Genomic DNA, 57,671 nt, shown 5'->3' with positions numbered 1-57,671 from the left:
GAGGCCATCGCGGGGGAGGCGGGCATCGTCCAAGATGTCTTCGTCCGCCTCACCGTCGGTGTCGAGGCGCACACCCATGAGTTCATCTCCACCGCGCACGAGGACCAGAAGTTCGGGTTGTCGTTGGCCAGCGGCGCGGCCCTGGACGCCGTCGGCAAGGTATTCGAGACCCGGCACCTGCGACTGGTGGGCCTGCATAGTCACATCGGTTCGCAGATCTTCGACGTCGCCGGCTTCGAACTCGCCGCACGCCGGGTCATCGGTCTGCTACACCAGGCCGTCGAGCAATTCGGTGTCGAGAAGACCGCGCAGATCTCCACGGTGGATCTGGGTGGCGGACTGGGCATCTCCTATCTCGCCGCCGACGATCCGCCGCCGATGGGCGAGTTGGCCGCGAAGCTGAGCGAGATCGTGCGCAACGAGTCGGCGGCCGTCGGGCTGCCCACCCCGCGGCTGGTGGTCGAGCCGGGGCGGGCCATCGCCGGGCCAGGCACCATCACGCTCTACGAGGTGGGCACCGTCAAGGATGTCGACGTGAGCGCCACCGCGCACCGGCGCTACGTCAGCGTCGATGGCGGCATGAGCGACAACATCCGCACCGCGCTCTATGACGCGCAGTACGACGCCCGGCTGGTCTCGCGGCTCAGCGATGCACCAGCCGAGCTGGCTCGTGTCGTCGGAAAGCATTGTGAGAGCGGAGATATCGTGGTGCGCGACACCTGGGTGCCGGGAGATCTGCGCCCGGGCGACCTGATCGGGGTCGCCGCCACCGGTGCCTACTGTTATTCATTGTCGAGTCGTTACAACATGATCTGCCGCCCCGCCGTCGTCGCGGTGCGCGACGGGCGCACCCGTCTGGTCCTGCGTCGTGAGACGGTCGACGATCTATTGAGTCTGGAAGTGAGGTGAACTGTGCCCCGTGACGAAAAGCCGGTCGGTGTAGCGGTACTCGGATTGGGCAACGTCGGCAGCGAAGTTGTCCGAATCATCGAGGACAGCGCTGATGACCTCGCCGCTCGTGTCGGCGCACCCGTGGTGTTGCGCGGCGTCGGAGTGCGCCGCGTCGCCGAGGACCGCGGTGTCCCCGTCGAGCTGCTCACCGACGACATCGAAGCGCTCGCCGCGCGCGACGACGTCGACATCGTCGTGGAACTGATGGGGCCGGTGGAGCCGTCCCGCAAGGCCATCCTGTGCGCCCTCGAGCACGGTAAATCGGTCGTCACGGCGAACAAGGCGCTCTTGGCGACCTCCACCGGCGAGCTGGCGCAGGCCGCCGAAAGTGCGCATGTCGACCTGTATTTCGAGGCGGCCGTCGCGGGCGCGATTCCGGTCATCCGTCCGCTGACGCAGTCGCTGGCCGGCGACACGGTGTTGCGGGTCGCCGGGATCGTCAACGGCACCACCAACTACATCTTGTCCGCGATGGACAGCACCGGCGCCGACTACGACACCGCGCTGGCCGAAGCCGGCGCGCTGGGTTACGCCGAGGCCGACCCCACCGCCGATGTCGAGGGCTACGACGCCGCAGCCAAGGCGGCGATCCTGGCGTCCATCGCATTCCACACCCGGGTGACCGCAGACGACGTCTACCGCGAGGGCATCACCAAAGTCACCCCGGCCGACTTCGAATCGGCCCGGGCCTTGGGGTGCACCATCAAGCTGCTGTCCATCTGTGAGCGCATCACAACCGATGGCCAGGAGCGGGTTTCGGCGCGCGTCTATCCCGCACTCGTGCCGTTGTCACACCCGCTGGCGACGGTCAACGGCGCCTTCAACGCGGTGGTGGTCGAGGCCAAGGCCTCCGGCCGGCTGATGTTCTACGGTCAGGGCGCCGGCGGCGCGCCGACCGCGTCCGCGGTGGCCGGTGACATGGTGATGGCCGCGCGCAACCGCGTGCTGGGCAGCCGCGGGCCGAGGGAATCCAAGTATGCCCAACTCGCCATTGCCCCAATGGGTGTCATCTCGACCCGCTATTACGTCAGCATGAACGTCGCCGACAAGCCCGGCGTGCTGTCTTCGGTGGCGGCCGAATTCGCCACGCGCGAGGTCAGCATCGCCGAGGTTCGTCAGGAAGGCGTCTCGGACGAAGACGGGCGACGGGTCGGGGCCCGCATCGTCGTGGTCACGCACAGCGCCACGGATGCCGCGCTGTCCGAAACCGTGGACGCACTGGCCGATTTGGACGTCGTGCAGAGCGTCACCAGCGTGCTGCGACTGGAAGGGACCACCCTATGACCGCCCCGCGCACCGCCGTCCACAAGCCGTGGCCCGGTCTCATCGAGGCGTACCGGGACCGGTTGCCGGTGGGCGACGACTGGACCCCGGTCACCCTGCACGAGGGCGGCACCCCGCTGATCGCGGCGAGCCGCATCTCGGAAAAGACCGGCTGCAGCGTTCATCTCAAGGTCGAGGGCCTCAATCCCACCGGCTCGTTCAAAGACCGGGGCATGACGATGGCCGTCACCGATGCGCTGGCGCGCGGCCAGCAGGCGGTGCTGTGCGCGTCGACCGGAAACACCTCGGCGTCGGCGGCGGCCTACGCGGCGCGCGCCGGCATCACCTGTGCGGTGCTGATACCGCAGGGCAAGATCGCGATGGGCAAGCTGGCGCAGGCGGTCATGCACGGCGCCAAGATCATCCAGATCGACGGCAACTTCGACGACTGCCTGGAGTTGGCCCGCAAGATGGCCGCCGACTTTCCGACCATCGCGCTGGTCAACTCGGTCAACCCGGTGCGCATCGAGGGCCAGAAGACCGCGGCGTTCGAGATCGTCGATGCGCTGGGAACCGCGCCCGACGTGCACGCCCTGCCGGTCGGCAACGCGGGCAACATCACCGCATATTGGAAGGGATACACCGAGTATCACCACGAGGGCCTGATCGAGAAGCTGCCGCGCATGCTGGGCACCCAGGCGGCCGGTGCGGCCCCGCTGGTGCACGGCGCCCCGGTCAGGAACCCGGAGACCATCGCGACCGCGATCCGCATCGGCGCGCCGGCGTCGTGGACGGCGGCCGTTGACGCGCAGCAGCAATCGAACGGCCGCTTCCTGGCCGCGACCGACGAAGAGATCCTGGCCGCCTACCACCTGGTGGCCGAGTCCGAAGGCGTCTTCGTCGAACCCGCCTCCGCGGCCAGCATCGCGGGACTGCTCAAGGCCGTCGACGACGGCTGGGTGGCCCGCGGGTCGACGGTCGTGTGCACCGTGACCGGCAACGGACTCAAGGACCCCGACACCGCGCTGCGGGACATGCCGACCGTGACCCCGCTGCCGGTGGACCCGGTCCTCGTGGTCGAAAAGCTGGGGCTGGCCTAGTGGTGATCGCAAGCGCGGCGATCGCAAGCGCGAAAGGCTGTTGATGACCGCGATGCTGCCCGCCGGGCTGGTGGCCAGCGCCGTGGTTTCGGCGTCCAGCGCCAATCTTGGCCCCGGCTTTGACAGCATCGGTCTGGCGCTGAGCCTGTACGACGAAATCATCGTCGAGACAACCGATTCCGGCCTGGTCGTGCTGGTCGAGGGCGAAGGTGCGGGCCAGCTGCCGGTGGGTCCCGAACATCTGGTGGTGCGCGCGCTGGAGTGCGGCCTGCGGGCAGCGGGGGTTCGCGCCCCGGGCCTGGCGGTGCGCTGCCGTAACGCCATCCCGCATTCGCGCGGCCTCGGCTCGTCGGCAGCGGCGGTGGTCGGCGGCCTGGCGGCCGCAAACGGCCTTGTCGCACAAACGGATTGGACGCCCCTCAGCGCAACCCAACTGATCCAGCTGTCCTCGGAGTTCGAGGGTCATCCCGACAACGCCGCGGCCGCCGTGTTGGGCGGCGCGGTCGTCTCGTGGGTTGATCGCAGCGGCGATCGTCCCCGGTACGCGGCGGTGCCGTTGCGGCTACACCCCGATATCCACCTGTACTCCGCGATTCCTGAGGAACGCTCGCTCACCGCCGAGACGCGCGTGCTGCTGCCCCCGCAGGTCAGCCACGAGGACGCGCGCTTCAACGTCAGTCGCACCGCGCTACTGGTAGTCGCGCTCACCGAACGCCCGGACCTGCTGATGGCGGCCACCGAAGATGTGCTGCACCAACCGCAGCGCGCACCGGCCATGCCGGCCTCGGCGGAATATTTGCGCCTGCTGCGGCGTCATAAGGTGGCAGCGACGCTTTCCGGGGCTGGGCCCTCGCTGATCGCGTTAACCACAGAGGCAGAGCTGCCCCCGGAAGTGGCGGAGTACGGCGAGGCCAACGGGTTTGCCATCGCTGAGATGGCCACTGGCGAACCAGTTCGCTGGAGTCCCGGAGTCACCGTCGTCGGTTGATCCACGGCGTGGCCGGAGGGTTTGCTTGCTTCCGGCAAGGATGGGGGCTATCCTCGGACGCGTCCAGCAATCGCAGCATCTGCATCTGCATCCATACTGCCTTGCCGCTAGGACACACCAATTCTTCTTGTGGACGAGGTTCGCCGTTTACTCCGCCAATCCAGGCGATCACCGTTGCAATGTCGATGATTGGGCGCACTCGGCAATTTGCCTGAATGCAACGAACCCCCCGTATGACCTGATCAGCGGGGGAAAGAAAGGAAATCCGTGACTGATACGGACCTGTTCACGGCTGGCGAAAACACTGACGCCAATCAACTCTCGAATGCCGTGACCACAGACACTCCAGACGCGAAACCCAACGTCTCGGGTGGATCACTGTCCACGATGGTGCTGCCCGAGCTGCGCGCGCTGGCCAATCAAGTTGGCGTCAAAGGGACGTCGGGCATGCGTAAGAACGAACTGATCGCCGCGATCAAGGAAGTCCGGGGGCAGGCCAACGGCGCTCCCGCCAATGGCGCCAAGCCCGCTGAGGACAGCGGCAAGCCGGACAACAAAGACGACAAGAACGACAACAACAGCGCCGACGCGCCGGCGGCCAAGGGCGACCAGAACGGTACGACCGAGGCGCCCCGCCGCGAACGACGCGGCGCTTCCCGCGAAGCGGGATCCTCCACCCGCGGCAACGAAGAGGCCGACCGCGAGAGCTCAGGCAGCCGTGAGGGCGCCTCTCCCGGTGCGGGCGACCGCCGCGAGAAGGCCAAGCAAGACAACCAGAATGACGACCGTGGCCAAGACGGCGGCGGCGACCAGGATCAGAACTCCGGCGGCCAGCAGGGCCGCGGCGGCTCGAACCAGCAGGACGACGACGGCGAGGGCCGTCAGGGCCGACGGGGACGCCGCTTCCGTGACCGCCGCCGCCGGGGTGAGCGCTCCGGCGAGGGCGGCGATACAGAGCTGCGCGAGGACGATGTCGTGCAGCCGGTGGCCGGCATTCTTGACGTTCTCGACAATTATGCCTTTGTGCGCACCTCCGGCTACCTGGCCGGCCCGCATGACGTCTACGTGTCGATGAACATGGTGCGCAAGAACGGCCTTCGTCGTGGTGACGCCGTCACCGGTGCTGTCCGCGTGCCCAAGGAAGGCGAACAGCCCAACCAGCGGCAGAAGTTCAACCCGTTGGTGCGCTTGGACAGCGTCAACGGCGGCTCGGTCGAGGACGCCAAGAAGCGCCCCGATTTCTCCAAGCTGACGCCGCTGTATCCCAACCAGCGCCTTCGTCTGGAAACCACCAGCGACCGGCTGACCACCCGCGTTATCGACCTGATCATGCCGATCGGTAAGGGACAGCGCGCGCTGATCGTGTCGCCGCCCAAGGCCGGTAAGACCACGATCCTGCAGGACATCGCCAACGCGATCACCAGGAACAACCCGGAATGCCACCTCATGGTCGTGCTCGTCGACGAGCGGCCCGAGGAGGTCACCGACATGACCCGCTCGGTCAAGGGCGAGGTCATCGCCTCGACCTTCGACCGCCCGCCGTCAGACCACACCTCGGTCGCCGAACTGGCGATCGAGCGGGCCAAGCGGCTGGTTGAACAGGGCAAGGACGTCGTGGTGCTGCTCGACTCGATCACCCGCCTCGGGCGCGCCTACAACAACGCGTCGCCCGCCTCGGGCCGGATCCTGTCCGGTGGTGTCGACTCCACCGCGCTGTACCCGCCCAAGCGGTTCCTCGGCGCCGCCCGCAACATCGAGGAAGGCGGGTCGCTGACCATCATCGCCACCGCGATGGTCGAGACGGGATCCACCGGTGACACGGTCATCTTCGAAGAGTTCAAGGGCACCGGTAACGCCGAGCTCAAGCTGGACCGCAAGATCTCCGAGCGCCGGGTCTTTCCGGCGGTCGACGTTAACCCGTCGGGTACCCGCAAGGACGAGCTGCTGCTGTCGCCGGACGAGTTCGGCATCGTGCACAAGCTGCGCCGCGTGCTGTCGGGGCTGGACTCGCATCAGGCCATCGACCTGCTGATGTCGCAGCTGCGTAAGACGAAGAACAACTACGAGTTCCTGGTTCAGGTGTCCAAGACGACACCCGGGGCGATGGACAACGACTAGCCCACTGGCGGTGACGCGAGACCGGATCGCGTCACCGGGAATGGACGGGCGCAGCTCGCTGTTTGGGATGATGGTGGTTGACCTGGCATAATCGGGGCTCGATTATCCGACAACCGCCTGAGGTTCGGAGTTCACGCCCGACCGTTCGAGTTTGGACGGGGGCGGGCGGCAAACGATCGAAGAGGACATCATGAAAGCTGACATTCACCCCGCTTACGGGGAGACCACGGTGCTCTGCGGGTGTGGCAACACCTTCCAGACGCGCAGCACCAAGGACGGTGGACACATCGTCGTCGAGGTCTGCTCGCAGTGCCACCCCTTCTACACCGGCAAGCAGAAGATCCTCGACAGCGGCGGCCGCGTGGCCCGCTTCGAAAAGCGGTACGGCAAGCGCAACGCCGGCGCTGCTGCCGACAAATAGCTCGGTTCCCGACGCCCGAACTGTGCGCACCGTCGCACAGGCCGGGCGTCGGTTTGCGTTCGGCGTAGTGACAGGCGAAGCGGGACAGGAGGTGTGGCGGTGACCAAGCCGGTACAGACCATCGATGTGCTGCTGGCCGAGCACGCCGACCTCGAGCGGCGGTTGGCGGATCCGGAATTGCACAGCAATCCCGACGAGGCCCGCAAGGCCGGTCGGCGGTTCGCCCGGCTGGCCCCGATCGTGGGTACCTACCGCAAGCTGGTGGCCGCGCGCGACGATCTGGAAACGGCGAAAGAGCTGGCCGCCGACGACGTGTCGTTCGCCGCCGAGGTGACGGATCTGGAAACCCAGGTGGCTGAGTTGGACACCCAACTCACCGACATGCTGGCGCCGCGTGACCCGCACGACGCCGACGACATCGTGCTCGAAGTGAAATCCGGAGAGGGCGGCGAAGAATCGGCATTGTTCGCCGCCGACCTGGCGCGGATGTACATCCGCTACGCCGAGCGGCACGGCTGGACCGTCACCGTGCTGGACGAAACCACCTCGGACCTCGGCGGCTACAAGGACGCGACCCTGGCCATCGCCAGTAAGGGAGACACTGCCGACGGGGTCTGGTCGCGGATGAAATTCGAGGGCGGAGTGCACCGGGTGCAGCGCGTCCCGGTGACGGAATCCCAAGGCCGCGTTCATACTTCGGCAGCCGGCGTGCTGGTGTATCCCGAACCCGAAGAGGTCGGCGAGGTGCAGATCGACGAGTCGGACCTGCGTATCGATGTCTATCGCTCGTCGGGCAAAGGCGGCCAGGGCGTCAACACCACCGACTCCGCGGTGCGCATCACGCATCTGCCCACCGGTATCGTCGTCACCTGCCAGAACGAACGCTCGCAGTTGCAGAACAAGGCCCGCGCGCTGCAGGTTTTGGCCGCCCGCCTGCAGGCCCTGGCCGAGGAGCAGGCGCTGGCGGATGCGTCGGCGGACCGGGCCAGCCAGATCCGCACCGTGGACCGCAGCGAACGCATCCGCACCTATAACTTCCCGGAGAACCGGATCGCGGACCACCGCATCAACTTCAAGTCGCACAACCTCGACCAGGTCCTCGACGGCGACCTAGACGCCCTGTTCGACGCCCTGGCCGCCGCCGACAAGCAGTCCCGGCTGCAACAGGCATGAACGTCCTGCGGCGCGCGATCGACGATGCTGCGGCCACCCTCGCCGAAGCGGGAATCGATTCCGCGCGTTGGGATGCCGAACAGCTGGCCGCCCACCTGGCGGGAACCGACCGCGGGCGCCTGACCCTGCTTGACCCGCCCGGTGCGGAGTTTTTCGGGCGCTACCGCGACGTGGTGGCCGCGCGCTCGCAACGGGTGCCGCTGCAACATCTGGTGGGGACCGCGGCATTCGGTCCCGTGACACTGCAGGTCGGACCGGGGGTCTTCGTACCCCGCCCGGAGACCGAGGCCCTGCTGGAATGGGCTGTTGCGCAACAACTTGCGCCGCGGCCCGTCATCGTCGATTTGTGCACCGGTTCGGGCGCTCTGGCGGTGGGGCTGGCCCACCATCTGCCTGACGCGCGGATCATCGCGATCGACAACTCCGATGCCGCGCTCGACTACGCGCGCCGCAACGCGCAGGGCACCGCGATCGAGCTGCTGCGCGCCGACGTCACCGAGCTGGCTTCCCCGCCCGCACTGCTCGCCGAACTGGACGGTCGGGTCGACATGGTGGTGGCCAACCCGCCCTATGTTCCCGACGATGCCGTGCTGGATCCCGAAGTCGCGCAACATGATCCGCACCAGGCGGTCTTCGGCGGCCCGGACGGATTGGCGGTGATCGTCCCCCTCGTCACCCTCGCCCGCCGCTGGCTGCGCCCGGGCGGGCTGATCGGCGTCGAGCACGACGACACCACCTCGGCGCAGACGGTGGAATTGTTCGATCGCACAGCAGCATTCGACGACGTCCAGGCCCGGGCGGACCTGACCGGCCGGCCGCGTTTCGTGACGGCTCGCAGGAGGTCGACAGCCGGGGGAGGGGACGTCGCCAATGACTGAGGTCTTCGACTGTGCGGATCCCGGTCAGCGCTCACTTGGAATCGCCGCGGCGGCGGGAGCGCTCAAGGGCGGCCGGCTGGTCGTCATGCCCACCGACACCGTGTACGGCATCGGCGCCGACGCGTTCAACAGCGCCGCGGTCTCGGCGTTGCTGTCGGCGAAGGGCCGGGGGCGCGACATGCCGGTGGGGGTGCTGGTCGGCTCCTGGCACACCATCGAGGGACTCGTCTACACCATGCCGGACGGGGCCCGCGACCTGATCCGTGCCTTCTGGCCGGGCGCGTTGAGCCTCGTGGTCAGCCAGGCGCCGTCGTTGCAGTGGGATCTCGGCGACGCCCGCGGCACGGTGATGTTGCGCATGCCGCTGCATCCCGTTGCCATCGAACTGCTGCGTGAGGTCGGGCCCCTGGCGGTGTCCAGCGCCAACATCTCCGGCCGTCCGGCGGCCGTGGAAGCCAACGAGGCGCGCAGTCAGCTCGGCGATCTGGTGGACGTCTATCTGGACGCGGGACCGGCGGATCAGGGGGCCGCCTCGACGATCGTCGACCTGACCGGTGCGACGCCGCGGATTCTGCGGCCGGGCCCGGTGAGCGTGGATCGGATCGCGGAAGTGCTCGCCGTCGATCCCGAAAGCCTGACCGCCCCGGCCTGACTGGAGCGGTTGTCGGGGTGCCAGGTTTGTCCAGTACGGTCTCGGTGATGTCCAGCGACGTAACCAACCTTGCCGGTGGGTTGCTCGCGCTGGCCGACCGCGGCGCCGGGGTTCCGCTTCGTGAGCTGGCGCTGGTGGGATTGACCGCGGCGATCATCACGTACTTCGCGACCGGGCCGGTTCGGGTATTGGCCACCCGGCTGGGTGCGGTCGCCTATCCGCGCGAGCGCGACGTCCACGTCACGCCGACCCCCCGGATGGGCGGGCTGGCGATGTTCCTCGGCGTCATCACGGCCGTCTTTCTGGCATCCCAACTTCCGGCGCTCACCCGTGGGTTCGTCTACTCGACCGGCATGCCCGCGGTCCTGGTGGCCGGCGCAGTCATCATGGGCATCGGCCTCATCGACGACCGCTGGGGCCTGGACGCCTTGACCAAGTTCGCCGGACAGATCACCGCGGCCAGCGTGCTGGTCACCATGGGCGTGGCGTGGAGCGTCCTCTACATCCCGATCGGCGGCGTCGGCACCATCGTCCTCGACCAGGCGTCGTCGATCCTGCTGACCCTCGCCCTGACCGTGTCCGTCGTCAACGCGATGAACTTCGTCGACGGGCTCGACGGCCTGGCCGCCGGGCTCGGACTGATCACCGCGCTGGCCATCTGCATGTTCTCGGTCGGGCTGCTGCGCGACCACGGCGGTGACGTCCTGTTCTATCCGCCCGCAGTGATCTCGGTGGTGCTTGCCGGGGCCTGTCTGGGCTTTTTGCCGCACAACTTTCACCGCGCCAAGATCTTCATGGGCGACTCCGGCTCGATGCTGATCGGTCTGATGTTGTCGGCCGCGTCTACGACGGCCGCCGGCCCGGTCTCGCAGAACGCCTACGGCGCCCGCGACGTGTTTGTCCTGCTGTCGCCGTTCCTGCTGGTGGCCGCGGTCATTTTCGTGCCGATGCTCGATTTGCTGCTGGCGATCGTGCGCCGCACCCGCGCGGGCCGCAGCGCGTTCAGCCCCGACAAAATGCATCTGCATCACCGGTTGCTGCAGATCGGTCACTCGCACCGGCGGGTGGTGTTGCTGATCTATCTGTGGGTCGGGATCGTCGCGTTCGGCGCCGCGAGCACAATCTTTTTCCGTCCCCGCGATACCGCCGCGGTGATGCTGGGTGCGATCGTGGTGGCCGGCATCGCGACGGCGATCCCTCTCTTACGCCGTGGAGACGACTACTACGACGAGGAGTAGTAGTTGGGGTTCGCAGTGTGGTACGGTGCTGGTAGAACCCCAAAAAGCCGCGCAGGCTACCGGTCCATCGGAGGCTGATCCGATCGGGCTGGTTCAAGACCGGCCTCGGGAGATACCCCTTGGGTGATTCAACTGTGACGTGCGATACGCTCGGCGGGCCACCGATCAGTCGGTCGAGGGGTTCCCGTATCACCAACCTGGGATTGAGGTGCTGCAGTGACGACACCAGCGCAGGACGCGCCGTTGGTGTTTCCCTCTGTTGCTTTCCGTCCGGTTCGGCTCTTCGCGATCAGCATTGCCATCACAGCGGTGGCGGTGCTCGCCGCCGGACTGTCCGGTCACCTGATGGTCGGAGTCTTCTTCGGCGTCGGGCTTCTCCTGGGTTTGCTCAATGCGGTACTGGTGCGTCGCTCGGTTGAATCGATTACCGCCAAGGATCACCCGCTGAAAAGGTCGATGGCGGTCAACTCGGCGTCACGGCTGGCCATCATCACCGTCGTCGGGCTGATCATTGCCTACGTCTTTCGGCCGGCCGGCCTGGGCGTCGTGTTCGGATTGGCGCTTTTCCAGGTCCTGTTAGTCGCCTCGACAGCGCTTCCGGTGTGGAAGAAGCTACGCGCCGGCGACTGGGCGGAGCCTTCGGACGCCGCCGGACGCGATGCGATCGCAGGATCGGAAGGAACGGAAGGAAGGAACACCCCCGATGCCTGAGACGAGGTTCCTGGCCGAGGGCGCGATCGAGGTCGGCGCGCACACGCAAGCCAAATGGCTGGGCATGACCGTCAACACCGACACGATCCTGGCGACCGGGATCGCCGCGGTGATCGTGCTGGCACTTGCCTTCTTCCTGCGCGCGAAGATCACCTCCACCGGCGTGCCCAGCGGCGTTCAGTTGTTCTGGGAAGCCATCACGGTCCAGATGCGCGATCAGATCGAGAGCGCGGTCGGCATGCGGATCGCACCGTTCGTGCTGCCGCTGGCCGTCACCATCTTCGTGTTCATCCTGATCTCCAACTGGCTGTCGGTGCTGCCGCTGCAGTACACCGACAAGTCGGGTCACACCACCGAGCTGCTGAAGTCGGCGGCGGCGGATATCAATTACGTTCTGGCGCTGGCTCTGTTCGTTTTCGTCTGTTACCACGTGGCGGGCATCTGGCGCCGCGGCGTCATCGGACACCCCCTGGCCGTCCTGAAAGGCCACGTGGCGTTCCTGGCACCGATCAACCTGGTCGAAGAGCTCGCCAAGCCGATCTCTTTGTCTCTCCGACTCTTCGGCAACATCTTCGCCGGCGGCATCCTGGTCGCGCTGATCGCGCTGTTCCCGCCGTACATCATGTGGGCGCCCAACGCGATCTGGAAGGCCTTCGACCTGTTCGTCGGGGCGATCCAGGCCTTCATCTTCTCGATTCTGACCATCTTGTACTTCAGTCAAGCCATGGAGATCGAGGATCACCATGACTGAGACCACGATGAATTGTTCTGACCCACGCACCATTACAGAGACCTGGTAGACCCCTACCAGATATCAAGGAGGATAAGAATGGCTCTGGACCCCCAAGTCGCTGCCGCGGCACTCATCGGCGGTGGACTCATCATGGGCGGCGGCGCGATCGGTGCCGGTATCGGTGACGGTATCGCCGGTAACGCGCTGGTTTCCGGCATCGCCCGGCAGCCCGAGGCGCAAGGCCGGTTGTTCACACCGTTCTTCATCACCGTCGGTCTGGTTGAGGCGGCCTACTTCATCAACCTGGCCTTCATGGCGCTGTTCGTCTTCGCCACGCCCGTCGGCACCTAGTCTGCCGTGATGGGTGACGCGAGTGTGAGCGTTCTGGCATCCAGCCAGGTGGTGGCCGAGGGAGGCAGCAACTTCCTCGTTCCCAACGGCACCTTCTTCTTTGTGCTGGCCATCTTCCTGATCGTGCTGGCCGTCATCGGCACATTCGTTGTGCCGCCGGTGATGAAGGTGTTGCGCGAGCGCGACGCCATGGTCGCCAAGACGGCCGCCGACAACAAGAAGGCGGCCGAGCAGTTCGACGCGGCCAAGGCCGACTACGAAGAAGCCCTGACCGAGGCGCGGGTTCAGGCGTCGTCGTTGCGCGACAACGCCCGCGCCGAAGGTCGTAAGGTGGTCGAGGACGCGCGCGCCCGTGCCGAACAGCAGGTGATGTCGACGTTGCAAATGGCATCCGAGCAATTGAAGCGGGAGAGGGACGCCGTGGAACTGGACCTGCGTGCCAATGTGGCGTCGCTGTCGGCGACGTTGGCCAGTCGAATCCTCGGCGTCGACGTCGCCCCCGCCGCCGCGACCACATCCGCAACCAAGACATCCGGACGGTAATTACGTATGTCGACTTTCATCGGCCAGTTGGTGGGCTTTGCGGCCATCGTGTTCTTGGTGGTGCGCTATGTCGTGCCGCCAGTGCGTCGGCTGATGGCCGCGCGGCAGGACGCCGTGCGCCAACAGCTGAAAGATGCTGCGACCGCAAGTGATCGGCTGACCGAGTCGACCACGGCGCACAGCAAGGCCGTGGAAGACGCGAAGACGGAGGGCGAACGCGTCGTCGAGGAGGCCCAGACCGACGCGGGCCGCATCGTCGAGCAGTTGCGGGCCCAGGCGGATGTCGAGTCCGAACGCATCAGCGTGCAGGGCAGCCGCCAGGTCGATCTCTTGCGCACCCAGCTGAGCCGACAGCTCCGGTTGGAACTCGGCCACGAAGCGGTGCGTCAGGCGGGCGAGTTGGTGCGCAACTACGTCGCCGACGCCGAACAGCAGTCGGCCACCGTCGACCGGTTCCTCGAAGAGCTCGACGAGATGGCGCCCGCGTCGACCGAGGTCCAGTACCCGCTGATGACCAAGATGCGCTCGTCGAGCCGCGTCGCACTGGGCAACCTGTCGGACAAGTTCAGCACCATAGCCAAAGACCTTGACAGCAAGGCGCTTTCAAGTCTCTCCAATGAGCTGGTAGAGGTTGCGCAGATGCTGGACCGCGAGATCGTCGTCACGCGGTATCTGACTGTCCCCGCCGAGGACGCGGCCCCCAGGGTCAAGCTGATCGAGCGACTGCTCTCCGGCAAGGTCGGCGACGCCACGCTCGACGTGCTGCGCTCGGCGGTATCGGAGCGATGGTCGGCCAACTCCGACCTCATCGACGCCATCGAACACGTGTCGCGGCAGGCGTTGCTCGAAGTCGCCGAACGTGAGGACAAAGTCGGCGACGTAGAAGAACAGCTGTTCAGGTTCTCCCGCATCCTCGACGAGCAGCCGCGACTTTCCATCCTCTTGGGCGACTACTCCGTTCCGGTGGAAGGGCGAGTTGCGTTGTTGCGCAAGGTGCTTGACAGCGCAAGCGGCAGGGTCAACCCCATTGTGGCTGCGCTGCTGAGCCAGACGGTCGAACTGCTCAGAGGCCAGCCGGCCGAGGAGGCCGTTCAGTTCTTGACACAAGTCGCCGTGGCGCGCCGCGGCGAGATCGTCGCCCAGGTCAGTGCGGCGGCCGAACTCAGCGACGACCAGCGGTCTCGTCTCATCGATGTGCTCGGCCGCATCTACGGTCACCCGGTGGCGGTGCAGCTGCAGATCGATGCCGAATTACTGGGCGGCCTGCTCATCTCCGTGGCCGACGAAGTGATCGACGGGACGCTCGCTTCTCGACTCGCCGCGGCCCAGGCTCAATTGCCCGACTGACAATTCATCACAATCACACGCGAACCAAGATCAAGTAGGAAGACGAAAAGCCATGGCCGAGTTGACAATCTCCGCTGATGACATCCAAAGCGCCATCGAGGAGTACGTAGGCTCTTTTACGTCCGACACCTCCCGGGAAGAGGTCGGTACCGTCGTCGACGCGGGGGACGGCATCGCGCACGTCGAAGGCCTGCCCTCGGTCATGACCCAGGAGCTGCTCGAGTTCCCCGGCGGGGTCCTCGGCGTCGCGCTCAACCTCGACGAGCACAGCGTCGGTGCGGTGATCCTGGGTGACTTCGAGAAGATCGAAGAGGGTCAGCAAGTCAAGCGCACCGGCGAGGTCTTGTCGGTTCCGGTGGGCGATGGGTTCCTGGGGCGCGTCGTCAATCCACTCGGCCAGCCGATCGACGGCCGCGGCGACATCGACACCGACATTCGCCGCGCGCTGGAGATCCAGGCGCCGTCGGTGGTGCAGCGGCAGAGCGTGAGCGAGCCGCTGCAGACCGGCATCAAGGCCATCGACGCCATGACGCCGATCGGTCGCGGCCAGCGCCAGCTGATCATCGGCGACCGCAAGACCGGCAAGACCGCGGTGTGCGTGGACACCATCCTGAACCAGCGGGAGAACTGGGAGAGCGGCGACGAGCGCAAGCAGGTGCGCTGCGTGTACGTGGCGATCGGCCAGAAGGGAACCACGATCGCGTCGGTCCGGCGCGCGCTGGAAGAGGGCGGCGCGATGGACTACACCACCATCGTCGCGGCGCCGGCATCCGACTCCGCCGGCTTCAAATGGCTTGCGCCGTACACGGGTTCGGCGATCGCCCAGCACTGGATGTACGACGGCAAGCACGTGCTGATCGTCTTCGACGACCTGAGCAAGCAGGCCGAGGCGTACCGGGCGATCTCTCTGCTGCTGCGTCGCCCGCCGGGTCGCGAGGCGTACCCGGGTGACGTGTTCTATCTGCACTCGCGGCTGTTGGAGCGCTGCGCGAAGCTGTCCGACGAACTCGGTGGTGGCTCGCTGACCGGGCTGCCGATCATCGAGACCAAGGCCAACGACATCTCCGCCTACATTCCGACCAACGTCATCTCCATCACCGATGGGCAGTGCTTCCTGGAGTCCGACCTGTTCAACCAGGGTGTGCGCCCCGCCATCAACGTCGGTGTGTCGGTGTCCCGCGTGGGTGGTGCGGCGCAGATCAAGGCCATGAAGGAAGTCGCCGGCTCGCTGCGACTGGACCTGTCGCAGTACCGCGAACTGGAGTCGTTCGCCGCCTTCGCCTCGGATTTGGACGCGACGTCCAAGGCGCAGCTGGAGCGCGGTGAGCGTCTGGTCGAACTGCTCAAGCAGCCGCAGTACCAGCCGATGCCGGTCGAGGAGCAGGTGGTTTCGATCTTCCTGGGCACCGGCGGCCACCTGGACTCCGTGCCCGTCGAGGACGTCCGGCGTTTCGAGACCGAGCTGCTGGACCACATGCGGGCCTCGGAAGAGAAGTTCTTAAGCGGTGTGCGCGACAGCGGAAAGCTGTCGGAAGAGGGCGAGAACCAGCTCACCGAGATCATCAACAACTTCAAGAAGGGCTTCGCGGCCACCGGCGGGGGATCGGTCGTGCCCGACGAGCACGTCGAGGCCTTGGACGAAAAGGACTTGGAGAAGGAGTCCGTACAGGTCAAGAAGGACAAGCCGAAGGACAAGAAGGAATCCAAGGATTCCAAGCAGGACTCCGGCAAGGACAAGAAGTAGCGACGGATGGCTGCCACACTTCGCGAACTACGCGGCCGGATTCGTTCGGCAGGGTCGATCAAGAAGATCACCAAGGCCCAGGAGATGATCGCGACCTCGCGCATCGGCAAGGCGCAGGCCCGATTGGAATCCGCACGACCATACGCGTTCCAGATCACCTCGATGCTGACCACGCTCTCCTCGGAAGCCGCGTTGGACCACCCGTTGCTGGTCGAACGAGACGAGCCGAAGCGGGCCGGCGTCCTGGTGGTGTCCTCGGACCGCGGCTTGTGCGGCGCGTACAACTCGAGCATCTTCCGTCGCTCCGAGGAGCTGTTCTCCCTGCTGCGGCAGGAAGGCAAGACGCCGATCGTGTACACCGTGGGCCGAAAGGCGCTGAACTACTTCAAGTTCCGAAACTGGGACATCACGGAGTCGTGGACCGGCTTCTCCGAGCAACCCTCGTACGAGAATGCCGCGGAGATCGCGTCCACCCTGGTCGAGACCTTCATGGCCGGCGCGGGCGACGACGAGTCGGAGGACGGCCAGGGCGTCGACGAACTGCACATCGTCTACTCGGAGTTCAAATCGATGATGTCGCAGGCGGCGGTGGCGCACCGCATCGCTCCGCTGGTCATGGAATACGTCGAGGACACCGACGAACTCCACACCTTGTACTCGTTCGAGCCCGACGCGACAACGCTTTTCGATGCGCTGCTGCCGCGCTACGTGACCACCCGGGTCTACACGGCGCTGCTCGAATCGGCGGCATCGGAGCTCGCGTCACGTCAGCGAGCGATGAAGTCCGCGACAGACAACGCGGATGACCTGATCAAAGAGCTCACGCTGATGGCGAACCGCGAGCGGCAGGCCCAGATCACCCAAGAGATCAGCGAAATCGTCGGCGGCGCAAACGCGCTGGCCGACGCTAAGTAGCACACGAGGAAGAAGAAAATGACTGCTACTGACGAAAAGACCACCAACTCCGAGACCAGTGGCCGCGTGGTGCGAATCACCGGCCCGGTGGTCGACGTCGAGTTCCCGCGCGGGTCCGTGCCGGATCTGTTCAACGCACTCAACGCCGAGATCACGTTCGAGGAACTCAAGAAGACCCTGACGCTGGAGGTCGCCCAGCACCTCGGCGACAACCTCGTGCGCACCATCTCGCTGCAGCCCACCGACGGTCTGGTGCGGGGGGTCGAGGTGACGGACAGTGGCAAGCCGATTTCGGTGCCGGTCGGCCAAGAGGTCAAGGGCCACGTCTTCAACGCGCTGGGTGACTGCCTGGACAAGCCCGGTTACGGAGAAGAGTTCGAGCACTGGTCGATTCACCGCAAGCCGCCGCCGTTCGAGGAGCTCGAGCCCCGCACCGAGATGCTCGAGACGGGTCTGAAGGTCGTCGACCTGCTCACGCCCTACGTGCGTGGTGGCAAGATCGCGCTGTTCGGCGGTGCCGGTGTCGGCAAGACGGTGCTGATCCAGGAGATGATCAACCGTATTGCCCGAAACTTCGGTGGTACTTCGGTTTTCGCCGGCGTCGGTGAGCGCACCCGCGAGGGCAACGACCTGTGGGTCGAGCTCAAGGAAGCCGACGTGCTCAAGGACACCGCGCTGGTCTTCGGTCAGATGGACGAGCCGCCCGGCACCCGTATGCGGGTGGCCCTGTCCGCCCTGACCATGGCCGAGTGGTTCCGTGACGAGGCCGGCCAGGACGTGCTGCTCTTCATCGACAACATCTTCCGGTTCACCCAGGCCGGATCCGAGGTGTCGACCCTGCTCGGTCGTATGCCTTCGGCCGTGGGTTACCAGCCCACCCTGGCCGACGAGATGGGCGAGCTGCAGGAGCGCATCACCTCGACGCGAGGCAAATCGATCACGTCCATGCAGGCCGTGTACGTGCCCGCCGACGACTACACCGACCCTGCGCCGGCGACGACGTTCGCTCACCTCGACGCCACCACCGAGCTGTCGCGTTCGGTGTTCTCCAAGGGCATCTTCCCCGCGGTGGACCCGCTGGCATCGAGCTCGACCATCCTCGACCCGAGCGTCGTCGGTGACGAGCACTACCGGGTGGCGCAGGAGGTCATTCGAATCCTGCAGCGGTACAAGGACCTGCAGGACATCATCGCGATCCTCGGTATCGACGAGTTGTCCGAAGAGGACAAGCAGCTGGTTCAGCGCGCACGACGGATCGAGCGGTTCCTGTCGCAGAACATGATGGCGGCCGAGCAGTTCACCGGTCAGCCGGGTTCGACGGTGCCGCTCAAGGAGACCATCGAGGCGTTCGACCGCCTGACCAAGGGCGATTTCGACCACATCCCGGAGCAGGCGTTCTTCCTGATCGGTGGCCTCGACGACCTGGCGAAAAAGGCCGAAGGCTTTGGCGCCAAACTGGAATCCTGAGGCGTGAGCGAACAGGCTCTGAAAGGCTCTTGGCATGGCTGAATTGAACGTTGAGATAGTCGCCGTCGACCGCAAGATCTGGTCGGGTGAAGCAACGTTTCTCTTCACCCGCACCACCGTCGGTGAGATCGGCATCATGCCGCGCCACATCCCGTTGGTGGGGCAGTTGGTCGACGACGCAATGGTGCGCGTCGAACGAGAGGGCGAAGACGATCTGCGGATCGCGGTCGACGGCGGATTCTTGTCCGTCACCGAGGAATCGGTGACGATCCTCGCCGAATCCGCCGAGTTCGAATCGGAGATCGACGAGAGCGCTGCCAGAGAGGCTGCTGAGTCTGACGATCCGCGTACCGCCGCCCGAGGGCGCGCGAGATTGCGCGCCGTCGGCGCGATCGACTAACCGCCGATGAGCGCGCCCATGATCGGCATGGTCGTGCTCGTCGTCGTGCTGGCGAGCGCCGTCGTCGGGCTGAGCTATCGGCTGTGGAAGCTGCGTCAGGGCGGAACGGCCGGGATCATGCGGGACATTCCCGCGGTCGGAGGCCACGGCTGGCGGCACGGCGTAATCCGTTACCGCGGTGGTGAAGCCGCGTTCTACCGGCTCTCCAGCCTGCGACTGTGGCCGGACCGGCGGCTGAGCCGGCGGGGCGTGGAGATCGTGTCCCGGCGCGCGCCCCGCGGCGATGAGTTCGACATCATGACCAACGAGATCGTCATCATCGAGCTGCGCGACACGACCCAGGACCGCAGGTCCGGCTACGAGATCGCGTTTGACAAGGGCGCGTTGACCGCGTTCCTGTCCTGGCTGGAGTCGCGTCCGTCACCACGTTCCCGTCGCCGCAGCCTGTAGGCGAACAGGGCTGCCGGCTGACTACGTGCCGGCGTGCTCGCCGCCGGGTTTCCACAGCACATCACCGTCGGGGTTGGCCACGCGCGACAGGATGAACAGCAGATCCGACAGGCGGTTCAGGTATTTGGCGGGCAGGACGTTGACCTGTCCCGGCGCGGCGTCGATGGCAGCCCACGCCGACCGCTCGGCTCGACGTACCACGGTGCGGGCGACGTGCAGCAACGCCGACAAAGGCGAACCACCAGGCAGCACAAACGAATTCAGCTTTGGCAGCGGCTCGTTATATGTGTCACACCACTTTTCGAGCCGATCGATGTAGGGCTGGGTGACCCGCAGCGGCGGATACTCGGGGTTTTCGACCACGGGAGTGGACAGATCCGCGCCGGCATCGAACAAATCATTCTGGATCTGCCGCAGCACACCCGTAAGCTTCTCGTCCGGCTGACCCACGGCGACGGCGACGCCGATCGCCGAGTTGGCTTCGTCACAATCGGCGTACGCCACCAGGCGAGGGTCGTTCTTGGAGACACGCGAAAAATCACTCAATCCCGTGGTTCCGTCATCGCCGGTTCGTGTGTAGATGCGAGTCAGGTGTACAGCCATGAGCAAACCGTACTCGGGTGTGGGTTGGCCGACTGACAAGCCGATACCGCTTCACTAGACTGACGCGGGTGGCTGAGCGATTCGTGGTGACCGGCGGGAACCGGTTGTCAGGCGAAGTCGCAGTAGGGGGCGCAAAGAACAGCGTGCTCAAGCTGATGGCCGCGACGCTGTTGGCCGAAGGCACCAGCACGATCACCAACTGCCCCGACATCCTGGACGTGCCGCTGATGGCGGAGGTGCTGCGCGGCCTGGGCGCCACCGTCGAACTGGACGGCGACGTCGCGCGAATCACCTCTCCGGATGAGCCGAAGTACGACGCCGACTTCGCCGCGGTGCGACAGTTCCGCGCGTCGGTGTGCGTGCTGGGACCGCTGGTCGGCCGATGCAAGCGCGCCCGCGTCGCGCTGCCGGGCGGCGACGCGATCGGATCGCGCCCGCTGGACATGCATCAGGCCGGGCTGCGCCAACTCGGTGCGCAGTGCAACATCGAGCACGGATGCGTGGTGGCACAAGCCGATACGTTGCGCGGGGCGGAGATTCAGCTGGAGTTCCCGTCGGTGGGAGCCACCGAGAACATCCTGATGGCCGCGGTCGTCGCCGAGGGCGTGACCACCATCCACAACGCGGCACGCGAGCCCGACGTCGTGGATCTGTGCACGATGTTGAACCAGATGGGCGCGCAGATCGAGGGCGCGGGTTCGCCGACGATGACCATCACCGGCGTCCCCAAGCTGCACCCGACCGAGCACCGCGTCATCGGGGATCGCATCGTCGCCGCCACCTGGGGGATCGCCGCCGCGATAACCCGCGGAGACATCACGGTCACGGGCATCGACCCGGCGCACCTGCAGGTGGTGCTGCACAAGCTGCACGACGCCGGCGCCACGGTCACCCAGACCGACGACAGCTTCCGGGTGGCGCAGTACGAGCGTCCGAAGGCGGTCAACGTCGCGACCCTGCCGTTTCCCGGATTCCCGACGGACCTGCAGCCTATGGCGATCGCGCTGGCCTCGATCGCCGACGGCACGTCGATGATCACCGAGAACGTATTCGAGGCGCGCTTTCGATTCGTTGAAGAAATGATCCGCCTTGGCGCCGACGCCCGGACCGACGGGCATCACGCCGTCGTTCGGGGGTTGCCGCAATTGTCGAGCGCACCGGTGTGGTGTTCGGACATTCGGGCCGGCGCAGGCCTGGTGCTGGCCGGGCTTGTCGCCGACGGAGACACCGAGGTCCACGACGTCTTCCACATCGATCGCGGCTACCCGTTGTTCGTGGAAAACCTGGCGATTTTGGGAGCGGAGATCGAGCGGGTACAGTAACCAAAGTCAGTGCCCCACAAGCGCGGTCACCAACGCGAAGGTGGACGAGAGCGGGGCCTTGACTCCCTCGCTGGATTGGTACTAGCCTGGCACGGCTGCTCCCGAGACGGTCTCTAGAAGATCAAAATTGGGAGTTGACTTACCTGCCGGATCTGTATTAAGCTGGCAGGGTTGCCCCAAAACGGGCGAAACAAGTGTTGTTTGAGAACTCAATAGTGTGTTTGGTCTTTTTATTTTGTTGTTGTTTTTTGGCCATACTTAAACACTCCCCGTGTGTCGGTATGGCCGTATTTTGATGCCAGTTATTTGGTGTCTTTTTGTTAGGTCAGATTTTCTCTGATTTGAATTCACCTCGTCCTGCGAGGAGTTTTTGTTTGGAGAGTTTGATCCTGGCTCAGGACGAACGCTGGCGGCGTGCTTAACACATGCAAGTCGAACGGAAAGGCCTCTTCGGAGGTACTCGAGTGGCGAACGGGTGAGTAACACGTGGGCAATCTGCCCTGCACTTCGGGATAAGCCTGGGAAACTGGGTCTAATACCGGATAGGACCTTTAGACGCATGTCTTTTGGTGGAAAGCTTTTGCGGTGTGGGATGGGCCCGCGGCCTATCAGCTTGTTGGTGGGGTGATGGCCTACCAAGGCGACGACGGGTAGCCGGCCTGAGAGGGTGTCCGGCCACACTGGGACTGAGATACGGCCCAGACTCCTACGGGAGGCAGCAGTGGGGAATATTGCACAATGGGCGCAAGCCTGATGCAGCGACGCCGCGTGGGGGATGACGGCCTTCGGGTTGTAAACCTCTTTCACCATCGACGAAGGTTCGGGTTTTCTCGGATTGACGGTAGGTGGAGAAGAAGCACCGGCCAACTACGTGCCAGCAGCCGCGGTAATACGTAGGGTGCGAGCGTTGTCCGGAATTACTGGGCGTAAAGAGCTCGTAGGTGGTTTGTCGCGTTGTTCGTGAAATCTCACGGCTTAACTGTGAGCGTGCGGGCGATACGGGCAGACTAGAGTACTGCAGGGGAGACTGGAATTCCTGGTGTAGCGGTGGAATGCGCAGATATCAGGAGGAACACCGGTGGCGAAGGCGGGTCTCTGGGCAGTAACTGACGCTGAGGAGCGAAAGCGTGGGGAGCGAACAGGATTAGATACCCTGGTAGTCCACGCCGTAAACGGTGGGTACTAGGTGTGGGTTTCCTTCCTTGGGATCCGTGCCGTAGCTAACGCATTAAGTACCCCGCCTGGGGAGTACGGCCGCAAGGCTAAAACTCAAAGGAATTGACGGGGGCCCGCACAAGCGGCGGAGCATGTGGATTAATTCGATGCAACGCGAAGAACCTTACCTGGGTTTGACATGCACAGGACGCGTCTAGAGATAGGCGTTCCCTTGTGGCCTGTGTGCAGGTGGTGCATGGCTGTCGTCAGCTCGTGTCGTGAGATGTTGGGTTAAGTCCCGCAACGAGCGCAACCCTTGTCTCATGTTGCCAGCGGGTAATGCCGGGGACTCGTGAGAGACTGCCGGGGTCAACTCGGAGGAAGGTGGGGATGACGTCAAGTCATCATGCCCCTTATGTCCAGGGCTTCACACATGCTACAATGGCCGGTACAAAGGGCTGCGATGCCGTAAGGTTAAGCGAATCCTTTTAAAGCCGGTCTCAGTTCGGATTGGGGTCTGCAACTCGACCCCATGAAGTCGGAGTCGCTAGTAATCGCAGATCAGCAACGCTGCGGTGAATACGTTCCCGGGCCTTGTACACACCGCCCGTCACGTCATGAAAGTCGGTAACACCCGAAGCCAGTGGCCTAACCTTTTGGAGGGAGCTGTCGAAGGTGGGATCGGCGATTGGGACGAAGTCGTAACAAGGTAGCCGTACCGGAAGGTGCGGCTGGATCACCTCCTTTCTAAGGAGCACCACGAAAAGCACTTCAATTGGTGAAGTGCGAGCCGTGAGGGGTTCTCGTCTGTAGTGGACGAAAACCGGGTGCACAACAGCAAATAATTGCCAGACACACTATTGGGCCCTGAGACAACACTCGGTCGAACCGTGTGGAGTCCCTCCATCTTGGTGGTGGGGTGTGGTGTTTGAGTATTGGATAGTGGTTGCGAGCATCTAGATGAACGCGTGGTCCTTCGTGGCCGGCGTGTTCATCGAAATGTGTAATTTCTTCTTTGGTTTTTGTGTGTAAGTAAGTGTTTAAGGGCGCATGGTGGATGCCTTGGCATCGAGAGCCGATGAAGGACGTGGGAGGCTGCGATATGCCTCGGGGAGCTGTCAACCGAGCATTGATCCGAGGATTTCCGAATGGGGAAACCCAGCACGAGTGATGTCGTGTTACCCGTATCTGAATATATAGGGTGCGGGAGGTAACGCGGGGAAGTGAAACATCTCAGTACCCGTAGGAGAAGAAAACAATTGTGATTCCGTCAGTAGTGGCGAGCGAACGCGGAACAGGCTAAACCGCACGCATGTATAACCGGGTAGGGGTTGTGTGCGCGGTGTTGTGGGATTGATATGTCTCAGCTCTACCTGGCTGAGGGGTAGTCAGAAAGTGTCGTGGTTAGCAGAAATGGCCTGGGATGGCCTGCCGTAGACGGTGAGAGCCCGGTACGCGAAAACCCGTCACCTACCTTGTATCAACTCCCGAGTAGCAGCGGGCCCGTGGAATCTGCTGTGAATCTGCCGGGACCACCCGGTAAGCCTAAATACTTCTCGATGACCGATAGCGGATTAGTACCGTGAGGGAATGGTGAAAAGTACCCCGGGAGGGGAGTGAAATAGTACCTGAAACCGTGTGCCTACAATCCGTCAAAGCCTCTTCGTGGGGTGATGGCGTGCCTTTTGAAGAATGAGCCTGCGAGTCAGGGACACGTCGCGAGGTTAACCCGTGCGGGGTAGCCGCAGCGAAAGCGAGTCTGAATAGGGCGCATCCCCTTTGGGGTGTAGTGGCGTGTTCTGGACCCGAAGCGGAGTGATCTACCCATGGCCAGGGTGAAGCGCGGGTAAGACCGCGTGGAGGCCCGAACCCACTTAGGTTGAAGACTGAGGGGATGAGCTGTGGGTAGGGGTGAAAGGCCAATCAAACTCCGTGATAGCTGGTTCTCCCCGAAATGCATTTAGGTGCAGCGTTGCGTGGTTCACCACGGAGGTAGAGCTACTGGATGGCCGATGGGCCCTACTAGGTTACTGACGTCAGCCAAACTCCGAATGCCGTGGTGTAAAGCGTGGCAGTGAGACGGCGGGGGATAAGCTCCGTACGTCGAAAGGGAAACAGCCCAGATCGCCGGCTAAGGCCCCTAAGCGTGTGCTAAGTGGAAAAGGATGTGTAGTCGCAGAGACAACCAGGAGGTTGGCTTAGAAGCAGCCACCCTTGAAAGAGTGCGTAATAGCTCACTGGTCAAGTGATTATGCGCCGATAATGTAGCGGGGCTCAAGCACACCGCCGAAGCCGCGGCACATTCACCGTACGGTGGATGTGGGTAGGGGAGCGTCCCTCATTCAGCGAAGCCTCCGGGTAACCGGTGGTGGAGGATGGGGGAGTGAGAATGCAGGCATGAGTAGCGATAAGGCAAGTGAGAACCTTGCCCGCCGTAAGACCAAGGGTTCCTGGGCCAGGCCAGTCCGCCCAGGGTGAGTCGGGACCTAAGGCGAGGCCGACAGGCGTAGTCGATGGACAACGGGTTGATATTCCCGTACCCGTGTATAGGCGTCCCTGATGAATCAGCGGTACTAACCACCCAAAACCGGATCGACCATTCCCCTTCGGGGGCATGGAGTTTCGGGGCTGCGTGGGACCTTCGCTGGTAGTAGTCAAGCGATGGGGTGACGCAGGAAGGTAGCCGTACCAGTCAGTGGTAATACTGGGGCAAGCCTGTAGGGAGAGCGATAGGCAAATCCGTCGCTCATTAATCCCGAGAGGTGATGCATAGCCGATTGAGGCGAATTCGGTGATCCTCTGCTGCCAAGAAAAGCCTCTAGCGAGCACATACACGGCCCGTACCCCAAACCAACACAGGTGGTCAGGTAGAGAATACCAAGGCGTACGAGATAACTATGGTTAAGGAACTCGGCAAAATGCCCCCGTAACTTCGGGAGAAGGGGGGCCGGAATACCGTGAACACCCTTGCGGTGGGAGCGGGATTCGGCCGCAGAAACCAGTGGGTAGCGACTGTTTACTAAAAACACAGGTCCGTGCGAAGTCGCAAGACGATGTATACGGACTGACGCCTGCCCGGTGCTGGAAGGTTAAGAGGACCCGTTAACCGTAAGGTGAAGCGGAGAATTTAAGCCCCAGTAAACGGCGGTGGTAACTATAACCATCCTAAGGTAGCGAAATTCCTTGTCGGGTAAGTTCCGACCTGCACGAATGGCGTAACGACTTCCCAACTGTCTCAACCATAGACTCGGCGAAATTGCACTACGAGTAAAGATGCTCGTTACGCGCGGCAGGACGAAAAGACCCCGGGACCTTCACTACAACTTGGTATTGGTGTTCGGTACGGTTTGTGTAGGATAGGTGGGAGACTGTGAAGTACAGACGCCAGTTTGTATGGAGTCGTTGTTGAAATACCACTCTGATCGTATTGGACACCTAACGTCGAACCCTTATCGGGTTCACGGACAGTGCCTGGCGGGTAGTTTAACTGGGGCGGTTGCCTCCTAAAATGTAACGGAGGCGCCCAAAGGTTCCCTCAACCTGGACGGCAATCAGGTGTTGAGTGTAAGTGCACAAGGGAGCTTGACTGCGAGACTTACAAGTCAAGCAGGGACGAAAGTCGGGACTAGTGATCCGGCACCTCTGAGTGGAAGGGGTGTCGCTCAACGGATAAAAGGTACCCCGGGGATAACAGGCTGATCTTCCCCAAGAGTCCATATCGACGGGATGGTTTGGCACCTCGATGTCGGCTCGTCGCATCCTGGGGCTGGAGCAGGTCCCAAGGGTTGGGCTGTTCGCCCATTAAAGCGGCACGCGAGCTGGGTTTAGAACGTCGTGAGACAGTTCGGTCTCTATCCGCCGCGCGCGTCAGAAACTTGAGGAAACCTGTCCCTAGTACGAGAGGACCGGGACGGACGAACCTCTGGTATACCAGTTGTCCCACCAGGGGCACGGCTGGATAGCCACGTTCGGACAGGATAACCGCTGAAAGCATCTAAGCGGGAAACCTTCTCCAAGATCAGGTTTCTCACCCTTTTAGAGGGATAAGGCCCCCCGCAGACTACGGGTTCGATAGGCCAGACCTGGAAGCCCAGTAATGGGTGCAGGGAACTGGCACTAACCGGCCGAAAACTTACCAACACACAATCGCAACCACAGTCCATTTCACGGCAGTAATGCCGCGGAACGCCACACCCCCCACCAAACAAATTTAAATAGAGTTACGGCGGCCACAGCGACAGGGAAACGCCCGGTCCCATTCCGAACCCGGAAGCTAAGCCTGTCAGCGCCAATGATACTGCCCATACGGGTGGAAAAGTAGGACACCGCCGAACATACACAAAAACACCCCCGGCAACGGGGGTGTTTTTGCATTCGCAATCAATCGAATAGCGTCAAATTCTCGCGTTGCTTTTCCAATTCGAGCAATGTGCGCTTTCGGCCGAGCCCACCGCCGAAGCCGGTGAGACTTCCGTTGGCCCCGATGACGCGGTGGCAGGGAACGACGATGGCGATCGGGTTGTGACCGTTGGCCAACCCGACGGCGCGGGCGGCGCCGGGCGCCGCGATCTGCTCGGCGATTTCGCCGTACGAGCGCGTTTCGCCGTACGGAATGGTCAGCAGCGCCCGCCATACTCGGCGCTGAAACTCGGTGCCTCGCAGGTCGAGCTCGACATCGAAATTCGTCAGGTCGCCGGCGAAATACGCGCTGAGTTGTTCGACGGCCTCGCCGAACGCCCGCGGGTTCGGGGACCACCCGGTGCGGCTCGGTTCGTAGGTCTGATCGACCATTCGCAGATTCGTCAGCACCGAGCCGTGACCGGCCAGGGTCAGCAGCCCGATCGGGCTGTCGATGGTGCGGTACTCGGTCATGCGACCTCCTGTGGCGGCCAATGGTTTACCGGATGCTCGAGGGTGGTCCAAAGGTATTGGGTGGCATAGGAACGCCAGGGGCGCCACTGTGCACTACGCGCCACGAGGGAGCCCTCGTCGGACGGGAAGCCCAGCTGTTCGGCGGCCAGGCGCAGGCCCAGATCGCTGGCGGGGAACGCGTCGGGATCGCCGAGGCCGCGCATTGCGATCACCTCCGCGGTCCAGGGGCCCACGCCGGGCAAGGCGAGTAGTTGCGTTCGGGCACTTTCCCAGTCGCAGCCGGCGCTCAGCACGACACTGCCGTCGGCGAGGCCGGCGACCAGAGCGTTCAAAGTCCGTTGCCGGGACTTGGGCACGGCCAAATGGACGGGGTCGATGACCGCGAGCTGCTCAACGGACGGGAAGGTGTGCGTCAGTGCTCCCTCGGGATCGTTGATCGGCTGTCCGTAGGCGGCGACCAGGCGGCCGGCGTGGGTACTGGCCGCCTTGGTGGAAACCTGCTGGCCCAGCACCGCGCGCACCGCGAGTTCGGCTTCGTCGACAGTGCGTGGAATCCGCTGCCCCGGCGCCTTGGCTACGACGGCGCAGAACTCCGCGTCCCCACCCAGCGCCGCGTCCACCGCTTCCGGATCGGCGTCGAGGTCCAGCAGCCGACGGCAGCGCGCGATGGCCGTTGTCAGATCACGGAAGTCGTCGAGCACGAGCACGCACCGGACGTGATCGACAGCGGGGGTCAGGCTGACGATCGCGTTGCCGAACGGGAGCCGCAGACTGCGCCGGTATGCGCCGTCGCGGATCTCCTCGCAACCGGGCACCGTACCCGCCGCCAGGTGACCGAACACGCCGGCATAGGCGAACGGCGTGCGTACCGGGAGCCGAAGACACACGGTGCCAGGCGAATTCGGCGCCGATGCGGAACGTGTCGCGGCGCGCTGGCGCAGCGCGCTGGGTGTGTTCTCGAACACCGATCGAACGGTGTCGTTGAACTGGCGGATGCTGGAGAAGCCGGCGGCGAATGCGACGTCGCCGAATGGCAGTTCCGTGGTCTCGATCAACACCCGGGCGGTCTGTGCCCGTTGCGCGCGGGCCAGTGCGAGCGGGCCGGCGCCGACTTCGGCCTGTAACAGCCGCTCCAGTTGTCGGGTCGTGTAACCGAGGCGGGCGGCCAGGCCACCGACACCTTCACGATCTACGGTCCCGTCGGCGATCAGGCGCATCGTTCGCGCCACGACGTCGCCGCGCACATTCCATTCAGGGGACCCAGGGGACGCGTCGGGGCGGCACCGCTTGCAGGCCCGAAAGCCGGCCCGTTGAGCGGCGGCCGCCGTGGGGTAAAACCGCACGTTACGGGCGAACGGTGGCCGCACCGGACAGCTGGGCCGGCAGTAGATGCGGGTCGTCAGCACCGCGGTGACGAACCAGCCGTCGAACCGCGCGTCCTTGGACTGGACGGCGCGGTAGCAGCGTTCGAAGTCGTCGTGCACGGTTCCAGACTTACACCCGCCCACCGACAAAACTGGCGGAAAACCGACATCGTCGTGGGAGGGGATTGAGCCGGGTAATCGGGCCGTGGCGTGGGGCGCAGTCCGGCGCGGATTTCTCGTCGATTCGAGATTTTTACTGCGCTCGATGGTATTTACTGTGATCCGGTTCACTGACTCTGGTGCTGTGGCTCGACGGGGTGAGCGAGTTCGGGGAAAGGCGAACGTATGGCGTGGCTGGCGACTTGGTGGGGCCAAGACGACCATTTCGACTGGCTGACAGGCTATTTGCAGGCGCACGGGCTCAGCACCCCCACCCGCAGGGTTCTGGCCGTGGTGGCGGCCTCCCTGGTGTTGGTGCCAGTCAACGTTTTGTACGGACCCGCCCCGATGTATCCGCGTGTGGCGCTGACGGTTTCGGTCGTCGCCGCCATCCTGGGCTTGGGCATGGCGACGCTGTGGTTGAGCGGATGGCCCACCCGGCGCCAGTCCGTTTTCTACATCATGACCGGCGCCGTATCCATCGGCGGCGGTTGCCTGTGGCAACCCCAGCCGCTCGTCGGGCTCATGGCATGTTCGGCGATGGCGGTGACGGGTGGCTACATCGCGTTCTTCCATACGGCCAGGCTCATGGCCCTGAACTTCTTCATGGCCTGTGCGATCGCGGCCTGGCAGGCGGTGCGCCTGGCCGCCACCGGGCAGGCGGTGCTGGCCTTCACCGGCTACTTCCTGGTGCTGGAACTCAACGTGGTCGTCCCGCTCGCCATCCAGGTCGTGGTGCGCGCACTGTGGCTCGACCTGCTACGCGCCAACCGCGATCCGCTGACCGGCCTGCTGAATCGGAGGGCCTGCGACCGCGCGATCGTGGGCCGGATGCTCGCCGGCGCCCATCACATGCATCTGGCGGTGGCCATGGTTGATCTGGACCGCTTCAAAGAGCTCAACGACACCCGCGGGCACGCCGCAGGCGACGAGGCGCTCATCGCGGTGGCGGGCACCCTGACCACCGCATGCGGCGAGACCTCCGTCGTCGGTCGCGTCGGCGGGGAGGAATTCCTGGTTGCCGACATCGTGACGACCGAACAGCTGCCGTCGTGGGGCCGACAACTCTGTGACGCCGTGGCCGCGGTGAACGCGGCCGTGACCGCCAGCGTCGGAATCGCCAGCCTGGCGCTGGGCGGCATCGTCTCGGAATATGCCGAGCACGCGTTTCACCAGCTGGTCGCCCACGCCGACACCGCGATGTACGAAGCGAAGCGGTGCGGGGGTAACCAGACCCGCCATCACCAGATCGCCGTCTGAGCCGACACCCGCATCCCCGGCACGGTCACTGCGCTGTGCTCTAGCGCCCGAGGAGAGGGATTGTCTTAGGCGGCATCTCGTGCTGCTCTACGGCCGCGGCGGCCGCGATGAAGTCCCGTGCCGAGCGAGCCAGCGGCCGATCGGAATGCCAAATCATGCCCACATCGCGGTAGGCGTCGGCGTCGGCCAGCCGCAGTACCCGCACGCCCGGCGCGTACTCGCTGCCGTCGATGGGCACCAGGCTGATGCCCAGCCCGGCGGCGACCAGGCCCGCCACCGTCGTGAGATTCGGTGCTTCCAAGCCGATCCGGGGCCGGAATTGCGCTGCGGCGCAAAGCTCGTCGAGCAGTCGACGCATGCCGAATCCGAGGTGCATGGTGACGAACGGTTCGTCGGCCAGATCGGTCATGGATATCGCGGCGAGGCCCGCAAACCGGTGATCGTCCGGCACGGCGACGCCGAGACGCTGACGAAACAGGCTGCGCCAGGCCAGAGTTCGTTTGCGCGGCCGCGGTGACACCACTCCGATGTCGACGACGCCGGACTGTACGCGATCGCCGATCGATTCGGCGGCACCCTCCTCGAGCGTGAAGGTCACCCGCGGCGACGACGCCCCGAATCTCGCGATCAAGCGCGGCACCACGGTTGTCCCGAACGAACTCAGAAAGGCCAGCCGGATCTCGCTGACGGCCGGATTCGTCAGGTCATCGATCGCGCGCCTGGCCGAATCGAGCTCGAGCTGGGCTCGCCGGGCGTGCTCGTAGAAGATCCGGCCGTAGGTGTTGAGGGCCAGCCTCCTGCCGTGGCGATCGAACAGCGACACCCCCACCTGCTGTTCCAGGCGCGCCAGCATCCGGGTCAGCGTCGGCTGTGCGACGTGCAGCTGCTCGGCCGCCGACGTGACGTGCTGCAGCTCCGCCAGTGTGATGAACCACTCATAGTCGCCGTCCGCCATTGCCATCACCTCTGCTTATGTGGTTTATGCATCATAAACCGCTAAATAATTCATTTCCGTTTAGGTGCCGCGGCACGAAGCATCATTGCCATGCCTCAGGCCGTCGTCGCGCATCAAGCGGGAACCAAGGGTTACCGGCGAATGACCGCCGCGCTGTACGGCGCCGGCCTGGCCAGTTTCGCCGCGATGTACTGCACGCAGGCCTTGCTGCCGGCGTTGTCGGCCAGCTATCGAATCACCCCGGCCACCGCGGCGCTGACGGTCTCCTTGACGACGGGGATGTTGGCGCTGTCGATCATCCCGGCGAGCGTGCTCTCCGAGCGGTACGGGCGCATCACCGTGATGCTCGCCTCGGGGATAGCGTCCAGCGTCATCGGGATGCTGCTGCCGTTAAGCCCCACGCTCGGCGTGCTGCTCGCGGGACGCGCGCTGCATGGCGTCGCGCTCGCCGGCATACCCGCGGTGGCCATGGCTCTCCTCGCCGAAGAGGTGCACGCCTCGTCGCTCGGTTCGGCGATGGGCCGCTACGTTGCCGGGACCACGGTGGGCGGGCTGGCCGGGCGGATCGTGCCGTCGCTGGTCGTCGACGTCAGCAACTGGCGGGTCGCGCTGCTGGCGTGCTCCGCGGTGACGCTGGCCGGCACGGCCGTATTCGCGCTTCTGGTGCCCAGGTCGCAATTCTTCACGCCGAAGGCGGCGAGCGTGCGGGCCACCATGCACAACCTTGCCGCCCATATGCGAAACCCCGTGTTGCTGAAGCTGTTTGCGTTGGGCTCGGTGCTGATGGGCGGATTCGTCACGGTCTACAACTACCTCGGCTACCGACTGACCGAGCGGCCCTTCGGATTGGCGCCCTCGGTGGCCGGCCTGTTGTTCGTCCTGTATCTCGTGGGTACCTGGACGTCGGTCGTGGCGGGGCGGCTCGCGGACCGCAGGGGGCGCCGGTTCGTGCTGGGCGCCGCGTTGCCGATCACCGTGACCGGCCTGTTGCTCACCGCCCCGCATGCACTGGCCGTGATCGTCATCGGTGTGGGCGTGTTCACCGGTGGATTCTTCGCTGCGCACACCGTTGCCAGTGGCTGGGTGGGCGCAATCGCGCACCGGGACCGCGCCGAGGCGTCCGCGCTGTACCTGTTCAGTTACTACCTTGGCGGGTCGGTGGCCGGCGCGCTCGGTGGTCTCGTCTACGGCGTCGGCGGCTGGTCGGCGACGACGTGGTTTGTCGGCGGGCTGCTCGTGGTCGGCTCGCTGCTCGTCGCACTGTTGGTGCGGGAGAACGGATCCCGCGCCAATGGCTTCGCCGGATCGATGGCCACCGCTCAGTGACCCACCCGCTGCGCTAGCCCCGGAATCAGCCGGGAGGCGTCCCGACGCACACGCCGCCGGCGCACGCACCCGCGCCGCCCGGTCCGGCGGAAGCCCCGGCGCCCGGCACGCCCGCGCTGGCCCCACCGGGTCCGGCGCCGGCGCCCGATCCGCCCGGGCCGGCGGTGGTGGCGCCGCCCGGCCCGACGTCGGGACCGCTACCCGGGCCGCCGGGTGCCGGTGCCCCCGGGGCTGTGGTCGTGACGCTCGCCGGCGTCGTGACGGTGGTGGTGACGGTCGAGGTGCTGGGGCTCTTGTTGTTGTTGCTCGAGCATCCCGCGGACAACGAGCTCAGGGCAATCGCCGCGGCGATTCCCGCGGCGACCGAAACACGGCGGGCAGTTCCACTACCGGTCATGTCAAAGCCAATCTCTGAGGGGTCAAGTTCTTTGTCGCTGTACCCAATTCGACTCGAGACCAATCATCGGGTCAGCGGGTCAACCGGCGACGCGAGCCGGGTGGGACGCTCGTGCCCACGCAGGGTCACCGTGTCGCCCAAAGACCAACGCGCCCGCTCGTTTTCACTCGCACGCTCGACGGCGTCGGCCGTCGCGAGCATCCGGCTCGAGTGCGACTTGGCCAGCTCACACAGTCGTGCCGCCTCGTTGACCGGTTCACCGATCACCGTGTACTCGAAACGTTCCCTGGCGCCGACATTTCCGGCGACGGCTTGACCCGCGGCCACACCGATGCCGGCCGAGAGCTCGGACATTTCATTGGCCAGTCGGTTGGTAATGCAGCGGGCGGCGGCCAGCGCCTCGTCCTCCGGAGAATCGAGACGGTTCGGCGCGCCGAAGATGGCCAGGGACGCATCGCCTTCGAACTTGTTGACCAGTCCGCGGTGGCGGTCCACTTCCTCGACGACGATGGCGAAGAACTGGTTGAGCACACTGACGACTTCGGCCGGGGGTCTGTTGGTCACCAACTGCGTGGACCCGACGATGTCGATGAAGACGACGGCCACATGGCGTTCCTCGCCGCCCAGCTTCGGCATCTCGCGTTCGGCCGCCAGCGCCACCTCGCGGCCGACATGGCGGCCGAAAAGATCGCGCACCCGTTCGCGCTCCCGCAGGCCGTCGACCATGGCGTTGAAGCCGCGCTGCAACTCTCCGAGTTCGGTGCCGTCGAATACCACTAAGTCGCCGCGCAGGTCGCCCCTCTCGACTCGCTGCAGCGCCGCCTGCACGACTCGAACCGGCGTCGCGGTGAGCCAGGCCAGGATCCACATCAGGATGCAGCCGAAAATCAGCGCGGCCGACGACACGATCAGCACACCGACCGCGAACTGGGTCTGGGTGAGATTGTTCAGCCACACCTCGAACAGCGCCAGGAGCGCGATGCCGATGACGGGAACGCCCGAACCGAGAAACCACACCGTCATGGTTCGGCCCATGATCCCCGACGCCAGGCGCCGCGGCGGCGGACCCGCCTCGAGCGCCTGAGCCGCCACCGGACGCAGTGCGAACTCGGCGAGCAGATAACTGCCGGTCGCCACGAGGACGCCGCAGAAGCTCACCCCGACCAGGAAACGGGGGATGAACATCGTGTTGACCAGCCCGTAGAGGACCGAATACAGCACCGCCCCGGTTCCCCACAAGACAAGGTCGACCAAGGCGATGCGCCACGGGGCGATGAACGTATTGCGTTCATCCTCGCGAGTCGGAGTGCGCTCCTCGATCGCCCAGCGCAACGCGAGGACGGTTCTGCGGGTGATCCACACGGTGCCCACCGTCAGCGCCAGGACGATGTAGGCGGGGGAAATCCCGAAGGTGAGCCACGCCGGCGCGTCGTCGAAGATGCTCGGCGCGGGGATGGCGATGGTTACCAGGATCAGTCCGGCGCCGATCCCGAGCAGGTTCGCTCCCAGAACGAGGACGGTCATGATGATCTGGATGCGTATCCGGCGCCGGCCCTGGCTTTCCGACACCCGTCCGAGCAGCAGGGAGCCGTACGCCGGCGTCGCCGGTAGGCGGCCGCTCTGACGGGTGATCCGCTCGAGCACCCGGCCTATTCGCTGTGCCACGGACTGGTGGGCCGACATGGTGGCGTCAGCCTAATTTGTCGGCCACGCTCTAAGGTGACTTGGGTGCGTCTAGTGATCGCTCAATGCACCGTTGACTATGTCGGCAGGCTCACCGCGCATCTGCCCTCCGCCCGCAGGTTGCTGCTGTTCAAGGCCGACGGATCGGTCAGTGTGCACGCCGACGACCGCGCCTACAAGCCGCTGAACTGGATGAGCCCGCCGTGCTGGCTGACCGCGGAGCCCGGTGACGCGTCCCCGGTGTGGGTGGTCGAGAACAAGGCCGGCGAACAGCTGCGCATCACCGTCGAGGAGATCGAACACGACTCCAGCCACGAGCTCGGCGTCGATCCCGGGCTGGTCAAGGACGGCGTCGAGGCGCACCTGCAGGCGCTGCTCGCCGAGCACGTGCAGCTGCTGGGTGAGGGATACACGCTGGTTCGCCGCGAGTACATGACCGCCATCGGGCCCGTCGACCTGCTCTGCCGTGACGAACGGGGTGGCTCGGTGGCGGTGGAGATCAAGCGACGCGGCGAGATCGACGGCGTCGAACAGCTCACCCGGTATCTGGAGCTGCTCAACCGCGACACCGTGCTCGCGCCGGTAAAAGGTGTGTTCGCCGCACAACAGATCAAACCGCAGGCCCGCACGTTGGCCACCGATCGCGGGATCCGTTGTTTGACATTGGATTACGACAAAATGCGCGGGATGGACAGCGACGAATACCGGCTGTTCTGACTGTCCGCCACTAAGCTGATCGCATGGCTCGGCGCCGTATCCCGCCACGCCGGCAGCGGCCCCCGGCGCCGCCGCCGGCACTGCGTCGGGTGGAGCGCGGGCCCGATGGTCACGAGTACGAAGTCCGTCCCGTCCCGGCGGCCCGCGCGGTCAAGACCTATCGGTGCCCCGGCTGTGATCACGAAATACGTTCCGGCTCAGCACATCTGGTGGTGTGGCCGACCGATTCGACACCCGCGGGAGGCCCCGGTCAGATCGAGGACCGTCGGCATTGGCACACGCCGTGCTGGACGCACCGCGCTACCCGCGGTCCAACCAGGAAATGGTCGTGAAATACCGGTCTCAGGCGGCCGGTTCGACGAGTTCGATCAGAACTCCGCCGCCGTCCTTGGGGTGGATGAAGTTGATCCGGGAGTTTGCCGTGCCGCGACGGGGTGCTTCGTAGATCAGGCGCACACCCTGCTCGCGGAGTTGCTCGACCAAGGTGTCGAGGTCACTCACCCGAACGGCCATCTGCTGGATGCCCGGGCCGCGCTTGTCGAGGAACTTCGCGATCGTCGAGGACTCGTCGATCGGGGCCATCAACTGGATCTGTGCGGTGCCCGCCGGGGCGCCGCGCACGGCCAGCATGGCTTCGCGGATTCCCTGCTCCTCGTTGACTTCCTCGTGCACCAGGATCATGCCGAGGGTGTCGTGGTACCAGGCGATGGCGGCGTCCAGGTCGGCGACTGCGATGCCGACGTGATCGATCGCCGTCACCAGTGAGGTGGCCAGGATCTGACGGGCGTCAACTTGATCGGTCGTCATCACATAACGGTAACCTGACGGCAAAGATTGCGCTTCCCCGGGAGGCCGAACCGGCCATCGGCGCAGGGTTAGGAGATAGTCATGACGACGTCGGTGATCGTTGCTGGAGCACGGACCCCGATCGGCAAGCTGATGGGTTCGCTGAAGGACTTTTCCGCCAGCGATCTGGGGGCCATCGCGATCGCGGGCGCGCTGGAAAAGGCCAACGTGCCGGCCGCCGCGGTCGACTACGTGATCATGGGCCAGGTGCTGACCGCCGGGGCCGGGCAGATGCCGGCGCGTCAGGCGGCCGTCGCGGCCGGCATCGGCTGGGACGTTCCGGCGCTGACCATCAACAAGATGTGTCTGTCCGGCATTGACTCCATCGCGCTGGCTGACCAGCTCATTCGCGCCGGGGAGTTCGACGTGGTGGTGGCCGGCGGCCAGGAGTCCATGACCAAGGCGCCGCACCTGCTGATGGACAGCCGCTCGGGCTACAAGTACGGCGACGTGACGGTGCTGGACCACATGGCCTACGACGGCCTCCACGACGTGTTCACCGACCAGCCGATGGGCGCGCTCACCGAGCAGCGCAACGACGTCGACAAATTCACACGGCAAGAGCAGGACGAGTTCGCTGCGCGGTCCCACCAGAAGGCGGCCGCGGCCTGGAAGGACGGCGTCTTCACCGACGAGGTGGTGCCGGTCAACATCCCGCAGCGCAAAGGTGATCCGCTGCAGTTCACCGAGGACGAGGGCATCCGGGCCAACACCACCGCCGAGTCGCTGGCCGGCCTCAAGCCGGCGTTCCGCCGCGACGGCACCATCACCGCCGGTTCGGCCTCCCAGATCTCCGATGGCGCGGCCGCCGTTGTGGTGATGAGCAAGGCCAAGGCCCAGGAGATGGGGCTGACCTGGCTGGCCGAGATCGGCGCGCACGGCGTGGTCGCCGGGCCGGACTCCACCCTGCAGTCGCAGCCGGCGAACGCGATCAAGAAGGCGCTCGGCCGTGAGGGCATCTCCGTCGACCAGCTCGACGTCATCGAGATCAACGAGGCGTTTTCCGCGGTGGCGCTGGCGTCGACCCGCGAACTGGGCGTGAACCCCGACCTCGTCAACGTCAACGGCGGCGCGATCGCCGTCGGGCACCCCATCGGGATGTCCGGGGCGCGGATCACGCTGCATGCCGCCCTGGAGTTGTCACGACGCGGCTCCGGGTACGCCGTAGCGGCGCTCTGCGGGGCCGGTGGGCAGGGCGACGCCCTGATTCTGCGCGCGGGTTAGCCAGAGTTCGGGGCTGTCGTCGAGGTTGCTGGGGCGACGCGCCGATGACGAATTGTGATCTTCGTCATATTTGCCGATCACGACCTTTTTCGGTGTGCTTTTTCGCCGGATGGAATCGCCGTCTGAGTGCCGCCGCGACCGGGTGGATGGGTAGCCCATCCACATGACAAACTTGACGGCGTGACACGTCCGCGACCTTCTATCGGCCCCGCCCTGGCTGGTGCGGTCGACCTCTCCGCTCTCAAGCAGCGGCCCCAGCCTGCGGGCCCTCCCGGAGGGCCCGCGCCGTCGGCGGCCGAGGGTGACGCCGGAATCATCGCGGTCACCGAGGCCAACTTCGAGGCCGAGGTGCTGCTGCGGTCCGAGGAAGTGCCCGTCGTCGTGTTGCTGTGGTCACCGCGCAGCGACGCGTGCGTCCAGTTGCTCGACACGTTCGCCGGCCTAGCCGCTCAGGACAACGGCAAGTGGTCGCTGACGACGGTCAACGTCGATGTCGCGCCCAGGGTCGCGCAGATCTTCGGTGTCGACGCGGTCCCGACCGTGGTTGCGCTGGCCGCCGGTCAGCCGATATCGAGTTTCCAGGGAATGCAGCCGACCGAACAGCTGCGCGGCTGGTTGGATCAGATCCTCTCGGCGACCGCCGGAAAGCTCAGGGGCGCAACGGGTTCCGGTGAGCCCGAGGAGGTCGACCCCGAGGTTGCCGCGGCCCGTCAACAGCTGGAAGACGGCGACTTCGAGGCGGCCAAGGTGTCGTACCAGTCGATCCTGGATGCCAACCCGGCCAACGCCGAAGCCAAGGGCGCGATTCGCCAGATCGAATTCCTCACGCGCGCAACCGCGCAACGCCCGGACGCCGTCGCCGTGGCCGATGCCGCGCCCGGTGACATCCAAGCCGCCCTGGCGGCGGCCGACGTGCAGATCCTCAATCAGGATGTCGGCGCCGCCTTCGACCGCCTGATTGCCTTGGTGCGCAGCACATCCGGGGACGATCGCACTTTGGTGCGCACCCGGCTGGTCGAGCTCTTCGAGCTGTTCGACCCAGCAGATCCCGAGGTTGTCGCCGGACGGCGAAACCTCGCCAACGCGCTGTACTGAGACCCGGCGTTACTCTGGCTCGAGCCACAGCGCCGACGTGGGAGGCAGCACCAGCAGCACCGAGGCCGGCCGGCCGTGCCACGGGTCCTCGGTGGCATCCACGCCGCCCATGTTGCCGATCCCCGAACCGTTGTAGGCGGTCGCGTCGGTGTTGAGCACCTCGCGCCAGCGGCCGGCCAACGGCAGGCCCAGTCGGTATCCGTCGTGCTCGGCGCCGGCGAAGTTGAACACGCACGCCATCACCGAGCCGTCCTTGCCGTAGCGCAGGAAGCTCAACACGTTGTTGCCCGAGTCGTTGGCGTCGATCCAGGAGTAGCCGTCGGGCACGGTGTCCTGGCTCCACAGCGCCGGATGACTGCGATAGATGTCGTTGATGTCGCGCACCAGGCGCAGGACCCCGTTGGAGAATCCCTGCTCGTCGAGCTGCCACCAATCCAGGCCGCGTTCTTCCGACCACTCGGCGCGCTGCCCGAATTCCTGTCCCATGAACAGCAACTGCTTGCCCGGGTGCGCCCACTGGTAGGCGAGCAGGCTGCGCAACCCGGCCGCCTTGACGTGATTGTTGCCCGGCATCCGGCCCCACAGCGTGCCCTTGCCGTGCACCACCTCGTCATGGCTGATCGGCAGCACGTAGTTCTCGCTGAACGCGTAGAGCATCGAGAAGGTCATCTCGTGGTGGTGGTAGCTGCGGTGGATCGGATCGCGGCTGATGTAATCGAGCGTGTCGTGCATCCAGCCCATATTCCACTTCATCGAAAAGCCCAGGCCGCCAAGGTTTGTCGGCCGTGTCACGCCGGGCCAGGAGGTCGACTCCTCGGCGATGGTGACGATGCCCGGGGCGGTCTTGTGCACCGTCGCGTTCATCTCCTGCAGGAACTGCACGGCCTCCAGGTTCTCCCGGCCGCCGTAGATGTTGGGGGTCCAGCCGCCTTCGGGGCGCGAGTAATCCAGGTAGAGCATCGAGGCGACCGCGTCCACCCGCAGGCCGTCGATGTGGAACTCTTCGAGCCAGAACAGCGCGTTGGCCACCAGGAAGTTACGGACCTCCCGGCGGCCGAAGTCGAATACGTAAGTGCCCCAATCGAGTTGCTCCCCGCGCTTCGGGTCGGAGTGCTCGTAGAGCGGCGTGCCGTCGAACCGGCCCAGGGCCCACGCGTCCTTGGGGAAGTGCGCCGGCACCCAGTCCACCAGCACGCCGATGCCGGCCTGGTGCAAGGCGTCGACCAGCGCGCGGAACTCGTCCGGCGTGCCGAACCGGGATGTCGGCGCGTAGTACGACGTCACCTGATAGCCCCATGATCCGGCAAAGGGGTGCTCGGCGACCGGCAGCAGCTCGACGTGGGTGAAGCCGTGTTCCACGACGTAATCCGTCAGCTCGCGGGCCAACTGCCGGTAGTTGAGCCCGGGGCGCCAGGAACCCAGGTGCACCTCATAGGTGCTCATCGGCTCGAAAACCGGGTTGCGCTGCGCGCGTTCGGTCATCCAGTCGGCGTCTTCCCAGGTGTAGTTGCTACGCGTGACCCGCGAGGCGGTGTGCGGCGGCACCTCGGTGGCGAACGCCATCGGGTCGGCCCGCTCGGTCACGACGCCGTCGGCGCCGTGCACGCGGAACTTGTACAGGCCGTCGAGCGGAAACCCGGGCCAGAACAGCTCCCAGACACCCGATGAGCCCAGGGCCCGCATCGGCGCTTCGCCGCCCGTCCAGCCGTTGAACTCACCGATCAGGTTGATGCCCTTGGCGTTCGGCGCCCACACCGCGAACGACACACCGGTGACCACACCGTCGGCCGTGGTGAACGAGCGGGGATGTGCGCCAAGGACTTCCCACAGCCGTTCGTGGCGTCCCTCCCCGAACAGGTGCAGGTCGACCTCGCCCAACGTCGGCAGGAAGCGGTATGCGTCGGCGACGACGTACGGCTCGGCACCCTCGTAGGTGATCTGCAGCCGGTAGTCGATCAGGTTGACGAACGGCAACACGACGGCGAAGAGGCCGGAATCGATGTGCTGCATCGGGAATCGGTCGTCACCGACCAGCGCGACGACTTCGGCCGCGTGCGGCCGGTACGCCCGAATGACGGTGTGATCGCCGTATTCGTGGGCGCCCAGAATGCTGTGCGGGTTGTGGTGGGTGCCAGCGACCAGGCGCGACAGGTCGGCCGGATCGGGCGCCAAGTGTGTCCGAGCGAGTTGGTCGGCTTGGCTCATGTCCCTTTCACCTCCGGTCCGTTTCATCGCCTGCGTAGCAGTGTCATTCGTGATTCATGCGGTATGAGTGGCATATTGATGATGTGCGCGACCGCCTGGCCGGGGTCGAGCCGGACGTAATTGGCCTGACCCCATTGGAATTCCTGTCCGGTGATCTCGTCGCGCACCCAAAAGCGCTCGTATGGCTCCATACCCAAAGCGGCCATATCTAAAAACAGTGTCGCCTCCTCGGCGCCGTACGCGTTGAGCGTGACCACCACCAAGACGCAGTCGCCGGTCACCGGGTCGAACTTGGAGTAGGCGATCAACGCGTCGTTGTCCACGCTGTGGAAATGGATGGTGCGCAACTGCTGCAGCGCGGGATGCAGCCGGCGAATTGCGTTGAGCTGCGTGATGAATGGCTCGAGCGACCGGCCTTCGGCGAGCGCACCCGCGAAATCGCGGGGCCGCAGCTCGTACTTCTCCGAGTCCAGGTACTCTTCGCTGCCCTCCCGCACCGCGCGGTGCTCGAACAGTTCGTAACCCGAATACACGCCCCACGCCGGCCCCATGGTCGCCGCCAGCACCGCGCGGATGGCGAACATTCCGGGCCCGTTGTGCTGCAGGATCGCGTGCAGAATGTCGGGGGTGTTGACGAACAGGTTGGGCCGGCGGAAGTCGGCCAGGTTGGCGATGTCGTTGCCGAACTCGGTCAGCTCCCACTTCGCGGTGCGCCAGGTGAAGTAGCTGTAGGACTGGGTGAAGCCCAGTTTGGCCAGGCCGTACTGGCGGGCCGGCGGTGTGAAGGCCTCGGACAAGAACAGCACGTCGGGATCGATGGCCTTGACCGTGGCGATCAGCCAGGCCCAGAAATCCGGTGGCTTGGTGTGCGGGTTGTCGACGCGAAAGAACTTGACGCCGTGGTCCATCCAGTGCCGGACCACTCGAAGCACCTCGTCGTAGAGTCCGGCCGGATCGTTGTCGAAATTGATCGGATAGATGTCCTGGTATTTCTTCGGCGGGTTTTCCGCGTAAGCGATGGTGCCGTCGGGCAATTCGGTGAACCAGTTGCGGTGGTCGCGCGCCCAGGGGTGATCCGGCGCGCACTGCAGCGCCAGGTCCAGCGCCACCTCCATGCCCAGCTCGCGCGTCGCGGCGACGAAGGCGTCGAAATCGTCGATGGTGCCCAGATCCGGGTGCACGGCGTCATGGCCGCCCTCGTCGCTGCCGATCGCCCAGGGCGATCCCACATCTCCGGGGGCGGCGGTGGGAGAGTTGTTGCGGCCCTTGCGATGTACCTTGCCGATCGGGTGAATCGGCGGCAGGTAGACGACGTCGAATCCCATTGCCGCGATGCGCGGAAGCTGGGCGGCGGCCGTGGCGAAGGTGCCGTGCACGGGGTTGCCCTCGGCGTCCCACCCGCCGGTCGAGCGGGGAAACATCTCGTACCAGGAGCCGAACCGGGCCAGTGGCCGGTCCACCCAGACTCCGTACTGCTCGCCGCGGGTGACCAGGTCGCGCAACGGGAAGTCGGCCAGGATTTCCTCGATCTCCGGTCCCAGCGCCAGCGCGGTCCGGGTCACCGGGTCGCCGGGCTTGCGCAACGCGGTGGCCGCGGCCAGCAGCGGTTCGCGCAGCGCGCGCGGCACGCCCGTCGCCGCGCGCTCGAACAGCCCCGCGCCGACCAGAAGATCGTTGGACAGTTCGGTCTCGCCCTGACCTGCGTCCAGTTTCGCGACCACCCCGTGGCGCCACGAGTGAATCGGGTCGCCCCACCCGTCGACCCGGAATGTCCACAGCCCGACCTGGTCGGGGGTGAACTGACCGTGGAAAACGTAGGGCTCCAGGCCCATCGTCATCGGCAGCAGCAGCGGTTTGATCCGTTGCTGGTCCACCTTGCCGTCGCGTTGGGTCACCGGCTTTTCCGGGGCCTGGACCGCCTTGACGCGGCGGGTCTCGGTTACCTGCGGATAGCCGGGCCCGAGGTAGCGCACGACCAGGGTCGCCGCAACCGCCTCGTGGCCTTCCCGCCACACCGCGGCGCTGACCGGCACGACTTCGCCGACCACGGCTTTCGCGGGATATGCGCCACAGGAAACGACCGGCTGGACGTTATCGATCTCGACACGACCGGGCACCACCACTCCGTTCCGATTGTGGGCGGCCGATCCCGCGGTGTGCTCCATGCGGAATGCCGCTCGTCGGGAAACTTCCTGTCGTGGGGAAACTTTCTGTGCGGGGCGGCATCGTTGCGACCCCGATAACTACCCGATACCCACCCTAGTCTCCGGTCACACACCGGCGCGGAAAAGCGCCCCTTCCCGCCGCAGTGCGCGGGCCGGGAACCTCAGTAAGGTAGGAACGCGTGAAAGCCCTCCGCCGGTTTACCGTCCGTGCTCACCTTCCGGAGCGCCTGACCGCGCTGGACCAGCTGTCGACCAACCTGCGTTGGTCGTGGGACAAACCCACCCAGGAGCTTTTCGCGACCATCGACCCCGAGCTCTGGGAGCGGTGCGCGAGCGATCCGGTGGCGTTGCTGGGCGCGGTGAACCCGGCGCGGCTCGACGAGCTGGCGATGGACGAGGCGTTCCTGGGCCGGCTCGACGCGCTGACCGCCGATCTGAACGATTACCTGAGCCGCCCGCTGTGGTACCAGCAGCGGCAGGAGCAGGGCGCCGAAATGCCCGCCGCAATCGCCTACTTCTCGATGGAGTTCGGCATCGCCGAGGTGTTGCCCAACTACTCCGGTGGCTTGGGAATCCTTGCCGGTGACCACCTGAAGTCCGCGTCGGATCTGGGCGTGCCGCTGGTGGCGGTGGGGCTCTACTACCGATCCGGCTACTTCCGTCAGTCGCTGACCGCCGACGGCTGGCAGAACGAGACCTACCCGTCGCTGGACCCGCAGGGTCTGCCGTTGCGCCTGTTGACCGATGCGACCGGCGAGCCCGCCCTGGTCGAGCTGATGCTGCCCGACTCCGCGCAATTGCACGCCCGGATCTGGGTCGCGCAGGTGGGCCGGGTTCCGCTGTTGTTGCTGGATTCCGACGTCCCGGAGAACGAGCACGACCTGCGCAGCGTCACCGACCGCCTGTACGGGGGCGACCAGGAACACCGGATGAGGCAGGAGATCCTGGCCGGCATCGGCGGAGTGCGGGCGATCCGCGCTTTCACCGACATCCACGGCCTGCCCGCACCCGAGGTGTTCCACATGAACGAGGGCCACGCGGGCTTCCTGGGAGCCGAACGTATCCGCGAGCTGATGACCGGTCCGGGATTGGACTTCGACACCGCGCTGACCGTGGTGCGCTCCAGCACGGTGTTCACCACCCACACCCCGGTGCCGGCCGGCATCGACCGGTTCCCCATCGAGATGGTGCGGCTCTACTTCGACGACCACGCCGACGACGAGGCGGAATCGCGCGAGAAGGCCGCGACATCCGATGGCACGCCCGTGCTGCTGCCGGGCGTGCCAACGGCCCGCATCCTGGCCCTCGGCGCCGAGGACGACCCCACCAAGTTCAACATGGCGCACATGGGTCTGCGGCTGGCCCAGCGCGCCAACGGTGTGTCGTCGCTGCACGGCCGGGTGAGCCGGTCGATGTTCAACGAACTGTGGCCCGGCTTCGACGCGAGTGAGGTGCCGATCGGCTCGATCACCAACGGAGTTCACGCGCGCACGTGGGCGGCGCCGCAGTGGCTGCAACTGGGTCGCGAGCTGGCCGGGTCGGATTCGTTCAGCGATCCGGGGGTTTGGCTGCGCCTCAAGCAGGTTGACGCGGGCCACCTGTGGTGGATCCGCTCGCAGCTGAGGTCCCTGCTCGTGGACGACGTCCGGCAGCGCCTCCGTCGCTCTTGGCTGGAACGGGGCGCCTCGGACGCTGAATTAGGTTGGATCGCAACGGCATTCGATCCGGAGGTGCTGACCATCGGGTTCGCTCGGCGAGTGCCGACCTACAAGCGGCTGACGCTGATGCTGCGTGATCCGGATCGGCTGGAACAGCTGCTGCTCGACTCGGAACGGCCGATCCAGTTGATCGTGGCGGGCAAGTCGCACCCGGCCGACGACGGGGGCAAGGCGCTGATCCAGCAGGTGGTGCGCTTTGCCGACCGGCCCGCGGTGCGCCACCGCATCGCGTTTCTGCCCGACTACGACATGTCCATGGCGCGGCTGCTGTATTGGGGCTGCGACGTCTGGCTGAACAATCCGCTGCGGCCGTTGGAGGCTTGCGGCACTTCGGGAATGAAGAGCGCACTCAACGGCGGGCTGAACCTGTCCATCCGCGATGGCTGGTGGGACGAATGGTACGACGGCGAAAACGGTTGGGAGATACCGTCTGCCGACGGTGTGGCCGACGAGGACCGGCGCGACGACCTGGAGTCTAGCGGGCTCTACACGTTGCTGGAAGAGGCTGTGGCGCCGAAGTTCTACGAACGCGACGAACACGGCGTGCCGCCGCGCTGGATCGAAATGGTGCGCCACACGGTGCAGACGCTCGGTCCAAAAGTGTTGGCGTCGCGCATGGTGCGCGACTACGTCGAGCAGTACTACACGCCCGCGGCGCAGTCGCTGCGCAAGACGATCGCACCAGCCGACGACGCGGCGGGCGGCGGCGAGTTCGGCGCGGCCCGTGAGCTGGCCGCCTACCGCCGGCGCGCCCAGCAGGCCTGGCCCAAGATCGTCATCACCGACGTGGACAGCACCGGCCTGCCGGACAGCCCCGTGCTCGGCTCCAAGCTGACCTTGACCGCCACCGTGCAGCTGGCCGGCCTGGCGCCCGACGAGGTCACCGTCCAGGCGGTGGTGGGCCGCGTCGACTCCAGCGATGCGCTGCTGGAGCCGATCACCGTCGAGATGTCCTACACCGGCACCGCCGAGGGCGGTAACCAGGTCTTCTCGACGACGACGCCGCTGCCGCTCGCGGGATCGGTCGGCTACACCGTGCGCGTGCTGCCGCACAACCCGATGCTGGCGGCCAGCAACGAGCTCGGCCTGGTCACGCTGGCCTAGGCGCTCGACAACGAGCCAAAGCGGGTAAAGCGCTGTCGACGTACTGCATTGTCTTCGCGCGCAATGGTTTTCGCGGCCAGCCGCGGCCGGCGCTGTTCGGCGGCTTTGAGGGCAACGTGAGGTATCCAGTGGTGCCGGCCGGATCGTTGCCGTGCTCCGCCGCGGATCGGGCGACGCTCGCTAATTTTCACAACAGTAATTAGTAGATTTTGGAACTCAGCACGGGCGGTTGAGCGACAATTGCCACGCGGTCAGAGTCGCAACAGCCTCACAGTGGAGGTGCGCCATGACGCACAGAATTGCTGTCACAGCCCGGACGACCCCGAGGCGCGCAGCCGAGCGCGCGACGACGAACGGGCACGGCCGGGCCGGCAGAGTCGTCGACGGGGACACCGGCTTGAGCGGCAGACGTCTCCGGACGGGCCGGCCCCCCGTCCCGCTCACCCGACGCCGACAGCCCTCTCCGACGGCGGTGCTGCTGGTCGCGGCTTTCGGCGCGTTTCTCGCATTCCTCGACTCCACGATCGTCAACATCGCCTTCCCGGCCATCCAGCGGTATTTCCACAGCAGCGACATCAGCAGCCTGTCGTGGGTGCTCAACGCCTACAACATCGCCTTCGCTGCATTCCTGGTTGCCGGCGGCAGGATCGCTGACCTGCTTGGCCGCAAGCGGATGTTCATCTGCGGCGTGGTGTTGTTCACCGTCGCGTCAGCCTTATGCGCGGTCGCCGACACCGTCGGCCAGCTCGTCGCCTTCCGGGTACTGCAGGGCATCGGAGCGGCGGTCCTGGTTCCGGCGTCCCTGGCGCTCGTAGTCGAAAGCTTCGACGAGGCGCGCCGCGCACATGGCGTCGGCCTCTGGGGCGCGGCGGCGGCCATCGCATCGGGCCTCGGGCCGCCAATCGGTGGTGCTCTCGTGGAGGCGTCGAGTTGGCGTTGGGTTTTCCTGGTCAATCTGCCGCTCGGCGTCGTGGCCGTCGCGGTGGCTCGACGGGGACTGGTCGAGAGCCGTGCCTCGGGACGACGGCGCGTGCCCGACTTACGCGGCGCGGCGTTGCTGGCTAGCGGGCTCGGGTGCTTGACTCTCGGCTTGGTCAAGGGGCCGGATTGGGGCTGGGTCAGCCCGGCGACCATCGGGTCGTTCCTGGCCGCGGTGGTGGCGATGCTCGGATTCGCGATGAGTTCGCGCAGGCACCCAACCCCGCTGATAGAGCCTGCGTTTCTGCGCATCCGGTCGTTCACGGCGGGCAATACGTTGACGCTGATCGCCAGCGCCGGCTTCTACGCCTACCTACTGACCCACGTCCTGTTCCTCAACTACGTGTGGGGCTACAACTTACTGCGCGCGGGCCTGGCGGTGGCACCCGCCGCATTCGTCGCGGCTATCGTCGCCGCGGTACTAGGCCGCGTCGCCGACCGGCATGGTTATCGCCTCATCATCATCGCCGGCGCGCTCACCTGGACAGGCAGCCTGGTGTGGTACATCGCGCGTGTCGGGTCCAAACCCGATTTCCTCGGGCAGTGGCTGCCCGGGCAGATCCTGCAGGGCATCGGGGTCGGCGCGACGCTGCCCATGCTCGGCAGCGCCGCCCTGGCCGGGCTGGCCGCGGGCGGCAGTTATGCCACCGCATCGGCGGTGGTCAGCAGCACCCGCCAGCTCGGCGCCGTTATCGGCATCGCGTTGCTGGTGATTGTGGTCGGAACGCCGGCGCATGGCGCCACCGAAGGGTCGCTGCGGCGGGGTTGGGTCCTGGCAGCGGTCTGCTTTGCGTTGGTGGCTATCGCCGGCGTGTTGCTCGGCCGCACTCGCCACACTGCTGCGACGGCAGGGGAGCCTGAACTCCCGCCGCAACCGGACTCGCCGGAATCGCGGTCGGCGCCGGGGCTCGTGTCCCTCCCCGCCGAGCCCCGGGCGGCCTTGGACGGCGAGATCGATCCACTCGGTGGTCTGCCGTTGTTTGCCGGGCTGGATCCTGTCACCCGGGCAGAGCTGCGGGACCATGCCGAGCAGGTTGACCTGGAGGCGGGGTCGTATCTCTTTCACGCGGGCGATGCGCCCGATTCGTTGTACGTCGTGCGAAACGGCCGCCTGCAGGTGCTCCAGAATGACGTTGTAATAACGGAATTGGGTCGCGGCGAGGTCGTCGGCGAGCTCGGATTGCTGATCGATGCGCCCCGTTCCGCATCGATTCGCGCGGTGCGCGACTCGACGCTGGTGCGGCTCACCAAAACCCAATTCCAAAGCATTGCCGATTCAGGCGTCCTGGCAGCGATGGTCCGGGTGCTGGCCACGCGGCTACACCAGGCTCCGCCGCCCGCGGTGCCGCGAGCGGCGACACCGGAGGCGGTGATCGCGATCGTCGGCGTCGACGCCGGTGCGCCCGTATCGCTGGTGGCCGCCGAATTGGTCACCGCGCTATCGGGCCGGCTACAGGTGGCGGACCCGGGCCGTGTGGACCGCGACGGATTGGACCGCGCCGAGCGGGCGGCGGACAAGGTGGTGCTGCACGCGGCAGCCAACGATGCGGACTGGCGTGACTTCTGCTTGCGGTCGGCAGATCGCGTTGTGCTGGTGGTGGCGCATCCGGCACCGCCGGTGGCACCGCTGCCGGCGCGTGCGGTGGGAGCCGACCTAGTCCTCGCAGGAGCACCCGCGGCTCGTGAACACCGGCACCTGTGGGAGGAATTGATAACGCCGCGCTCGGTGCACACAGTCCGCGCCGGGCACGCGACCGCCGATCTGCGAACGCTCGCCGCGCGCATCGCGGGACGCTCGGTCGGGCTGGTCCTCAGCGGTGGGGCCGCGCGAGCTTTTGCGCACCTTGGGGTGCTGGACGAGCTGGAAGCGGCCGGGGTGGCCGTCGACCGTTATGCGGGAACCAGCATGGGGGCGATCATCGCCGCGCTCGCGGCAACCGGCAAGGATGCGGCTGCCGTCGACGCGAACATCTACGAGTACTTCATCCGCAGCAACCCGACCAGCGACTACACCCTGCCGAGCAAAGGACTGATCCGGGGGCGGCGCACCTTGGGCGCTCTGGACAGTGTCTTCGGGGGACAGCTAGTCGAGGAACTGCCGAAGGAATTCCGCTGTGTCAGCGTCGACCTGCTGGCGCGGCGGGCCGTCGTGCATCGATGCGGTCCGCTCGCCGACGTCGTCGGCTGTTCCCTGCGGGTCCCGGGTTTGTATGCACCGGTCGTCTACGACGGTGCGTTACACGTCGATGGCGGTGTGCTGGACAACCTGCCGGTGACGACGCTGGCGCGCCACGAGGGCCCACTGATCGCAGTCAGCATCGGCACCGGTCAGCAGGCGACCTCCGCCTCCGCTACGAAGCTGCCGCACCCGCCGCGGGTGCCTAACGTCGTCGACACGCTCTTGCGCACGATGACGATCGGTAGCGCAATGGCATCAACCGCGGTCCTGGAGCGGGCTGATCTGGCGATCCACCCCGACACCAGCAGTATCGGTTTCCTCGAATGGCACCAGATTGACCGTGCCCGCGAGGCGGGGCGAATTGCAACGCGTGAAGCCTTGCCGCGGATCATGGAGGTGGTCGGTGGCTGACGTCGCGGTGGTTACCGACAGCACCTGCGCGCTGCCTGCTGCGCTCGTCGAGAGTCTGGACATCACGGTGGTGCCGCTCTATTACGAAGTCGGCGGCGGCCGGCTGCGTGAGTCGGAATTCGACGGTGACTTCCGGCGGTTCTATGCGGAGCTTGACGCGTCGAAGAGCGTTGCGAAGACGTCGCCGCCCACCGTCGAGGACTTCGTCGCGGTCTATGACCGGCTGTTGCAGCAGCACGCCGCCGTCGTCGCGGTCCTGATTTCGTCGGGCCTTTCCGAGACCTGCTCGATGGCTCGGCAGGCGGCCGCACGGCTGGAATCCGCGGGACGCGACGGCGAGCGGGTAGTGGTGATCGACTCGGCCGGTGCGGCCGGCCAACTGGGTCTTCAGGCGCTCGCGGGCGCGCGGGCGGCCGCCGCGGGGGAAGACGCCACGGCGGTGACAGCGGCGACGCGGCGGGCACGCCAGGAAGTCAGGCAGTGGGTCGTTCTCGACACGCTCGAGTATCTGCGCCGCGGTGGCCGTATTGGTGGCGCGGCCGCATGGCTCGGATCGGCGCTCGACCTCAAACCGATCTTGATGATCGAATCACAGTTCAGGGCCGTCGAGCGCGTGCGCTCGCGCAGGCGCGCCGTCGAGCGGCTGGTCGAGTTGATGCGACAGCGGCGGGGGGTGGGCGTCGACCGATGGTTCGTCCAGCACGCGGATGCGCGCGAGGACGCGAACGGGCTCGCCGAGCGCCTCGCTGAAATCTTCAGCAGTGAGCCGGAATTCATCTCCGAGCTCAGTCCGGTGCTCGCAACGCACACCGGCCCGGGGACGTTGGTGGCCGGAGGTCTTCCCGGCGCGGCGCTGGAGGGCACTCATGGCTGAGGTCGCAGTGGTGACTGACAGCAGCGGCTGCCTGCCCGGTGCGCTCGTCGATAGTCTCGCCATCACGGTGGTGTCGCGGTATTACGACGTTGGTGGCGGCCCGCTGCGCGAGTCGGAGTTCGACGGCGATTTCGAACGATTCTATGCGGCACTGGACGCGTCGACGAGCGTCGCGAAGACGTTGGCGCCTCCCGTCGAGGATTTCGTCGTGGTCTTTGAACGGCTGCTGCAACAGCACAGCACCATCGTTTCGGTCCTGGGCTCCTCTCACTTTTCCGAGACATGCGCGGTGGCTCAGCAAGCGGCCGCACAGCTTGAAGCCGAGGGCCGCGGTGGCGAGCGGGTGGTGGTGATCGACTCTGCCGGTGCGGCCGGCCACTTGGGCATTCAGGCAATGGCGGCCGCGCGGGCGGCCGAAGCGGGCGAAGACGGCTCGGGGGTGATCGCGGCAACGCGCCGGGCGCGCCAGGAGGTCAGGCAGTGGGTCCTCCTTGACACCCTTGAGTACCTGCGGCGCGGTGGCCGGATTGGCAATGCGGCCGCATGGCTCGGGTCAGCGCTCGACCTCAAGCCGATCTTGATGATCGAATCGGAGGTGAAGGCCGTCGAGCGCGTGCGCACACGCAGGCGAGGGGTCGAGCGGTTGGTCGAGCTGATGCGCCAGCGCCGCGCGGTGGGCGCCGATCGATGGTTCGTCCAACACGCGTATGCGCACGATGAAGCGAAGGGGCTGGCAGAGCGGCTCGCCGAGCTGTTCGGCACGAGCCCGGAGTTCGTCTCCGAGATCGGCCCGGTGCTCGCAACCCACGTCGGTCCGGGGGCGCTATCGGCCGGAGGTCTTCCCGGCACTGCACTGGAGGGCACGCATGGCTGAGGTCGCAGTGGTGACCGACAGCACCTGCGCGCTGCCGCGGGCGCTCGTCGAGAGCCTGGACATCACGGTGGTGTCGTTGTACTACGACATCACTGGTGCCGAGTCGCCCACCGGCGGTCACGAGCTGCCGGGCCGGGGGGAGCGCGAGTCGGACTTCGACGGCGATTGGGCACGGTTCTTCGCCGAACTGGACGCGTCGAAGACCGTCGCGACGACCGGGCCGCCCAAGATCGAGGATTTCGTCGAAGCCTACGAACGCCTGCTGCAGCGACACAGCGCCGTGGTCGCCGTCATGCTCGGCTCGAACCTTTCCCCGACGTGCGAGTTCGCACGGGAGGCGGCGGCGCGGCTGGGCGGCGACCGGATAGTGGTCTTCGATTCGGCCGGAGTGGCCGGCCACCTGGGTTGTCAGGCCCTGGCGGCGGCGCGTGCCGCGGCGGCAGGAGCCGACCTACAGGGCGTGACCGAGCAGGCGCGCCGGGCGCGCCAAGAGGTCAGGCAGTGGGTCCTTGTCGACACGCTCGAGTATCTGAGGCGCGGCGGCCGAGTCGGCACCGCGGCCGCATGGATCGGCTCGGCGCTCGATCTCAAGCCGATCTTGATGATCGAATCAGAGATGAAGGCCGTCGAACGCGTGCGCACGTTCAACCGCGGCGTCGAGCGGTTGGTTGAGTTGATGCGACAGCGCCGCGCGGTGGGCGCCGACCGATGGTTCGTCCAACACGCCCATGCGCACGAGGACGCGCGGCGACTGGCCGCGCGTCTCGCCGGGCTGTTCGGCACCGAACCGGAGTTCATCTCCGAGGTCGGGCCGGTACTTGCAACTCATACCGGTCCGGGGATGGTGACGGTCGGGGGTCTTCCCGGCGCGGCGTTGGAGGGTGCGTATGGCTGATGTCGCGGTGGTTACCGACAGCACCGGCTACCTGCCGCGTGCACTCGTCGACAAGTTTGAAATCACGGTTGTCTCACAGTATTACGACGTCGGTGGCGGCCCGCTGCGCGAGTTGGACTTCGATGGTGATTTCGCACGGTTCTACGCCGCACTGGACCCGTCCAAGACCGTCGCGACGACGTCGCCGCCCTCCGTCCAGGATTTCGCGGTGGTATTCGAACGGCTGCTGCAGCAGCGCAGTGCAGTCGTTGCGGTCCTGATCTCGTCGGGCGTTTCCGACACCTGCTCGGTGGCACGGCAGGCGGCCGCGCAGTTGGAGTCTGGAGACCACCGTGGCGCGCGGGTCACGGTGATCGACTCGGCCGGCTTCGGCGGCCACCTTGGGCTCCAGGCCCTGGTGGCAGCGCGTGCCGCCGCCGGGGGAGCCGACCCGGAGGGCGTTATCGAGCGGGTGCGCCAGGCCCGTAACGAAATCAAGGGTTGGGCGCTGGTGGATTCGCTCGAGTACCTCCGCCGAAGCAACCGGGTGGGCGCTGTGGCCGCATGGGTCGGATCGGCGCTCGACCTCAAACCGATCCTGACGATCGAATCGGAACTCAAGGCCGTCGAGCGGGTGCGCACGCGTAGGCGCGGGATCGATCGGCTGGTCGAACTGATGCGCCAGCACCGCGCGGCGGGTGCCGACCGGTGGTTCCTGCAACAGGCGTACGCGCACGATGACGCCAAACAGCTGGCCGAGCGTCTCGCCGAACTGCTCGGCACCGAGCCGGAATTCATCTCCGAGGTCGGACCGGTAGTCGCAACGCACGTCGGACCGGGCACGCTGGTGGTCGGCGGACTTCCAGGGGCGGCGTTGAGGTAACCGAGATGAGCACCGCCGCGACTGTCGAATGCAGCAAATGCGGGGCCGGGAACCGGCCTCGGGCCAAGTTTTGCAACAGCTGTGGTGCCCCGATCGTGGCCGAAATCGCGTGCCCCGGCTGCGGTGCGCGCCAACCGAACTCGCAGCGGTTCTGCGACGAGTGCGGCACCATGCTGGGTGCCCAGCCCATGCCGGCGCAGCCGGCGGCACCGCCCGTCCCCAAGGCGCTTGCGGACGGGCGTTACACGCTCGGCCGCCTGCTCGGCGAAGGTGCCGGCAAGCGGGTGTACCTGGCAACCGATACCCGCCTGCAGCGCGAGGTGGCCGCAGCGGTGTTCAAGGCAGGCGGCACGGACGAGGCCGCCATGCGCCGCGCGCGGCGGGAAGCGGAGGCGATGGCGAAGCTCGGCGAGCACCCGAACATCGTCAACGTGTACGACTTCGGCGAGGAGGCGGGGCAGCTATACCTGATCAGCCAGTACATGGCCGGCGGGGACCTTTACGGCCTGTTGTCGGACGCGGTCGATCACCGGCTCGCCGTCGAAGAGGTGGTCCGGATCGGGCAGGACATCGCCAGTGGGCTGGCCCACGCGCACGGGCAGGGCGTGGTGCATCGCGACGTCAAACCCCAGAATGTGTGGCTGGCGCCCGACGGCACCGCCAAGATCGGAGATTTCGGACTCGCGGTCGCGGAAGGCTCAACGCGCGTGACAGCCGTGGGGACGGTGATCGGAACGGTCGCTTATATGCCGCCCGAACAGGCTCTCGGTCGCGGCTCCGACGCTCGTTCGGACATCTACTCCCTTGGCGCTTTGCTGTACGAATTACTCTGCGGGATAACACCTTTCGCGGGAGAATCGCCGGCTGCCATTGTCTCCCAACATGTTTCGACCGCCCCGGTCGCGCCAAGCGGGCACCGCTCCGGCATTCCGGCGCCGCTCGACCAGTTGCTGCTGAGGATGCTGGCGAAGTCGCCGGAGGCGCGTCCCCAGCGAGCAGTCGAAGTTCGCGATGCGCTTGGGACGATCGCGGCCGCGGTCGCGAGTGGTGATGGCGCGACTCGGGACATGGCGGCGCTCGACCGGATCACCGACAGCACGTTCCTCGGGCGAGAACGAGAAACGCACGAGCTCCGCGCCGCGATCGATGACGCCATGGGCCGCCGCGGCCGCACCGTGCTGATAAGTGGAGAGTCGGGAATCGGCAAGACACGCCTTGCGTCGGAGGCCGCGGCATACGCCGCCCTTCGGGGCGCGCAGGTTGTGTGGGGCCGCTGCTATGCGGGCGCGGGTGCTCCCGCCTACTGGCCGTGGGTGCAGGTGATCCGCGACTATGCACGCAGTCACGATGCCGAGACGGTGGCTTCTGACCTGGGTTCAGGCGCGTTTGAGATCGCTCAGATCGTCTCCGAGGTACGCGAGCGCATGCCGGAGATCCCCGAATCGCCGCCGCTGGACGCCGAGCAGGCGCGCTTTCGGTTGTTCGACTCGGTGTCGCGGTTTCTGATCGGCGCCTCCGACCGCCAGCCGATCGCGATCTTCCTCGAAGACCTCCAACAGGCCGACCATCCCTCGTTGATGCTGTTGGCGTTCGTCGTGCGCGAACTGGCCCACTCGCGCGTATTCGTACTGGGCACATATCGAGACGACGAGCTTCCCGACGACCATTACTTGAACGAGGTACTCACCGGGCTCAGCAAGGAACGCGGATACGCACGCATCAAGCTGCGGGGGCTCTCCGACCACCATGTCAAGGCGATGCTCGAAGCGGTACTGCAGCAGCCGCTGGAGCGACGTAGTGAACTCGCACTGGCCGACGCCGTTTGCCGCGAGTCGGAGGGCAACCCGTACTTCACCGAAGAGATCATCCGCCATCTGATCGACTCTGAAGTGCTCGACTGGCGCGACGATCGGTGGGTTACCAACATCCGGGACGGCGAGGAGCTCGGCATCCCTCGGGGTGTCCACGAAGTGGTCTCCCATCGGTTGGAGAAGCTGCCGGCCGAAACACTCGAGCTGCTGTCGACCGCGGCGGTGATCGGCCGCGAATTCGATCTGCCGATCCTGACGCACGTCAGCGGGCTGGAGGCAGATGTCGCGTTTGCGCGGATGCAGCCGGCCCTGGACGGGGCGATCGTGCGACAGGCCACCGGCGAGCCGGGCCGGTACGGCTTCGCGCACGGCGCGACTCGCGACGCGCTCTACGACGACCTGCCCGCGCTACGGCGCTCCCAGCTGCACATTGCCGCCGGCGAGGCGATCGAGGAGCTCTACGAGGACCGGATCGAGTCTCATCTGTCCGCGATCGCATTCCACTTCGCGAAGGCGGCTCCCTACGGCGACGCCGCGAAGGCAGCCGACTATGCCTGGTGGGCGGGGGAGCGCGCGGCGGCGACGTATGCCTACGAAGACGCGGTCAGCCTCTACGCGACGGCGCTTCGGCTCTTCGACACGATCTCGGAGGTGATACCGCAGCGCCGATGCGATCTGCTGCTGGCGCTGGGGGATGCGCGGTGGCGGGCCGGCGAAGCCGAGGGCGCTCGTAACACATTCGGCGAGGCCGCGACCATCGCGCGCGAGCTGGCGCTCAACGACCACTTTGCCCGTGCCGCGCTCGGATACGGCGGCGGCCCGGGCGGCTTCTCGATCACCGATCGTGCGGACGAACAGCTGGTGGCGTTGTTGGATGAGGCGCTCGAGGTGCTGCCGGCACGTGACAGCGCGCTGAGGGTGACGGTGCTTGCCCGGCTGGCTCTCGAGCTTCGCCGCAAAGGCGCGCTGGCGGAAGCCGACCGGACCAGCGCCCAGGCCATCGAGATGGCCGAACGCGTCGGCGACACGAAGATCTTGCTGCTGGCCATGCACAGCCGGCAGTGGTCAACCTTGGGCCCCGACCGCACCGACGAGGCCATCGCGTCCGGCGAGGAGATGGCGCGGCTCGCCCGGATCGTCGGTGACCGGGACATGGAGTTCGAGGGCCACCAGCTGCGTCTGATAGCGCTTGCCCAGCTCGGCGACTTCCGGGCGGTAGATCAAGAGATCGCGGCGTGCGACCGGCTGGCCGGCGAGCTACACCAGCCGCGCTACCTGTGGCAGACGGCGGTGTTCCGCACGATGCGGGCACTGATGCAGGGTCGCTATAAGGAGTCGGAGCGCCTCGCGCAGACGGCGCTGTCCATCGGGCAGCGTGCCGAGCCGGAGGTAGCAGCAGTGGTCTTCGGCGCGCACTCGTTTCTGACCCGGCTCGCGGATGGCACCCTGGAACAGCTGCGCGACGTCGGCCGAGAAGCCGCCGCGCGCTACGGACAGGCGTGGCCGGCATCGTATGTGTGGCTGCTGACCGAGATCGGCCAGCTCGATGAGGCCCGCGCCAGGTTCGCGGAGCTCACGGCCGACGGCTTCGAGGCGCTCCGGCGCGGCAGTGACTGGTTGACTTCGGTCTGCGTGCTCTCGATGGCGTCGATCCCGATCGGTGATCGAGAAGCCGCAAGCGCACTCTACGAGCTGCTGGTGCCCTACGAAGACCGCTGCACTCTGTTTCTGGCCGGTGCCGGGTGCCTCGGCTCCAACCACACGTTCCTCGCCTTCGCCGCCGCGGCGGCGGACCGCCATGCGGACGCCGTGCACCACTTCGACCTGGCCCTCGCGCGCAATGCGGAGATCGGCAGCGATTACGTGACGCCCCGGGTCTGCTACGAGTACGCGCGCATGCTGCTCAGCAATTCGGGGCCGGCGGATCGGGACAAGGCGATGGGCCTGATCGACCGGGGACTTGACTTCGCGCAGCGCAACAGCATGCGCGTCGAGGTCGAGCGACTTGTGCAGCTGCGCCGAGGGAGCGAGCAGAGCCGGGAACAGCAGCTCGGGTGGTCGGTGATGGACGACGTCGCGGAGTCCGTCGAGGCGGACCGGCCGGACCTCAGCAAAGTGGCCGCTCCCGACGGAACGGTGACGATCATGTTTTCCGACATCGAAGGCTCGACGGTGCTCGCCGAGCAGCTCGGCGACGAGCGCTGGCTGAAGCTTCTGCATCGCCACAACGCGGTCATCCGTCGCCAGCTGGCCGCGCACAGCGGCTTCGAGGTCAAATCACAGGGCGACGGATTCATGGTCGCGTTCGCCAGTGCCCGCAGCGCGCTGCGCTGCGCGATCGCCATCCAGCGTGACTTGGCGGCGTATCGCGACCAGTCGGGCAGCCAGGTGCTGCGCGTCCGGATCGGACTGCATACCGGAGAGGTGATCCGTGAGCAGGAGGACTTTTTCGGGCACACGGTCATCCTCGCGGCGCGGATCGGCGCCAAAGCGGACGGGAACGGGATCCTCGTCTCGGCGGTACTGCGCGGGCTGGTTGCCGGCAGCCACGAGTTCCGGTTCGGCGGAACGCGCGAGGAACAACTCAAGGGGCTGCAGGATCCTCAGCGCGTCTATGAGGTCTGCTGGGAATAGGGCTCAGGCCGACAGGCCCTCCTGCGAATCCGATGCGGTGCGCAATCGCTGCAGCGCCTGGCGCACCTGCTCCCCGTTGGTGGTCTGCCAGAACGGCGGCAGCGACGCCCGCAGGTAGCCGCCGTAGCCGGCGGTGACCATGCGCGAGTCGAGCACCGCGACCACTCCGCGATCGGTGACGCGGCGCAACAGCCGCCCCGACCCCTGCGCCAGCAGCAGCGCCGCGTGGTTGGCCGCGACGGCCATGAAGCCGTTGCCGCCGCGCGCGGCGACCGCCCGCTGCCGCGCGCCCAGCAGGGGGTCGTCGGGCCGGGGGAACGGGATGCGGTCGATCAGCACCAGCGACAGCGACGGCCCGGGCACGTCGACGCCCTGCCACAGCGACAGCGTGCCGAACAGCGACGTCTGCGGGTCGGCGCTGAACTGCTCGACGAGCGCCGACGTGCTGTCGTCGCCCTGGCAGAGCACCGGCGTCGAGAGGCGTTCGCGCATGGCCTCGGCGGCCGCCCGGGCCGCCCGCATCGACGAGAACAGGCCCAG

Annotated in this window: 43 protein-coding genes, 3 rRNA genes and 1 pseudogene (2 of these 47 only partly in view); 37 read left to right on the top strand and 10 right to left on the bottom strand. The window is 66.0% G+C overall.

The annotated features are described in order from the left end of the window. The 20 genes and pseudogenes from lysA to A5708_RS04070 all read left to right on the top strand — a co-directional run. Positions 1-909, top strand: partial view of a diaminopimelate decarboxylase gene (lysA, locus tag A5708_RS04165; protein WP_065027404.1) — the 3' portion only. Its footprint begins 510 nt before the window's first position; only the last 909 of its 1,419 coding nucleotides appear in the window; its start codon lies off the left edge, out of view; its stop codon occupies positions 907-909. A gap of 3 nt (positions 910-912) precedes the next feature. Continuing rightward, positions 913-2,235: a homoserine dehydrogenase gene (locus tag A5708_RS04160; protein ID WP_065027403.1), complete on the top strand. Its 1,323-nt coding sequence runs from the start codon at positions 913-915 to the stop codon at positions 2,233-2,235. Continuing rightward, a complete protein-coding gene (gene thrC / locus A5708_RS04155; protein ID WP_065027402.1) occupies positions 2,232-3,314 on the top strand; it encodes a threonine synthase in 1,083 nt (360 codons plus the stop codon). The genes A5708_RS04160 and thrC overlap by 4 nt, the downstream gene beginning before the upstream one ends. A 43-nt stretch (positions 3,315-3,357) precedes the next feature. After that, complete coding sequence (thrB, locus tag A5708_RS04150; RefSeq protein WP_419538299.1) at positions 3,358-4,302, top strand: homoserine kinase; 945 nt, start codon at positions 3,358-3,360, stop codon at positions 4,300-4,302. 267 nt (positions 4,303-4,569) lie between these two features. Beyond that, on the top strand, positions 4,570-6,420 hold the full coding sequence (rho, locus tag A5708_RS04145) for a transcription termination factor Rho (RefSeq protein WP_065027401.1): 1,851 nt from the start codon (positions 4,570-4,572) through the stop codon (positions 6,418-6,420). Between the two features lie 190 nt (positions 6,421-6,610). Then, positions 6,611-6,841 (top strand): 50S ribosomal protein L31, encoded by a 231-nt coding sequence (gene rpmE, locus A5708_RS04140; protein WP_007773875.1) that lies wholly within the window; start codon positions 6,611-6,613, stop codon positions 6,839-6,841. Between the two features lie 99 nt (positions 6,842-6,940). Further along, a complete protein-coding gene (gene prfA, locus A5708_RS04135) occupies positions 6,941-8,014 on the top strand; it encodes a peptide chain release factor 1 (protein WP_065027432.1) in 1,074 nt (357 codons plus the stop codon). Beyond that, a complete protein-coding gene (gene prmC / locus A5708_RS04130) occupies positions 8,011-8,892 on the top strand; it encodes a peptide chain release factor N(5)-glutamine methyltransferase (protein ID WP_065027400.1) in 882 nt (293 codons plus the stop codon). Before prfA ends, prmC begins: the two co-directional genes overlap by 4 nt. Then, positions 8,885-9,544, top strand: coding sequence for an L-threonylcarbamoyladenylate synthase (locus tag A5708_RS04125; RefSeq protein ID WP_065027399.1), 660 nt, complete (start codon positions 8,885-8,887; stop codon positions 9,542-9,544). The genes prmC and A5708_RS04125 overlap by 8 nt, the downstream gene beginning before the upstream one ends. A 28-nt stretch (positions 9,545-9,572) precedes the next feature. Beyond that, positions 9,573-10,782, top strand: a pseudogene (locus A5708_RS04120) (glycosyltransferase family 4 protein); the annotation flags it as partial. Positions 10,783-10,998: 216 nt separating this feature from the next. Next, complete coding sequence (locus A5708_RS04115; protein WP_065027397.1) at positions 10,999-11,493, top strand: ATP synthase subunit I; 495 nt, start codon at positions 10,999-11,001, stop codon at positions 11,491-11,493. Further along, positions 11,486-12,244 carry a F0F1 ATP synthase subunit A gene (gene atpB / locus A5708_RS04110; protein ID WP_065027396.1) on the top strand — a complete coding sequence of 253 codons (759 nt, stop codon included), beginning with the start codon at positions 11,486-11,488 and terminating at the stop codon, positions 12,242-12,244. Before A5708_RS04115 ends, atpB begins: the two co-directional genes overlap by 8 nt. Before the next feature lie 84 nt (positions 12,245-12,328). After that, a complete protein-coding gene (locus A5708_RS04105; RefSeq protein ID WP_024636915.1) occupies positions 12,329-12,577 on the top strand; it encodes a F0F1 ATP synthase subunit C in 249 nt (82 codons plus the stop codon). A gap of 9 nt (positions 12,578-12,586) precedes the next feature. Further along, entirely contained in the window at positions 12,587-13,120 is a 534-nt protein-coding gene (locus tag A5708_RS04100; protein ID WP_065027395.1) for a F0F1 ATP synthase subunit B, read from the top strand. A gap of 6 nt (positions 13,121-13,126) precedes the next feature. Beyond that, positions 13,127-14,467 carry a F0F1 ATP synthase subunit B/delta gene (locus A5708_RS04095; protein WP_065027394.1) on the top strand — a complete coding sequence of 447 codons (1,341 nt, stop codon included), beginning with the start codon at positions 13,127-13,129 and terminating at the stop codon, positions 14,465-14,467. A 52-nt stretch (positions 14,468-14,519) separates the two neighbouring features. Continuing rightward, a complete protein-coding gene (gene atpA, locus A5708_RS04090) occupies positions 14,520-16,211 on the top strand; it encodes a F0F1 ATP synthase subunit alpha (protein WP_065027393.1) in 1,692 nt (563 codons plus the stop codon). Between the two features lie 6 nt (positions 16,212-16,217). Continuing rightward, positions 16,218-17,126 (top strand): F0F1 ATP synthase subunit gamma, encoded by a 909-nt coding sequence (locus A5708_RS04085; protein ID WP_065027392.1) that lies wholly within the window; start codon positions 16,218-16,220, stop codon positions 17,124-17,126. Positions 17,127-17,144: 18 nt separating this feature from the next. Further along, a complete protein-coding gene (gene atpD, locus A5708_RS04080; protein ID WP_065027391.1) occupies positions 17,145-18,593 on the top strand; it encodes a F0F1 ATP synthase subunit beta in 1,449 nt (482 codons plus the stop codon). Positions 18,594-18,627: 34 nt separating this feature from the next. Continuing rightward, positions 18,628-18,993, top strand: coding sequence for a F0F1 ATP synthase subunit epsilon (locus tag A5708_RS04075; protein WP_065027390.1), 366 nt, complete (start codon positions 18,628-18,630; stop codon positions 18,991-18,993). A gap of 6 nt (positions 18,994-18,999) precedes the next feature. Further along, complete coding sequence (locus A5708_RS04070) at positions 19,000-19,443, top strand: DUF2550 domain-containing protein (RefSeq protein WP_065027389.1); 444 nt, start codon at positions 19,000-19,002, stop codon at positions 19,441-19,443. 21 nt (positions 19,444-19,464) lie between these two features. On the opposite strand, the gene A5708_RS04065 is transcribed toward A5708_RS04070, so the two are convergent. Further along, complete coding sequence (locus A5708_RS04065; protein ID WP_065027388.1) at positions 19,465-20,046, bottom strand: cob(I)yrinic acid a,c-diamide adenosyltransferase; 582 nt, start codon at positions 20,044-20,046, stop codon at positions 19,465-19,467. A 68-nt stretch (positions 20,047-20,114) separates the two neighbouring features. On the opposite strand from A5708_RS04065, the gene murA reads away from it, so the two are divergent. The 4 genes from murA (at position 20,115) to rrf (ending at position 26,857) form a co-directional block, all read left to right on the top strand. Continuing rightward, complete coding sequence (murA, locus tag A5708_RS04060; protein WP_007773898.1) at positions 20,115-21,368, top strand: UDP-N-acetylglucosamine 1-carboxyvinyltransferase; 1,254 nt, start codon at positions 20,115-20,117, stop codon at positions 21,366-21,368. Positions 21,369-21,739: 371 nt separating this feature from the next. After that, a 16S ribosomal RNA gene (locus A5708_RS04055) occupies positions 21,740-23,270 on the top strand. Between the two features lie 283 nt (positions 23,271-23,553). Then, a 23S ribosomal RNA gene (locus tag A5708_RS04050) occupies positions 23,554-26,663 on the top strand. 81 nt (positions 26,664-26,744) lie between these two features. Next, positions 26,745-26,857: ribosomal RNA gene (gene rrf / locus A5708_RS04045) — 5S ribosomal RNA — on the top strand. Together the 16S, 23S and 5S rRNA genes form the textbook arrangement of a ribosomal RNA operon. Before the next feature lie 46 nt (positions 26,858-26,903). On the opposite strand, the gene A5708_RS04040 is transcribed toward rrf, so the two are convergent. Continuing rightward, positions 26,904-27,395: a methylated-DNA--[protein]-cysteine S-methyltransferase gene (locus A5708_RS04040; protein ID WP_065027387.1), complete on the bottom strand. Its 492-nt coding sequence runs from the start codon at positions 27,393-27,395 to the stop codon at positions 26,904-26,906. Further along, positions 27,392-28,879 carry a DNA-3-methyladenine glycosylase 2 family protein gene (locus tag A5708_RS04035; protein WP_065027386.1) on the bottom strand — a complete coding sequence of 496 codons (1,488 nt, stop codon included), beginning with the start codon at positions 28,877-28,879 and terminating at the stop codon, positions 27,392-27,394. Before A5708_RS04035 ends, A5708_RS04040 begins: the two co-directional genes overlap by 4 nt. Before the next feature lie 225 nt (positions 28,880-29,104). Here A5708_RS04035 and A5708_RS04030 point away from each other — a divergent pair, with 225 nt between their 5' ends. After that, the gene (locus A5708_RS04030) at positions 29,105-30,178 is read left to right on the top strand and encodes a GGDEF domain-containing protein (RefSeq protein WP_065027385.1); all 1,074 of its coding nucleotides are present in this window, start codon (positions 29,105-29,107) and stop codon (positions 30,176-30,178) included. Positions 30,179-30,218: 40 nt separating this feature from the next. On the opposite strand, the gene A5708_RS04025 is transcribed toward A5708_RS04030, so the two are convergent. After that, positions 30,219-31,133 carry a LysR family transcriptional regulator gene (locus A5708_RS04025; RefSeq protein WP_065027384.1) on the bottom strand — a complete coding sequence of 305 codons (915 nt, stop codon included), beginning with the start codon at positions 31,131-31,133 and terminating at the stop codon, positions 30,219-30,221. Between the two features lie 90 nt (positions 31,134-31,223). On the opposite strand from A5708_RS04025, the gene A5708_RS04020 reads away from it, so the two are divergent. After that, on the top strand, positions 31,224-32,459 hold the full coding sequence (locus A5708_RS04020) for an MFS transporter (RefSeq protein ID WP_231117805.1): 1,236 nt from the start codon (positions 31,224-31,226) through the stop codon (positions 32,457-32,459). A 25-nt stretch (positions 32,460-32,484) separates the two neighbouring features. Here A5708_RS04020 and A5708_RS04015 read toward each other — a convergent pair whose 3' ends face one another. Together A5708_RS04015 and A5708_RS04010 are read right to left on the bottom strand one after the other, a co-directional pair. Continuing rightward, positions 32,485-32,856 (bottom strand): hypothetical protein, encoded by a 372-nt coding sequence (locus A5708_RS04015; RefSeq protein ID WP_065027382.1) that lies wholly within the window; start codon positions 32,854-32,856, stop codon positions 32,485-32,487. A 63-nt stretch (positions 32,857-32,919) separates the two neighbouring features. After that, on the bottom strand, positions 32,920-34,539 hold the full coding sequence (locus tag A5708_RS04010) for an adenylate/guanylate cyclase domain-containing protein (RefSeq protein WP_065027381.1): 1,620 nt from the start codon (positions 34,537-34,539) through the stop codon (positions 32,920-32,922). Between the two features lie 45 nt (positions 34,540-34,584). Here A5708_RS04010 and nucS point away from each other — a divergent pair, with 45 nt between their 5' ends. Together nucS and A5708_RS25920 are read left to right on the top strand one after the other, a co-directional pair. Continuing rightward, positions 34,585-35,256 carry an endonuclease NucS gene (nucS, locus tag A5708_RS04005; protein WP_065027380.1) on the top strand — a complete coding sequence of 224 codons (672 nt, stop codon included), beginning with the start codon at positions 34,585-34,587 and terminating at the stop codon, positions 35,254-35,256. Positions 35,257-35,279: 23 nt separating this feature from the next. Continuing rightward, the gene (locus A5708_RS25920) at positions 35,280-35,588 is read left to right on the top strand and encodes a hypothetical protein (protein WP_081292810.1); all 309 of its coding nucleotides are present in this window, start codon (positions 35,280-35,282) and stop codon (positions 35,586-35,588) included. A 10-nt stretch (positions 35,589-35,598) separates the two neighbouring features. On the opposite strand, the gene mce is transcribed toward A5708_RS25920, so the two are convergent. Beyond that, a complete protein-coding gene (mce, locus tag A5708_RS04000) occupies positions 35,599-36,066 on the bottom strand; it encodes a methylmalonyl-CoA epimerase (protein ID WP_081292809.1) in 468 nt (155 codons plus the stop codon). 78 nt (positions 36,067-36,144) lie between these two features. Between mce and A5708_RS03995 the strand changes: the two genes are divergently transcribed. After that, positions 36,145-37,326 (top strand): acetyl-CoA C-acetyltransferase, encoded by a 1,182-nt coding sequence (locus A5708_RS03995; RefSeq protein WP_065027378.1) that lies wholly within the window; start codon positions 36,145-36,147, stop codon positions 37,324-37,326. A gap of 180 nt (positions 37,327-37,506) precedes the next feature. Further along, complete coding sequence (locus A5708_RS03990; RefSeq protein WP_065027377.1) at positions 37,507-38,421, top strand: tetratricopeptide repeat protein; 915 nt, start codon at positions 37,507-37,509, stop codon at positions 38,419-38,421. 9 nt (positions 38,422-38,430) lie between these two features. On the opposite strand, the gene glgB is transcribed toward A5708_RS03990, so the two are convergent. Both glgB and A5708_RS03980 read right to left on the bottom strand, forming a co-directional pair. Next, positions 38,431-40,626 (bottom strand): 1,4-alpha-glucan branching protein GlgB, encoded by a 2,196-nt coding sequence (gene glgB / locus A5708_RS03985; protein WP_065027376.1) that lies wholly within the window; start codon positions 40,624-40,626, stop codon positions 38,431-38,433. Between the two features lie 23 nt (positions 40,627-40,649). After that, positions 40,650-42,743 (bottom strand): alpha-1,4-glucan--maltose-1-phosphate maltosyltransferase, encoded by a 2,094-nt coding sequence (locus A5708_RS03980; protein WP_231117808.1) that lies wholly within the window; start codon positions 42,741-42,743, stop codon positions 40,650-40,652. 227 nt (positions 42,744-42,970) lie between these two features. On the opposite strand from A5708_RS03980, the gene glgP reads away from it, so the two are divergent. The 7 genes from glgP to A5708_RS03945 all read left to right on the top strand — a co-directional run bounded on the left by glgP (position 42,971) and on the right by A5708_RS03945 (position 57,131). Next, positions 42,971-45,613: an alpha-glucan family phosphorylase gene (gene glgP / locus A5708_RS03975; RefSeq protein WP_065027375.1), complete on the top strand. Its 2,643-nt coding sequence runs from the start codon at positions 42,971-42,973 to the stop codon at positions 45,611-45,613. Positions 45,614-46,010: 397 nt separating this feature from the next. Further along, positions 46,011-49,181, top strand: coding sequence for an MFS transporter (locus A5708_RS03970; RefSeq protein WP_065027374.1), 3,171 nt, complete (start codon positions 46,011-46,013; stop codon positions 49,179-49,181). Then, complete coding sequence (locus A5708_RS03965; protein ID WP_065027373.1) at positions 49,174-50,055, top strand: DegV family protein; 882 nt, start codon at positions 49,174-49,176, stop codon at positions 50,053-50,055. Before A5708_RS03970 ends, A5708_RS03965 begins: the two co-directional genes overlap by 8 nt. Then, positions 50,048-50,929, top strand: a complete 882-nt coding sequence (locus tag A5708_RS03960; RefSeq protein WP_065027372.1) for a DegV family protein — start codon at positions 50,048-50,050, stop codon at positions 50,927-50,929. Before A5708_RS03965 ends, A5708_RS03960 begins: the two co-directional genes overlap by 8 nt. Then, the gene (locus tag A5708_RS03955; RefSeq protein WP_065027371.1) at positions 50,922-51,824 is read left to right on the top strand and encodes a DegV family protein; all 903 of its coding nucleotides are present in this window, start codon (positions 50,922-50,924) and stop codon (positions 51,822-51,824) included. The genes A5708_RS03960 and A5708_RS03955 overlap by 8 nt, the downstream gene beginning before the upstream one ends. Next, entirely contained in the window at positions 51,817-52,686 is an 870-nt protein-coding gene (locus A5708_RS03950; RefSeq protein ID WP_065027370.1) for a DegV family protein, read from the top strand. Before A5708_RS03955 ends, A5708_RS03950 begins: the two co-directional genes overlap by 8 nt. 5 nt (positions 52,687-52,691) lie before the next feature. Then, positions 52,692-57,131, top strand: coding sequence for a protein kinase domain-containing protein (locus A5708_RS03945; RefSeq protein WP_065027369.1), 4,440 nt, complete (start codon positions 52,692-52,694; stop codon positions 57,129-57,131). A gap of 3 nt (positions 57,132-57,134) precedes the next feature. On the opposite strand, the gene A5708_RS03940 is transcribed toward A5708_RS03945, so the two are convergent. After that, on the bottom strand, positions 57,135-57,671 hold the final stretch of the coding sequence (locus A5708_RS03940) for an ATP-dependent DNA helicase (RefSeq protein WP_065027368.1). Its footprint extends 1,458 nt past the window's final position; only the last 537 of its 1,995 coding nucleotides appear in the window; the start codon falls outside the window, past its right edge; the stop codon is at positions 57,135-57,137.

It is taken from the genome of Mycobacterium colombiense, assembly GCF_001672755.1.
Classification (GTDB): Bacteria; Actinomycetota; Actinomycetes; order Mycobacteriales; family Mycobacteriaceae; genus Mycobacterium; species Mycobacterium colombiense_C.
The sequence above is the reverse complement of the archived record's forward strand: the minus strand, read 5'-3'. Positions and strand labels throughout refer to the sequence as shown.

What these genes read in the sequence shown, in the direction of transcription:
- thrC (WP_065027402.1), top strand. Translation starts at nt 2,232, where the DNA reads ATGACCGCCCCGCGCACCGCCGTCCACAAGCCGTGGCCCGGTCTCATC.
- thrB (WP_419538299.1), top strand. Translation starts at nt 3,358, where the DNA reads ATGACCGCGATGCTGCCCGCCGGGCTGGTGGCCAGCGCCGTGGTTTCG.
- rpmE (WP_007773875.1), top strand. Translation starts at nt 6,611, where the DNA reads ATGAAAGCTGACATTCACCCCGCTTACGGGGAGACCACGGTGCTCTGC.
- prmC (WP_065027400.1), top strand. Translation starts at nt 8,011, where the DNA reads ATGAACGTCCTGCGGCGCGCGATCGACGATGCTGCGGCCACCCTCGCC.
- A5708_RS04125 (WP_065027399.1), top strand. Translation starts at nt 8,885, where the DNA reads ATGACTGAGGTCTTCGACTGTGCGGATCCCGGTCAGCGCTCACTTGGA.
- atpB (WP_065027396.1), top strand. Translation starts at nt 11,486, where the DNA reads ATGCCTGAGACGAGGTTCCTGGCCGAGGGCGCGATCGAGGTCGGCGCG.
- A5708_RS04100 (WP_065027395.1), top strand. Translation starts at nt 12,587, where the DNA reads ATGGGTGACGCGAGTGTGAGCGTTCTGGCATCCAGCCAGGTGGTGGCC.
- A5708_RS04095 (WP_065027394.1), top strand. Translation starts at nt 13,127, where the DNA reads ATGTCGACTTTCATCGGCCAGTTGGTGGGCTTTGCGGCCATCGTGTTC.
- atpA (WP_065027393.1), top strand. Translation starts at nt 14,520, where the DNA reads ATGGCCGAGTTGACAATCTCCGCTGATGACATCCAAAGCGCCATCGAG.
- A5708_RS04085 (WP_065027392.1), top strand. Translation starts at nt 16,218, where the DNA reads ATGGCTGCCACACTTCGCGAACTACGCGGCCGGATTCGTTCGGCAGGG.
- atpD (WP_065027391.1), top strand. Translation starts at nt 17,145, where the DNA reads ATGACTGCTACTGACGAAAAGACCACCAACTCCGAGACCAGTGGCCGC.
- A5708_RS04075 (WP_065027390.1), top strand. Translation starts at nt 18,628, where the DNA reads ATGGCTGAATTGAACGTTGAGATAGTCGCCGTCGACCGCAAGATCTGG.
- A5708_RS04070 (WP_065027389.1), top strand. Translation starts at nt 19,000, where the DNA reads ATGAGCGCGCCCATGATCGGCATGGTCGTGCTCGTCGTCGTGCTGGCG.
- A5708_RS04065 (WP_065027388.1), bottom strand. Translation starts at nt 20,046, where the DNA reads ATGGCTGTACACCTGACTCGCATCTACACACGAACCGGCGATGACGGA.
- A5708_RS04040 (WP_065027387.1), bottom strand. Translation starts at nt 27,395, where the DNA reads ATGACCGAGTACCGCACCATCGACAGCCCGATCGGGCTGCTGACCCTG.
- A5708_RS04030 (WP_065027385.1), top strand. Translation starts at nt 29,105, where the DNA reads ATGGCGTGGCTGGCGACTTGGTGGGGCCAAGACGACCATTTCGACTGG.
- A5708_RS04025 (WP_065027384.1), bottom strand. Translation starts at nt 31,133, where the DNA reads ATGGCGGACGGCGACTATGAGTGGTTCATCACACTGGCGGAGCTGCAG.
- A5708_RS04020 (WP_231117805.1), top strand. Translation starts at nt 31,224, where the DNA reads ATGCCTCAGGCCGTCGTCGCGCATCAAGCGGGAACCAAGGGTTACCGG.
- A5708_RS04015 (WP_065027382.1), bottom strand. Translation starts at nt 32,856, where the DNA reads ATGACCGGTAGTGGAACTGCCCGCCGTGTTTCGGTCGCCGCGGGAATC.
- A5708_RS04010 (WP_065027381.1), bottom strand. Translation starts at nt 34,539, where the DNA reads ATGTCGGCCCACCAGTCCGTGGCACAGCGAATAGGCCGGGTGCTCGAG.
- A5708_RS25920 (WP_081292810.1), top strand. Translation starts at nt 35,280, where the DNA reads ATGGCTCGGCGCCGTATCCCGCCACGCCGGCAGCGGCCCCCGGCGCCG.
- A5708_RS03995 (WP_065027378.1), top strand. Translation starts at nt 36,145, where the DNA reads ATGACGACGTCGGTGATCGTTGCTGGAGCACGGACCCCGATCGGCAAG.
- glgB (WP_065027376.1), bottom strand. Translation starts at nt 40,626, where the DNA reads ATGAGCCAAGCCGACCAACTCGCTCGGACACACTTGGCGCCCGATCCG.
- A5708_RS03960 (WP_065027372.1), top strand. Translation starts at nt 50,048, where the DNA reads ATGGCTGAGGTCGCAGTGGTGACTGACAGCAGCGGCTGCCTGCCCGGT.
- A5708_RS03955 (WP_065027371.1), top strand. Translation starts at nt 50,922, where the DNA reads ATGGCTGAGGTCGCAGTGGTGACCGACAGCACCTGCGCGCTGCCGCGG.
- A5708_RS03950 (WP_065027370.1), top strand. Translation starts at nt 51,817, where the DNA reads ATGGCTGATGTCGCGGTGGTTACCGACAGCACCGGCTACCTGCCGCGT.
- A5708_RS03945 (WP_065027369.1), top strand. Translation starts at nt 52,692, where the DNA reads ATGAGCACCGCCGCGACTGTCGAATGCAGCAAATGCGGGGCCGGGAAC.